54 protein-coding genes, 2 tRNA genes and 2 pseudogenes (2 of these 58 running past the window's edge) are annotated in these 55931 nt (G+C 71.6%); 20 read left to right on the forward strand and 38 right to left on the reverse strand.

What is annotated here, in order from left to right; genetic code table 11:
- Both trpS and ACGFIQ_RS05610 read right to left on the reverse strand, forming a co-directional pair.
- On the reverse strand, positions 1–218 hold the 5' portion of the coding sequence (trpS, locus tag ACGFIQ_RS05605) for a tryptophan--tRNA ligase (protein WP_393239579.1). The gene continues 808 nt to the left of window position 1, outside the view; 218 of the gene's 1026 nt are visible here — the first part of the coding sequence; the start codon lies at positions 216–218; its stop codon lies off the left edge, out of view.
- Positions 219–251: 33 nt separating this feature from the next.
- The gene (locus ACGFIQ_RS05610) at positions 252–1271 is read right to left on the reverse strand and encodes a hemolysin family protein (protein WP_393240375.1); all 1020 of its coding nucleotides are present in this window, start codon (positions 1269–1271) and stop codon (positions 252–254) included.
- Between the two features lie 284 nt (positions 1272–1555).
- On the opposite strand from ACGFIQ_RS05610, the gene galE reads away from it, so the two are divergent.
- Positions 1556–2542: a UDP-glucose 4-epimerase GalE gene (gene galE / locus ACGFIQ_RS05615; protein WP_393239582.1), complete on the forward strand. Its 987-nt coding sequence runs from the start codon at positions 1556–1558 to the stop codon at positions 2540–2542.
- On the forward strand, positions 2539–3708 hold the full coding sequence (gene galK / locus ACGFIQ_RS05620; RefSeq protein WP_393239585.1) for a galactokinase: 1170 nt from the start codon (positions 2539–2541) through the stop codon (positions 3706–3708). Before galE ends, galK begins: the two co-directional genes overlap by 4 nt.
- Positions 3709–3823: 115 nt before the next feature.
- On the opposite strand, the gene ACGFIQ_RS05625 is transcribed toward galK, so the two are convergent.
- From ACGFIQ_RS05625 to ACGFIQ_RS05660, 8 genes are all read right to left on the reverse strand, one after another.
- Positions 3824–5119 carry a sulfate adenylyltransferase subunit 1 gene (locus ACGFIQ_RS05625; protein ID WP_393239588.1) on the reverse strand — a complete coding sequence of 432 codons (1296 nt, stop codon included), beginning with the start codon at positions 5117–5119 and terminating at the stop codon, positions 3824–3826.
- Positions 5119–6030, reverse strand: a complete 912-nt coding sequence (gene cysD / locus ACGFIQ_RS05630) for a sulfate adenylyltransferase subunit CysD (RefSeq protein WP_393239591.1) — start codon at positions 6028–6030, stop codon at positions 5119–5121. Before cysD ends, ACGFIQ_RS05625 begins: the two co-directional genes overlap by 1 nt.
- 75 nt (positions 6031–6105) lie before the next feature.
- Positions 6106–6936, reverse strand: a complete 831-nt coding sequence (locus ACGFIQ_RS05635) for an inositol monophosphatase family protein (RefSeq protein WP_357075640.1) — start codon at positions 6934–6936, stop codon at positions 6106–6108.
- A gap of 134 nt (positions 6937–7070) precedes the next feature.
- Positions 7071–7664: an aminoacyl-tRNA hydrolase gene (pth, locus tag ACGFIQ_RS05640; RefSeq protein WP_393239594.1), complete on the reverse strand. Its 594-nt coding sequence runs from the start codon at positions 7662–7664 to the stop codon at positions 7071–7073.
- Between the two features lie 88 nt (positions 7665–7752).
- Complete coding sequence (locus tag ACGFIQ_RS05645) at positions 7753–8442, reverse strand: 50S ribosomal protein L25/general stress protein Ctc (protein ID WP_393239597.1); 690 nt, start codon at positions 8440–8442, stop codon at positions 7753–7755.
- A 312-nt stretch (positions 8443–8754) separates the two neighbouring features.
- Positions 8755–9735, reverse strand: a complete 981-nt coding sequence (locus ACGFIQ_RS05650; RefSeq protein ID WP_357075649.1) for a ribose-phosphate diphosphokinase — start codon at positions 9733–9735, stop codon at positions 8755–8757.
- A 58-nt stretch (positions 9736–9793) separates the two neighbouring features.
- Entirely contained in the window at positions 9794–11329 is a 1536-nt protein-coding gene (gene glmU / locus ACGFIQ_RS05655) for a bifunctional UDP-N-acetylglucosamine diphosphorylase/glucosamine-1-phosphate N-acetyltransferase GlmU (RefSeq protein ID WP_393239600.1), read from the reverse strand.
- 109 nt (positions 11330–11438) lie between these two features.
- Positions 11439–11510 (reverse strand) — tRNA-Gln (locus ACGFIQ_RS05660).
- Positions 11511–11893: 383 nt separating this feature from the next.
- Between ACGFIQ_RS05660 and ACGFIQ_RS05665 the strand changes: the two genes are divergently transcribed.
- On the forward strand, positions 11894–12859 hold the full coding sequence (locus ACGFIQ_RS05665; protein ID WP_393239603.1) for an acyl-CoA desaturase: 966 nt from the start codon (positions 11894–11896) through the stop codon (positions 12857–12859).
- Positions 12860–13082: 223 nt separating this feature from the next.
- Positions 13083–13778, forward strand: a complete 696-nt coding sequence (locus tag ACGFIQ_RS05670) for a TetR family transcriptional regulator (RefSeq protein WP_393239606.1) — start codon at positions 13083–13085, stop codon at positions 13776–13778.
- A gap of 7 nt (positions 13779–13785) precedes the next feature.
- On the opposite strand, the gene ACGFIQ_RS05675 is transcribed toward ACGFIQ_RS05670, so the two are convergent.
- From ACGFIQ_RS05675 to ACGFIQ_RS05705, 7 genes are all read right to left on the reverse strand, one after another.
- A complete protein-coding gene (locus tag ACGFIQ_RS05675) occupies positions 13786–14262 on the reverse strand; it encodes a DUF4383 domain-containing protein (protein ID WP_393239609.1) in 477 nt (158 codons plus the stop codon).
- A 212-nt stretch (positions 14263–14474) separates the two neighbouring features.
- Positions 14475–14930, reverse strand: a complete 456-nt coding sequence (locus tag ACGFIQ_RS05680; RefSeq protein WP_393239612.1) for a DUF4383 domain-containing protein — start codon at positions 14928–14930, stop codon at positions 14475–14477.
- Positions 14931–15031: 101 nt separating this feature from the next.
- Positions 15032–16837 (reverse strand): ABC-F family ATP-binding cassette domain-containing protein, encoded by a 1806-nt coding sequence (locus ACGFIQ_RS05685; RefSeq protein ID WP_393239615.1) that lies wholly within the window; start codon positions 16835–16837, stop codon positions 15032–15034.
- 194 nt (positions 16838–17031) lie between these two features.
- Complete coding sequence (locus tag ACGFIQ_RS05690; RefSeq protein WP_393239618.1) at positions 17032–17982, reverse strand: 4-(cytidine 5'-diphospho)-2-C-methyl-D-erythritol kinase; 951 nt, start codon at positions 17980–17982, stop codon at positions 17032–17034.
- Positions 17979–18563, reverse strand: coding sequence for a Uma2 family endonuclease (locus ACGFIQ_RS05695; RefSeq protein WP_357241348.1), 585 nt, complete (start codon positions 18561–18563; stop codon positions 17979–17981). The genes ACGFIQ_RS05690 and ACGFIQ_RS05695 overlap by 4 nt, the downstream gene beginning before the upstream one ends.
- A gap of 32 nt (positions 18564–18595) precedes the next feature.
- Positions 18596–19465 (reverse strand): 16S rRNA (adenine(1518)-N(6)/adenine(1519)-N(6))-dimethyltransferase RsmA, encoded by an 870-nt coding sequence (gene rsmA / locus ACGFIQ_RS05700; protein WP_393239621.1) that lies wholly within the window; start codon positions 19463–19465, stop codon positions 18596–18598.
- Positions 19466–19511: 46 nt separating this feature from the next.
- Complete coding sequence (locus ACGFIQ_RS05705) at positions 19512–20411, reverse strand: TatD family hydrolase (RefSeq protein ID WP_393239624.1); 900 nt, start codon at positions 20409–20411, stop codon at positions 19512–19514.
- 190 nt (positions 20412–20601) lie between these two features.
- Between ACGFIQ_RS05705 and ACGFIQ_RS05710 the strand changes: the two genes are divergently transcribed.
- Positions 20602–21846: a hypothetical protein gene (locus ACGFIQ_RS05710; RefSeq protein ID WP_393239626.1), complete on the forward strand. Its 1245-nt coding sequence runs from the start codon at positions 20602–20604 to the stop codon at positions 21844–21846.
- Positions 21847–21891: 45 nt separating this feature from the next.
- Here ACGFIQ_RS05710 and metG read toward each other — a convergent pair whose 3' ends face one another.
- Complete coding sequence (gene metG / locus ACGFIQ_RS05715) at positions 21892–23694, reverse strand: methionine--tRNA ligase (RefSeq protein ID WP_393239629.1); 1803 nt, start codon at positions 23692–23694, stop codon at positions 21892–21894.
- A 149-nt stretch (positions 23695–23843) separates the two neighbouring features.
- On the opposite strand from metG, the gene ACGFIQ_RS05720 reads away from it, so the two are divergent.
- Positions 23844–24887, forward strand: coding sequence for a hypothetical protein (locus ACGFIQ_RS05720; RefSeq protein ID WP_393239632.1), 1044 nt, complete (start codon positions 23844–23846; stop codon positions 24885–24887).
- Between the two features lie 33 nt (positions 24888–24920).
- On the opposite strand, the gene rsmI is transcribed toward ACGFIQ_RS05720, so the two are convergent.
- On the reverse strand, positions 24921–25760 hold the full coding sequence (gene rsmI, locus ACGFIQ_RS05725; protein ID WP_393240378.1) for a 16S rRNA (cytidine(1402)-2'-O)-methyltransferase: 840 nt from the start codon (positions 25758–25760) through the stop codon (positions 24921–24923).
- A gap of 93 nt (positions 25761–25853) precedes the next feature.
- On the opposite strand from rsmI, the gene ACGFIQ_RS05730 reads away from it, so the two are divergent.
- The 3 genes from ACGFIQ_RS05730 (at position 25854) to ACGFIQ_RS05740 (ending at position 29995) form a co-directional block, all read left to right on the forward strand.
- The gene (locus ACGFIQ_RS05730) at positions 25854–27563 is read left to right on the forward strand and encodes a dolichyl-phosphate-mannose--protein mannosyltransferase (protein WP_393239635.1); all 1710 of its coding nucleotides are present in this window, start codon (positions 25854–25856) and stop codon (positions 27561–27563) included.
- Between the two features lie 366 nt (positions 27564–27929).
- Entirely contained in the window at positions 27930–29213 is a 1284-nt protein-coding gene (locus ACGFIQ_RS05735) for a VWA domain-containing protein (protein ID WP_393239638.1), read from the forward strand.
- Positions 29213–29995: a peptidase gene (locus ACGFIQ_RS05740; protein WP_393239641.1), complete on the forward strand. Its 783-nt coding sequence runs from the start codon at positions 29213–29215 to the stop codon at positions 29993–29995. Before ACGFIQ_RS05735 ends, ACGFIQ_RS05740 begins: the two co-directional genes overlap by 1 nt.
- Before the next feature lie 53 nt (positions 29996–30048).
- Here the strand turns inward: ACGFIQ_RS05740 and ACGFIQ_RS05745 are convergent, their stop codons facing one another.
- Positions 30049–30318, reverse strand: coding sequence for a hypothetical protein (locus tag ACGFIQ_RS05745; RefSeq protein WP_357075701.1), 270 nt, complete (start codon positions 30316–30318; stop codon positions 30049–30051).
- 201 nt (positions 30319–30519) lie between these two features.
- Between ACGFIQ_RS05745 and ACGFIQ_RS05750 the strand changes: the two genes are divergently transcribed.
- Together ACGFIQ_RS05750 and ACGFIQ_RS05755 are read left to right on the forward strand one after the other, a co-directional pair.
- Positions 30520–31173, forward strand: coding sequence for a 4'-phosphopantetheinyl transferase (locus ACGFIQ_RS05750; RefSeq protein WP_393239644.1), 654 nt, complete (start codon positions 30520–30522; stop codon positions 31171–31173).
- A 247-nt stretch (positions 31174–31420) separates the two neighbouring features.
- Positions 31421–31627, forward strand: coding sequence for a hypothetical protein (locus ACGFIQ_RS05755; protein WP_393239647.1), 207 nt, complete (start codon positions 31421–31423; stop codon positions 31625–31627).
- Between the two features lie 82 nt (positions 31628–31709).
- On the opposite strand, the gene ACGFIQ_RS05760 is transcribed toward ACGFIQ_RS05755, so the two are convergent.
- Both ACGFIQ_RS05760 and ACGFIQ_RS05765 read right to left on the reverse strand, forming a co-directional pair.
- The gene (locus ACGFIQ_RS05760) at positions 31710–32723 is read right to left on the reverse strand and encodes a hypothetical protein (RefSeq protein ID WP_393239650.1); all 1014 of its coding nucleotides are present in this window, start codon (positions 32721–32723) and stop codon (positions 31710–31712) included.
- A 98-nt stretch (positions 32724–32821) separates the two neighbouring features.
- The gene (locus ACGFIQ_RS05765) at positions 32822–33916 is read right to left on the reverse strand and encodes a Gfo/Idh/MocA family protein (protein ID WP_393239653.1); all 1095 of its coding nucleotides are present in this window, start codon (positions 33914–33916) and stop codon (positions 32822–32824) included.
- A gap of 200 nt (positions 33917–34116) precedes the next feature.
- Between ACGFIQ_RS05765 and ACGFIQ_RS05770 the strand changes: the two genes are divergently transcribed.
- Both ACGFIQ_RS05770 and ACGFIQ_RS05775 read left to right on the forward strand, forming a co-directional pair.
- Positions 34117–35004 carry a hypothetical protein gene (locus ACGFIQ_RS05770; RefSeq protein ID WP_393239656.1) on the forward strand — a complete coding sequence of 296 codons (888 nt, stop codon included), beginning with the start codon at positions 34117–34119 and terminating at the stop codon, positions 35002–35004.
- Between the two features lie 192 nt (positions 35005–35196).
- Entirely contained in the window at positions 35197–35868 is a 672-nt protein-coding gene (locus tag ACGFIQ_RS05775; RefSeq protein ID WP_393239659.1) for a hypothetical protein, read from the forward strand.
- Between the two features lie 184 nt (positions 35869–36052).
- On the opposite strand, the gene ACGFIQ_RS05780 is transcribed toward ACGFIQ_RS05775, so the two are convergent.
- From ACGFIQ_RS05780 to ACGFIQ_RS05790, 3 genes are all read right to left on the reverse strand, one after another.
- Entirely contained in the window at positions 36053–37654 is a 1602-nt protein-coding gene (locus ACGFIQ_RS05780) for a fatty acyl-AMP ligase (RefSeq protein ID WP_393239662.1), read from the reverse strand.
- A gap of 70 nt (positions 37655–37724) precedes the next feature.
- Complete coding sequence (locus tag ACGFIQ_RS05785; protein ID WP_393239665.1) at positions 37725–39308, reverse strand: DHA2 family efflux MFS transporter permease subunit; 1584 nt, start codon at positions 39306–39308, stop codon at positions 37725–37727.
- A gap of 156 nt (positions 39309–39464) precedes the next feature.
- On the reverse strand, positions 39465–40022 hold the full coding sequence (locus ACGFIQ_RS05790; RefSeq protein ID WP_393239668.1) for a peptidase inhibitor family I36 protein: 558 nt from the start codon (positions 40020–40022) through the stop codon (positions 39465–39467).
- A 106-nt stretch (positions 40023–40128) separates the two neighbouring features.
- On the opposite strand from ACGFIQ_RS05790, the gene ACGFIQ_RS05795 reads away from it, so the two are divergent.
- Positions 40129–41040, forward strand: a complete 912-nt coding sequence (locus tag ACGFIQ_RS05795) for a LysR family transcriptional regulator (RefSeq protein ID WP_393239671.1) — start codon at positions 40129–40131, stop codon at positions 41038–41040.
- Positions 41041–41299: 259 nt separating this feature from the next.
- Positions 41300–41541, forward strand: a pseudogene (locus ACGFIQ_RS05800) (nitroreductase/quinone reductase family protein); the annotation flags it as partial.
- Positions 41542–41890: 349 nt separating this feature from the next.
- Here the strand turns inward: ACGFIQ_RS05800 and ACGFIQ_RS05805 are convergent.
- The 6 genes from ACGFIQ_RS05805 to ACGFIQ_RS05830 form a co-directional block, all read right to left on the reverse strand.
- Positions 41891–41967 (reverse strand) — tRNA-Ala (locus ACGFIQ_RS05805).
- 288 nt (positions 41968–42255) lie between these two features.
- On the reverse strand, positions 42256–43038 hold the full coding sequence (locus ACGFIQ_RS05810) for a hypothetical protein (RefSeq protein ID WP_393239674.1): 783 nt from the start codon (positions 43036–43038) through the stop codon (positions 42256–42258).
- A gap of 179 nt (positions 43039–43217) precedes the next feature.
- Positions 43218–43868: a GNAT family N-acetyltransferase gene (locus ACGFIQ_RS05815; RefSeq protein ID WP_393239677.1), complete on the reverse strand. Its 651-nt coding sequence runs from the start codon at positions 43866–43868 to the stop codon at positions 43218–43220.
- A 142-nt stretch (positions 43869–44010) separates the two neighbouring features.
- Positions 44011–45324 carry a gephyrin-like molybdotransferase Glp gene (glp, locus tag ACGFIQ_RS05820; protein ID WP_357557648.1) on the reverse strand — a complete coding sequence of 438 codons (1314 nt, stop codon included), beginning with the start codon at positions 45322–45324 and terminating at the stop codon, positions 44011–44013.
- Positions 45321–46283, reverse strand: coding sequence for a UTP--glucose-1-phosphate uridylyltransferase (locus ACGFIQ_RS05825; RefSeq protein ID WP_393239681.1), 963 nt, complete (start codon positions 46281–46283; stop codon positions 45321–45323). Before ACGFIQ_RS05825 ends, glp begins: the two co-directional genes overlap by 4 nt.
- Before the next feature lie 9 nt (positions 46284–46292).
- A complete protein-coding gene (locus ACGFIQ_RS05830) occupies positions 46293–48605 on the reverse strand; it encodes a diguanylate cyclase (protein ID WP_393239684.1) in 2313 nt (770 codons plus the stop codon).
- A gap of 85 nt (positions 48606–48690) precedes the next feature.
- Between ACGFIQ_RS05830 and ACGFIQ_RS05835 the strand changes: the two genes are divergently transcribed.
- Positions 48691–49368: a 5-formyltetrahydrofolate cyclo-ligase gene (locus ACGFIQ_RS05835; RefSeq protein ID WP_393239687.1), complete on the forward strand. Its 678-nt coding sequence runs from the start codon at positions 48691–48693 to the stop codon at positions 49366–49368.
- Positions 49365–49571 (forward strand): annotated as a pseudogene (locus tag ACGFIQ_RS05840) (FmdB family zinc ribbon protein); the annotation flags it as partial. The gene ACGFIQ_RS05835 and the pseudogene ACGFIQ_RS05840, both read left to right, overlap by 4 nt.
- Before the next feature lie 14 nt (positions 49572–49585).
- On the opposite strand, the gene ACGFIQ_RS05845 reads toward ACGFIQ_RS05840, so the two are convergent.
- Together ACGFIQ_RS05845 and ACGFIQ_RS05850 are read right to left on the reverse strand one after the other, a co-directional pair.
- The gene (locus ACGFIQ_RS05845) at positions 49586–49879 is read right to left on the reverse strand and encodes a hypothetical protein (RefSeq protein WP_393240395.1); all 294 of its coding nucleotides are present in this window, start codon (positions 49877–49879) and stop codon (positions 49586–49588) included.
- Positions 49880–49990: 111 nt separating this feature from the next.
- Complete coding sequence (locus tag ACGFIQ_RS05850) at positions 49991–50173, reverse strand: hypothetical protein (RefSeq protein ID WP_357075746.1); 183 nt, start codon at positions 50171–50173, stop codon at positions 49991–49993.
- A gap of 93 nt (positions 50174–50266) precedes the next feature.
- On the opposite strand from ACGFIQ_RS05850, the gene ACGFIQ_RS05855 reads away from it, so the two are divergent.
- The gene (locus ACGFIQ_RS05855) at positions 50267–50599 is read left to right on the forward strand and encodes a hypothetical protein (protein ID WP_393239689.1); all 333 of its coding nucleotides are present in this window, start codon (positions 50267–50269) and stop codon (positions 50597–50599) included.
- 18 nt (positions 50600–50617) lie between these two features.
- Here the strand turns inward: ACGFIQ_RS05855 and ACGFIQ_RS05860 are convergent, their stop codons facing one another.
- On the reverse strand, positions 50618–51100 hold the full coding sequence (locus ACGFIQ_RS05860) for a DUF2231 domain-containing protein (protein ID WP_393239692.1): 483 nt from the start codon (positions 51098–51100) through the stop codon (positions 50618–50620).
- Between the two features lie 205 nt (positions 51101–51305).
- On the opposite strand from ACGFIQ_RS05860, the gene ACGFIQ_RS05865 reads away from it, so the two are divergent.
- Together ACGFIQ_RS05865 and ACGFIQ_RS05870 are read left to right on the forward strand one after the other, a co-directional pair.
- The gene (locus ACGFIQ_RS05865) at positions 51306–51731 is read left to right on the forward strand and encodes a Fur family transcriptional regulator (RefSeq protein ID WP_393239695.1); all 426 of its coding nucleotides are present in this window, start codon (positions 51306–51308) and stop codon (positions 51729–51731) included.
- Positions 51732–51791: 60 nt separating this feature from the next.
- The gene (locus ACGFIQ_RS05870) at positions 51792–52655 is read left to right on the forward strand and encodes an oxygenase MpaB family protein (RefSeq protein ID WP_393239698.1); all 864 of its coding nucleotides are present in this window, start codon (positions 51792–51794) and stop codon (positions 52653–52655) included.
- Positions 52656–52676: 21 nt separating this feature from the next.
- Here the strand turns inward: ACGFIQ_RS05870 and ACGFIQ_RS05875 are convergent, their stop codons facing one another.
- From ACGFIQ_RS05875 to ACGFIQ_RS05890, 4 genes are all read right to left on the reverse strand, one after another.
- Complete coding sequence (locus ACGFIQ_RS05875; RefSeq protein WP_393239701.1) at positions 52677–53597, reverse strand: RecB family exonuclease; 921 nt, start codon at positions 53595–53597, stop codon at positions 52677–52679.
- A gap of 44 nt (positions 53598–53641) precedes the next feature.
- Positions 53642–54256 carry a MarC family protein gene (locus tag ACGFIQ_RS05880; protein WP_393239704.1) on the reverse strand — a complete coding sequence of 205 codons (615 nt, stop codon included), beginning with the start codon at positions 54254–54256 and terminating at the stop codon, positions 53642–53644.
- Between the two features lie 41 nt (positions 54257–54297).
- Positions 54298–55170, reverse strand: coding sequence for a PHP domain-containing protein (locus tag ACGFIQ_RS05885; RefSeq protein ID WP_393239707.1), 873 nt, complete (start codon positions 55168–55170; stop codon positions 54298–54300).
- A 61-nt stretch (positions 55171–55231) separates the two neighbouring features.
- On the reverse strand, positions 55232–55931 hold the 3' portion of the coding sequence (locus ACGFIQ_RS05890; RefSeq protein WP_393239709.1) for a hypothetical protein. 563 nt of this gene lie beyond the right edge of the window; only the last 700 of its 1263 coding nucleotides appear in the window; its start codon lies off the right edge, out of view — the gene reads right to left on this strand; its stop codon occupies positions 55232–55234.

Genomic DNA, 55931 nt, shown 5'->3' on the forward strand with positions numbered 1-55931 from the left:
AAGAGCTGGGCGGCGGCCACCCGCGTCCGCTGCCGCAACAGCGCCGGGTCGTGCCCCGCGGTGATGGCGTGCAGGTCGACCACGCAGTAGAACGCGTCGTGGGTCTCCTGTAGTGCCACCCAGTGCCGTACCGCGCCCAGATAGTTGCCGAGGTGGAACGAGTCGGCCGTCGGCTGGATGCCGGAGAAGACGCGGGGACGGGCGGGAGCGTCGGACATGGCGATAATTCTGTCAGCACGCAAGTGGGTCCGTCATGACGGGCTGGCGGGTCGGCTGCGGCCCGCCGTCGTCGGGGTGCTGACCTCGGGTGGTGCGGCCGGGCCGACCCGGCGCGTCGGCCCGGCCGCCGTCTGCCGCGTCGACGTGCCGTGGTGCTCGTGTTGTTGCTCGCGGCGCTGTTCCGGCACCCGGACGGCGGAGACCGCGAGCCGGGCCACCCGGCGGCCGTCCAGGGCGAGGACGCGCAGCAGCCAGCCGCCCGCCGGGTCGGCCGGATCCGGTCCGACGTCGTCGGCCGCCTCGCTGGGCACCGGCACCTCGTCGCCGGTCACCGGGAGCCGACCCAGCGCGGCCATCACGAACCCACCGACCGTCTCGTACGGCCCGGCGGGCAGCGCCAGCCCGGTCCGCTCGGCGAAGTCGGCGAGGTTGAGGCGACCGTCCACGACGGCCGGCAGGCCGGCGCGCACCGGGTCCGGAGTGGCGTCGTACTCGTCGCGGATCTCGCCGATCAGCTCCTCGATGAGGTCCTCCAGCGTGACGATGCCGGCGGTGCCGCCGTACTCGTCGACCACCACCGCCAGGTGCTGGCCCTCCCGGCGCATCTCGGTGAGCGCGGGTAGCACCCGTTTGCTCCCGGGCAGTCGCTTCACCTCCCGGGCCAGCTCGCCGACTGTGACACACGGATCGGCGTCCGGGCGCAGCAGCACGTCCCGCAGGTGCACGAAGCCGACCACGTCGTCGTGGGTGCCGTCGGTGACCGGGTAACGGGTGTGCGTTTCGGCGCGTACCAGCCGGGCAGCCTCGGTGATGGTGAGCCGCGCCGGGAGGAAGACGACCTCGGTGCGCGGCATCATCACCTCGCGGATCAGGCTCGCACCGGCCACCAGGACCTCGTCGATGATCCGCCGTTCGTCCGGGTCGAGCACCGTGTTCGCGGCGACCAGGTCCCGCAGCTCGGCCTCGGTGATCCGCTCCCGGCCGGCCGCCGGCCCGGCCCCGAGCAGGTCGGTGACGAGTCGGGAGGCACCGTCGGCGGTGCGGACCAGCATCCGGGCGACGGCCCGGGCGAGCGGCCCGGGGTCGCGACGGGGTCGCACCCGCACGCGTCGCCGGAGCCCGGTACGGGCCACTTCCCGCATGACAGAGATGGTAGACACCGTTGGCTCACCGCACCGGGGGTTCGCCGGACGAGCCACACATGTTCGGCTCTGTTTAATCATGAAGGATTATGATGGAATAAGGATGGCGGTGCCGTCGGCCAGCGTGCCGGCCGCAGCCCTTAGGGTGATCAGCGAAGGCCACGTCCCGGGCGGGCCAGGCAGGAGGCAACGACGTGAAACTGCTCGTCACCGGGGGCGCCGGCTTCATCGGCAGCGTGGTGACCCGGATGCTGCTCGACGCGGGTCACCAGGTGGTCGTCCTGGACGACCTGCGCACCGGGCACCGCGAGGCGCTCGCCCCGGACGCGACCCACGTCGAGGCGTCCATCCACGACGCCGCCCGCGTCCTCACCCGCGACGCCGGGTTCGACGGGGTGCTGCACTTCGCCGCCCTGATCGCCGCCGGCGAGTCGATGGTCAAACCGGAGCTGTACTGGCAGAACAACACGGTCGGCAGCCTCGCCCTGATCGACGCGGTCCGGGCCGCCGGTGTGCCGCGGATGGTCTTCTCCTCCACCGCCGCCGTCTACGGCAACCCCACCGAGCTGCCGATTCCGGAGACCGCCGTCAAGGCGCCCACCAACACGTACGGCGCCACCAAGCTCGCCGTCGACATGGCGCTCACCTCCGAGACGATCGCGCACGGGCTGGCCGCCGTGTCGCTGCGCTACTTCAACGTCGCGGGTGCCCACCTCGACGGCGACATCGCGATCGGCGAACGGCACGACCCGGAGACGCACCTGATCCCGATCGCGCTGGAGGTCGCCGCCGGCCGACGGGAGAAGCTCCAGCTCTTCGGCGACGACTACCCCACCGTGGACGGCACCTGCGTCCGGGACTACATCCACGTCGCCGACCTGGCCCGCGCGCACCTGCTGGCACTGGACGCGGCCACCGGCGGCCAACACCGGATCTACAACCTGGGCAACGGCAACGGCTTCACCAACCGCCAGGTCGCCGACGTGGTCCGCGAGGTCACCGGGCACCACCTGCCCGTCGAGGTGGCCCCGCGCCGCGAGGGTGACCCGGCCGAGCTGGTCGCCTCCTCCGCGCTGGCCCGCGACGAGCTGGGCTGGGTGCCGCAGAAGCCGACCCTGCACGACATGGTCGGCGACGCCTGGGCCTTCTACCGCGCACACGTCCTGGAGCAGCAGCCGTGACAGACCCCACGCGTGCCGTGGCCGACCGGGCCGCGGCCGGCTTCACCACGCGGTACGGCGGCCAGGCCGCCGGCCGCTGGGCGGCTCCCGGCCGGGTCAACCTGATCGGCGAGCACACCGACTACAACGAGGGGTTCGTGCTGCCCTTCGCGCTGCCGTTGCAGACAGTCGTCGCCGCCGACCGGCAGGACGCGGAGCAGTGGACGGTCTGGTCCGAGCTGTCCGACGAGACGATCACCTTCGGGGCGGACGACGTCGCCGAGGCAGGTCGGGTGACCGGCTGGGGCGCGTACGTCGCCGGGGTGGTCTGGGCACTGCGCGAGGCCGGTCAACCGGTGCCGGGCGCGCGGCTGGCCATCGCCTCCGACGTGCCGCTGGGCTCCGGGCTCTCCTCCTCGGCCGCGTTGGAGTCGGCCGTGCTGGCCGCCCTGCTCGACCTCGGTGGGCTGGAGCTGCCCGCGGAGCTGCAGCCCCGGCTGGCGCAGCGGGCCGAGAACGTCTACGTGGGCGCGCCGACCGGGATCATGGACCAGTCCGCGGTGATCCGCTGCCGTGCCGGGCACGCCCTCTTCCTGGACTGCCGCGACGAGTCGGTCGAGCAGATCCCCTTCGACCTGGACGCCGCCGGCCTGGCGGTGCTCGTCATCGACAGCCGGGCACCGCACCGGCACGCCGACGGTGAGTACGCTGCCCGCCGCCGTTCCTGCGAGGCCGGAGCCGCCGCGCTCGGCGTCGCCGCGCTGCGGGACGTGAGCGTCGACCAACTCGACACCGCGCTGGCCCAACTCGACGACGAGGAGACCCGGCGACGGGTCCGACACGTCGTCACCGAGGACCAACGCGTACTGGACACGGTGGCACTGCTGCGCGCGGCCCGGGTCCGCGACATCGGCCCCCTGCTCACCGCGTCGCACGTCTCCATGCGCGACGACTTCGAGATCACCGTGCCGGAGATCGACACGGCGGTCGAGGCGGCGTTGGCGGCCGGCGCGCTCGGTGCCCGGATGACCGGCGGCGGCTTCGGCGGCTGCGTCCTGGCCCTGATCGACGCCGACCGCGCCGACGAGGTGGCCGCCGCCGTGACCGCCGCGTACGCCGAACGAGGCTTCACCGCCCCCGGCACCCTGACGGTCCTCCCCTCCCCCGGCGCCACCCGCCTGCCCTGACCGGTGGGTTGGTGATCGTGCTCGAACATGGAAGTAGTGGCCTCGCCCGGTGGGTGAGGCCACTACTTCGTGGATCGAGCGCGATCTTGCCGCAAACCGGGGGAACGGGGCCGGGTTAGCCGGCTTCGACGATCATGGCGGCGCCGACCGTGCGGTTGGTGGTCTCGTCGATGATGACGAAACCACCGGTGGTGCGGTTGCGGCGGTATTCGTCGGCCAGCAGCGGCACCGTCGTCCGCAGCCGCACCCGGCCGATCTCGTTGAGCCGCAGCTCGTCGGCCGACTCGTCGCGGTGCAGCGAGTTGATGTCCAACCGGTAGTGCAGCCCACGCACGATCGCCCGTGCCGAGCGGGTGGTGTGCTTGATCGCGTACCGACCGCCGACCCGCAGCGGGGCTGTCTCGTCCATCCAGCAGACCATCGCCTCGATGTCCTGCGCGACCGCCGGTGCGTTGTTCGGCCGGCAGATCAGGTCACCCCGGGAGATGTCGATCTCGTCGGCCAGTCGTACCGTCACCGACATCGGGGGGAACGCCTCCGGCACCGGCCCGTCGGCGGTCTCCACGGCGGAGATCCGGCTGGTGAAGCCGGACGGCAGCACCATCACCTCGTCACCCGGCTTGAGCACGCCGGAGGCGACCTGACCGGCGTAGCCGCGGTAGTCGGTGACGGTCGTCGACTGGGGGCGGATCACGTACTGCACCGGGAACCGGACGTCGACCAGGTTGCGGTCACTCGCGATGTGCACCCGCTCCAGGTGGTGCAGCAGCGACGGGCCCTCGTACCAGGGCATGTTCTCCGAGCGGGCGACGATGTTGTCACCGCGCAGCGCCGAGATCGGCACCACGGTCAGGTCGGGTGCGTCGAGCTTCGCGGCGAACGCGGTGAACTCGTCGGCGATCCGTTCGAAGACCTCCTGCGACCAGTCCACCAGGTCCATCTTGTTGACACAGAGGACCAGGTGCGGCACCCGCAGCAGGGAGCACAGGAACGCGTGCCGGCGGGACTGCTCGACCAGGCCCTTGCGGGCGTCCACCAGGATCAACGCCAGATCGGCGGTGGAGGCGCCGGTGACCATGTTGCGGGTGTACTGGGTGTGCCCCGGGGTGTCGGCGATGATGAACTTGCGCCGGGGGGTGGCGAAGTACCGGTACGCCACGTCGATGGTGATGCCCTGCTCCCGCTCGGCCCGCAGACCGTCGGTGAGCAACGCCAGGTTGGTGTATTCGTCACCGCGGGCCGCGCTGACCGCCTCGACGGCGGCCAACTGGTCGGTGAAGAGCGACTTGGTGTCGTAGAGCAGCCGACCGATGAGTGTCGACTTGCCGTCGTCCACGCTGCCGGCGGTGGCGAACCGGAGCAGGTCCATCGCCCGCGCCTCGGCGGCCGGGGCCATCATCTCGGTGCTCATCAGAAGTAGCCCTCCCGCTTGCGGTCCTCCATGGCGGCCTCGCTGACCCGGTCGTCACCGCGGGTCGCGCCACGCTCGGTGATCCGGGTGGCGGCCACCTCCTCGATGACCTTCTCCACGGTGTCCGCGTCGGAACGGACCGCGGCGGTGCAGGAGGCGTCGCCCACGGTGCGGTAGCGCACCTGTGCCTTGAACCGCTCCTCACCCGCGCGGGGGCGGAAGAACTCGTTGACCGCGTAGACCATGCCGTCGCGCTCGATCACCTCACGCTCGTGCGCGTAGTAGATCGAGGGCAGCGGGATGCGTTCCCGGGCGATGTAGTGCCAGACGTCCAGCTCGGTCCAGTTGGACAGCGGGAAGACGCGGATCGACTCACCCGGGTGGTGCCGGCCGTTGTACAACGACCACAGCTCCGGCCGCTGGTTCTTCGGATCCCACTGGCCGAACTCGTCGCGGAAGCTGAACACCCGCTCCTTGGCCCGAGCCTTCTCCTCGTCGCGCCGGGCACCCCCGAACAGCGCGTCGAAGCGGTGTTTCTCCACCGCGTCCAGCAGCACCGGCGTCTGGATCCGGTTGCGCATCCCGTCGCCGGACTCCCGGACCATGCCGCTGGCCAGGGCCTCCGGCACGCTCGCCACCACGAGATGCAACCCCAGCTCGGCGACCCGCTGGTCGCGGTATTCCAGGACCTCGGGGAAGTTGTGCCCGGTGTCGACGTGCATGACCGGGAAGGGAATGCTGGCCGGAGCGAACGCCTTCTGCGCCAGCCGCAGCATGACTATCGAATCCTTGCCACCGGAGAAGAGCAGCACCGGGCGTTCCATTTCGGCGACCACCTCGCGCATCACGAAGATGCTCTCCGCCTCCAGGGCGTCCAGGTGGGAGACCCGGTAGGCGGCGGGGGTGGTCATGACACCGGCTCGATTCGCTCGATCATCCGATTTCCAGACCTTTCCGGTCGGACATGTCAAGAAAGTGCCCTCAGGCTACCCGGAATGTCTCTGCAACGCTGCAAGCAACCGAGTGGCGAGATCCTTGCGACAGACCAGCAGGTCCGGCAGGCGCGGATCCGCCTCGTTGTATTTCAGCGCAGAACCATCGATCCGGGAAGCGTGTAGTCCGGTGGCCGTCGCCACAGCCACCGGTGCCGCCGAGTCCCACTCGTACTGACCACCGGCGTGAATGTAGGCGTCCACCTCGCCGGTGACCACGGCGGCGATCTTCGCGCCGGCCGAGCCCATCGGCACCAGATGCGCCCCGACGTCCTCGGCCAGGTCGGTCAGGAAGACCGGCGGCCGGCTCCGGCTGGCCGCCAGGCGGATCTTCCGCTCGCCGGCGGTCGCGGCCTCCACAGTCATCGGCGGGTACGCCGGCGGGTAGTCCGTGCCCAGCACCCGGTGCTGCGCCGGCAGCCCCACCGCCCCCGCGACCAGCCCGTGCGGGCTCGGCGCGTTACGCGCCCAGAGCGCCACGTGCACCGCCCAGTCCGAGCGGCCCTCCTCGGAGAACTCGCGGGTGCCGTCCAACGGGTCGATGATCCACACTCGGTCCGAGGTCAACCGCGACACCGCCCCGGTGTTCACCTCGGCGGCCCAGGCCAACCGCGACCCCTCGTCCTCCTCGGAGAGCACCGCGTCGCCCGGCCGCCACTTCGCCAACTCCGTGCGGATCAGGTCGTGCGACACCTTGTCCCCGGCCGACTTCAGCGCGCCGGTGTCCGCGAAGCCCATCTCGGCGCGCAGGTCGAGCAACGCCTGCCCGGCCCGGGACGCCAACCATCTGGCGAACGCGCCGTCGATCATCGGAGGACTGGTCATCTGCCCGCTCCCGTCGCCTCGCCGCGACCCGTGCCCGCACGGACCGATTCGCCGCGACCCGCGTCGTGGTCGCGGCACGCCGAAAGGCGCAGACTACCGGCCAACCGTTTCCGATCCGGTACGCCCCGCCCGACTCAGCCCCCGTGGTAGAGGTTCTGCGTCGGCTCCACACCCTTGACGATCACCGACTCCACCACGTCGGCGGCCCGGTCGACCAGGAAATCCAGCTCCTTGCGCTCTGCCGTGCCGAAATCCGACAGCACGTAATCCGCCGGATCCTGCCGCCCCGGCGGTCGGCCGACGCCGAACCGCACCCGGACGTAGTCCTTCGTGCCCAACGACTTCGACATCGACCGCAGGCCGTTGTGCCCGCCCTCGCCGCCGCCGAACTTGACCCGCACCTGGCCGAACCCGATGTCCAACTCGTCGTGCACGGCGATCACCTGCGTCGCCGGCACCTTGTAGAACTGCGCCAGCGCCGCCACCGGCCCGCCGGATAGGTTCATGTACGTCAGTGGCTTCGCCAGCACCAGCTTCGGCCCACCGAACCCCAGCCGCGCCTCGCCCACCTCGGCCACCGCCCGCTTGTGCCGGCCGAACCGCGCACCCAACCGCCCGGCCAGCAGGTCGGCCACCATGAACCCGACGTTGTGCCGGTTACCGGCGTACTCCCGACCCGGGTTGCCCAGGCCGACCACCAGCCACGGCCCCGCCACCTCGTCCGTCACGACCCGTCCCTCTCGCCGTCCATCCCACCGGATACGCCGACAGGCGCTCCCGAACGTCCGGGAGCGCCTGTCGCAAAGCTGGAACCGATCAGGCCTCGGTGCGCGCCTCGGTGGTCTCTTCGCCCTCGGCGGTGTCCGCGCCCTCGGAGCCCTCGGTGGTCTCGCCGACCTCGGCCTCGGCCTCGTCGGTGGCGGCCTCGACCTCGGGCAGCGTCGCCTCGAGCTGCTCGGCGGTCGGGGCGGCGGTGATCGACGCGACGGTCAGCTCCGAGTCGACGGCCAGCTCGACGCCGGTCGGCAGCTTGACATCGCCGGCGGTCACCAGGGTGCCCGCCTCCAGGCCCTCGATCGACGCCTCGAGGTGGTCCGGAACCTTGGTGGCGTCCGCGGTCACCGAGAGGGTGTCGTGGTCGTGCACGATCAGGGTGTCGCGGGCGGCCTCGCCGGTCAGCTGGACCGGGACCTCGACGGTGACCTTCTCGCCCCGGCGGACCAGGATCAGGTCGACATGCTCGAAGGTGTCGCGGATCGGGTCACGCTGGATCGCCTTCGGCAGCGCCAGCACCTGGGTGCCGTCGGCGATGTCGATCGCGAAGAGCTGGTTGGCACCGCCCTTGCGGATCGCGGCGGCGAACTCCCGCGACGGCAGCGCGATGTGCTTGGGCTTCTCGCCGTGACCGTAAAGCACGGCGGGCACCTTGCCGGCCCGGCGGGTACGGCGGGCACCACCCTTGCCGAACTCGGTGCGGGGCTCGGCGCTGATCTTTACCTCGGACACGGGGAAACTCCTGATGCTTTCGCTGCGGCGGCTTGTCGTCTGGCGGTGCTGGGGCGAGGGGCTCGCTGGGGCTCATGCGTCATGAACGACTGCCCGGAGCACCGCGTCGATGACGGTGCCTCCGTGCGGCGCTTTATCAGCGGCCCGCCGGGCACCCTCGCCGTGGCAACCGCACCAGTCTACCCGAGCTGTTTCCAGGGTTTCCGGCAGTCCCCGTTCACGGCTCCAGACCGGCGCGTCGGTGGTTTCCACCAGCGCGCCGGCCTCGTTTTGCGTCAGTCTGCCAGCCCCGTTCCCCCACTGGGCTCGGGCTCAGCTCAGACCACCGAACAGGGTGGTCACCGAGCCGTCGTCGAAGACCTCCCGGATCGCCCGCGCCAGCAGCGGCGCGATCGACAGCACGGTCAGCTTGTCCAACTGCTTCTCCGGCGGAAGCGGCAACGTGTTGGTCACCACGACCTCGCTGATCGAGCTGTTCTTCAGGCGCTCGGTGGCCGGGTCGGACAGCAGCGCGTGGGTGGACGCGACCACGATCTCCGCCGCCCCCGACTCCTTGAGGATGTCCGCGGCCTTGGCGATCGTGCCACCGGTGTCGATCATGTCGTCGACGATCAGGCAGACCCGACCCTCGACCTCGCCGACCACCCGGTTCGCCACGACCTGGTTCGGCTTCATCGGGTCACGGGTCTTGTGGATGAAGGCGAGCGGGCAGCCGCCCAGCCGGTCGGTCCACCGCTCGGCCACCCGCACCCGGCCCGAGTCCGGTGCCACCACGGTCATCGGCCGGCCGGCGTACTTGTGTTCCACGTACTCGGCCAGGATGTCCATCGCGAAGAGGTGGTCCACCGGGCCGTCGAAGAAGCCCTGGATCTGCGCGGTGTGCAGGTCGACGGTGAGGATGCGGTTGGCGCCGGCGGTCTTCAGCAGGTCCGCCACCAGGCGGGCCGAGATCGGCTCCCGACCACGGTGCTTCTTGTCCTGCCGCGCGTACGGGTAGAACGGCAGCACCACGGTGATCCGCTTGGCCGACCCCCGCTTCAGCGCGTCCACCATGATCAGGGTCTCCATGACCCAGGTGTTCACCCCGTGCGTGACGGACTGCACCACGAAGGCGTCCGAACCACGCACCGAGTCCTTGAACCGTACGAAGATCTCACCGTTGGCGAACTCGTACGCGTCGGCCGGGGTCGGCGCGACGCCGAGCACCTCACCGATCTCCTTGGCCAACTCCGGAAAGCCACGTCCGGAAAAGAGCATCAGGCTTTTGCGGTTTTCGGCGACGATGCTGCCCATGGGCCCGTCTGCTCCCGTTTTGTCGGCGGTACCCGACCCGGTGGTGGTGGGTCAGGGACTATTCGGTTGCAGTATCTCCCGTGCCGGACGCGCCGCCCACCGTCTCGGTCACCCCGTGGATTGCCTCACTGTCGCTTGCGGGGCGGGCCACCTCCGACGCACCCTCGGCACCGCGCACCGCACGCTCGGCAGCCGCCGCGGAGATCGTTCCGGCCCGCTTGCGCGCCACCCAGCCCTCGATGTTGCGCTGCGGCGAGCGGGTCACCCCGAGCGCGCCCGGCGGCACGTCCTGAGCGATCGCGCTGCCCGCCGCCACGTACGCCCCGGCACCCACCTCGACCGGCGCGATCAGGCTCGTGTCGCACCCGACGAACGCGGCCTCGCCCACGACCGTGCGGTGCTTGTGCACGCCGTCGTAGTTGACGAAGATCGTCGCCGCGCCGATGTTGGCCTTCGCGCCGATCGTCGCGTCACCCACGTAGCTGAGGTGCGGCACCTTCGCACCCGGGCCGATCTCGGAGTTCTTCACCTCGACGAACGTGCCGACCTTGGCCTTCTCGGCCAGCTGGGCGGCGGGCCGCAGGTACGCGTACGGCCCGACGCTGGCACTCGCACCGACCTCCGCGCCGACGGCGTGACTGCGGATCACCGACGCGCCGGGGCCGACGATCGTGTCGATGAGCGTGACGTCCGGCCCGACCAGCGCTCCCGCACCGACGACCGTGCCGCCGCGCAACTGGGTGTTCTGGTCGATCACCGCGTCGCGGTCCAGTGCCACCGTCACGTCGATCCAGGTGGTCACCGGGTCCAGCAGGCTCACCCCGGTGCGCATCCACGCCTCGTTGACCCGGTCGCGCAACAGCCGGCGCAGCGTCGCCAGCTCCACCCGGTCGTTGCAGCCCAACGTCTCGGAGTGGTCGACGGCGACGTGCACCGCCACCGGCTCGCCTGCCGAGCGGAGCAGACCGAAGACGTCGGTGAGGTATTCCTCGCCCTGGTCGTTGTCGGTGGAGAGCTTGCCCAGCGCCGCACGCAGCCGCACCGCGTCGAACGCGTAGATGCCCGCGTTGATCTCCCGGATCGCGCGCTGCGTCGCGTCGGCGTCGCGTTCCTCGACGATCTGCTCCAGCCGGCCGTCGGCGTCCCGGACGATCCGCCCGAGGCCGGTCGGGTCGGGCACCTCGGCGGCCAGCACGGTAGCCGCCGCGGCCGCCTCCTCGTGCGCGGTCACCAGCGCGCCGACCGTCTCGGGGCGTAGCAGCGGCACGTCCCCGTTGATCACCACGACCGTGCCGGCGCCCTCCGGGACGGCGTCCAGCGCGATCCGCACGGCGTGCCCGGTGCCGAGCTGCTGGGCCTGGAGCACCGGTGTGGCGTCCGGAGCAACCTCGGACAGGTGCGCCCGGACCTGGTCGGCGCCGTGCCCCACCACGACCACGGTCCGATCCGCGGCCAGCGGCGCGGCGGCGCTCAACACGTGCCCGAGCAGCGTCCGACCGAGCAGGGGGTGCAGCACCTTGGGCAGTGTCGACTTCATCCGCTTGCCCTCACCGGCGGCGAGCACGACGACGGTACGAAGGTGAGGCTGGGGCACGACGTGGCTCCCGTCGGGACGGCGGACACTCTCGCGGCCATGCTAACCGCGGGGCCCGGCACCTTCCCCTCTTACCCCCACCCGAACCTAAAACGGACGTAGGGGGCAGCTCGGCCGCCAGGGTTCGAACCTGAAATACGGGTACCAAAGACCCGGGTGTTGCCAATTACACCACGGCCGATCAGCGACGCGAGGACGTCGCGCGGGTGACGGACATCCCGCCGCTACACCTTAGCGCCCCGGCCGCCGGACGCCATCGCTCATCCCCGCCAGCCCAACCACTGATCGCCCCACACAGCCGCCGCCAACCGTCCAGACGCCGGGCCACCACGTGCCCACCACCCCGATGATCATGGCGTTATCGCCCAACCCGCCGACGACACGCACAGATAACTCCATGATCAACGCACCGGGGCGACGCCGTCGCCTGAATGGTGCCTCACCTGCGAGTTTGGCCGGGTACGCGAGGGCTTTTCGAAACTTCCCCGTGCGATCTACGGTGCCCTAAGTTACGGTGACGTAGGCGTAGCTTCGTGACCGTCCCCCGTCCCCCTGCGAGGTCTCATGTCCACCACACTGCTCGATCCCAACCCGCCCGCCAGCGGTCCCAAACCACTCACCGACGGCAGTCAGGCCAACGGCATCCTGGCCGCCCTCTGGGCCTTCGTCGTGATCCCCTTCGTCGCCCTGCTGGTTGCCGTGCCGGTCGCCTGGGGCGGCTGGCTGGGCTGGAGCGACGTGATCATCGGCTCGGTCTGGTACGTCGTCTCCGGGCTCGGCATCACCGTCGGCTTCCACCGCTACTTCACGCACGGCTCGTTCAAGGCCAAGCGTTGGCTGCGGGTGACGCTGGCGGTGGCGGGGTCGCTGGCGGTGCAGGGCGAGATCATCCAGTGGGTCGCCGACCACCGGCGCCACCACGCGTTCTCCGATCTGGAGGGTGACCCGCACTCCCCCTGGCGCTTCGGCACCAGCTTCTGGGCGTTGACCCGGGGCCTGTTCCACGCGCACGTGGGCTGGCTGTTCCGGCGGGAGTTGTCCAACCGCGAGCGTTTCGCGCCGGACCTCATCGCCGACCGGGACATCAGCCGGGTCGACAGGCTCTTTCCCGCGCTGGTGGCGATCTCGCTGCTCGGCCCGGCGCTGATCGGCGGTCTGGTGACCTGGTCCTGGCAGGGCGCGCTCACCGCGTTCTTCTGGGCCGGGCTGGTCCGGATCGGCCTGCTGCACCACGTCACCTGGGCGATCAACTCGGTGTGCCACGTCTACGGCGAGCGTCCGTTCGCGATGCGCCAGGGCGACCGCGCGTCGAACTTCTGGCCGCTGGCGATCCTGTCGTTCGGCGAGAGCTGGCACAACCTGCACCATGCCGACCCCACAAGCGCGCGGCACGGCGTGCTGCGCGGCCAGGTGGACATCTCCGCCCGGGTGATCTGGTTGTTCGAGAAGACCGGCGCGGCGACGCAGGTGCGCTGGCCAAAACCGGAGCGCCTCGCCGCGAAGCTGGTGAAGCCGGTCGCACCCCGGTAAATCCGGGCGGTGCGTCAGGATGACGCCTGGCAGGATGGCCGGATGACCGAGCGACGCGGGGGGACCGGACGGCTCGGCAGACGGGGGCCGGGCCCGATCCGGGTCCGGTCGGACGGCGCGGCAGGGCGGTCGGACCGCCGGCCAGTGAGGCGACGACGTGAACGGGCACAGCGGAGGCACCATTCCACGGCAGGGCGTCACCGAGCGCCAGCTAGGCGGCGACATGCCTGAGGTCACCGATGGTGACAGCGTCGGCGGCCGACGGCTGACACCGTCAGCCCCGGCACCCAAACCCAAACCGACCTCCCGGGTCCGCATGTCGGCGGCCCAGCGCCGCGAGCAGTTGATCGCGACCGGCCGGCAACTCTTCGCCGAGCGTGGCTTCGACGCCACCTCCATCGAGGAGGTGGCGGCCCGCGCCAAGGTCTCCAAGCCGGTGGTATACGAGCATTTCGGTGGCAAGGAAGGGCTCTACGCGGTGGTGGTGGACCGGGAGGTCCGCGCCCTGCTCGACCGGATCACCACGGCGTTGACCGCCGGGCATCCACGGGAGCTGCTGGAGCAGGCGGCGCTGGCCCTGCTGACCTACATCGAGGAGGAGACCAGCGGCTTCCGGGTGCTGGTCCGCGAGTCCCCGCTGATGTCCGGCACGGCCAACTTCAGCAGCGTGATGAACGACGTCGCACACCAGGTCGAGCACATCCTGGGCGCCGAGTTCAAGAGCCGGGGGTACGACCCCAAGCTCGCCGAGCTGTACTCGCAGGCGCTGGTGGGCATGGTGGCGTTGACCGGCCGCTGGTGGCTGGAGGTGCGCAAGCCGCGCAAGGAGACGGTGGCGGCGCACCTCGTCAACCTGGCCTGGAACGGGTTGTCGCACCTGGAGGCGAAGCCGACGCTGATCACCGCCCGGCGGCACTGACCATCCGTCAGCGGCGGTGCACGTCGGCCACCGGGTGCTTGCGGTTCTCCAGCTCCGCCTCGGCGTGCTCCGGCGGGCCGACCTTGTCGTAGAGGCCGGTGCCGAGCAGGATCAGGCCGAACAACATCGACACGATCACCGTCGACATCGAGAAGTTGAGGAAGTTCGCGCCGGTCTGCAGCACCGACATCGTCAGGATGCTGGTCACCAGGAACACCACGCCGGCCGTGAGGTTCATGTAGTGGCCGAGGTTGGTGCGCCGTGACGCCCCGATGATCAGGACGACTCCGAAGACCACCGAGGCGAGTGAGAAGGCAAGGTTGGTCCGCAGCCCGAGGGCCCAGGTGCTGTTGCGGGCGAAGAGCGGGTCACCAATCGTCTCGGCGACGCCCCAGACGCCGAACACCAGGATGTAGACGCCGATAAGACCGGAGAGGACCCGGTAGAGCGGCCGTGCCGGATGGTTGACCGGAAAGTGCGGCATACCAGACCCCATCCACCTGAGTTAGACCATTTCAGGAGGATTGTCGCCCAACCAAGAGCCAACTGTCCGAAGAACCAGAAAGCCGGAAAGGGTCCGCCGAATGGCTGGACCAGGTCAGGCTTTCGCCGGAGCCCGAGCTGCGCAGGGATCAAGCCTGACCGCCCGGAGCAGTTCGGGCTCCGGCGAAAACCCACAACCGCAACCACTAAAGCTCAGAGAACAAGCCGAGCCTTCTGGAAAGCCTCCGCCTCCTCCTCCGAACCGACCTTGCCGTACATGCCCACCATGAGCAGCACCAGGGCGACAGTCATCACGACGATGACGGTGACGATGCTGAAGTTGAGGACATTGGCGTCGGTCCGGATGAAGGCGAGGCTGGCCAGGCTGATCACCATCAGGGCGTACGACAGCCACTGGTTGATCGCCACGTCGATGTTGCGCCCGAGCGCGGTGCCGACCAGCACGACGACCCCGAGCAGCACGCTGAGCAGCCCGAGGCCGAGGTTCGTGCCCTGACCGAGGACCCGGGTGTCGTCCTGGGCGAGGATCTCGTTGCCGGTGCTCGCGATGATGCTGAGCACACCGAAGACCACCAGGTACAGACCGGTCAGCCCGCCGATCGCCCGGTAGATCGGCCGCGCGGGGTGGTTGACGGGGGTGTGGGCCATGTCTGAGTCTCCAACGCCGTGGGGTAGGTGTCGCCGACGATTGTCCCGCATGTGGCGGTGTGACGCCGCACACGGCCCCCGGGCCGGTGCGTCCGGCCCGGTCAGCTCTCCGGAAGCTCCTCGGCGAGCGTCATCCAGGTCTCCTCGATCCGCTCCCGCTCGGCGCGCAGATCCTTGAGCTGGGTGTCCAGCTCGGCAACCCGCGCGTAGTCGGTGGCGTCCGCGGCGAGCTGGTCGAGCAGCGTGGTCTCGCGCTGGTCGAGCTTGCCGAGCTGCCGTTCCAGCCGGGTCAGCTCCTTGCGGGCCTGGCGGACCTCGGCGGCGGACATGCCACCTCCCGAGGCCGCGGCGGACGCGGCGGACGACGTGCCGCCCGCCCGCGGAGGGCCGGCCCGCTCCGCGGTCCGGGCGAGGTACTCGTCCACACCGCCGGGCAGGTGCACCAGTCGGCCGTCGCCGAACATCCCGTACGCCGTGTCGGTGACCCGCTCGATCAGGTAGCGGTCGTGGCTCGCCACGATGATCGTGCCGGGCCACGAGTCGAGCAGGTCCTCCAGGGAGGCGAGGGTGTCGGTGTCCAGGTCGTTGGTGGGCTCGTCGAAGAGCAGCACGTTGGGCTCGCCGGCCAGCAGCCGCAGCATCTGCAACCGGCGTCGTTCCCCACCGGAGAGGTCACTGACCGGGGTCCAGAGGCGGCGGTCGTCGAAGCCGAACACCTCGGCGAGCTGCGCGGCGGAGACCTCCCGGTCGCCGAGCTGCACCCGGCGGGCGACCTCCTCCACGGCTTCCAGGACCCGCAGGTGCCCGGGCAGCTCGGTGAGCTCCTGGGAGAGGAACGCCGGGCGCACTGTGGAGCCGGTGTTGAGGCGGCCGCCGTCCGGTCGGGTGATGCCGGCGAGCATCCGCAGCAGCGTGGTCTTGCCGGCGCCGTTGGCACCGAGGATGGCGATCCGGTCGCCGGGGCCGACCAACCAAGTGACGTCGCGCAGGATCTCCTTCGGGCCGGCGTGCAGCTCGACGCTCTCCAGCTCGTACACCTGCTTGCCCAGCCGCGAAACCGCCATGCGCTGCAACGACATGGTGTCGCGCGCCGGCGGCACGTCGGCGATCAACGCGTTCGCGGCGTCGATGCGGAACTGCGGCTTGGAGGTCCGGGCGGGCGGCCCCCGGCGCAGCCAGGCGATCTCCTTGCGGAGCAGGTTCTGCCGGCGGGCCTCGGTCGCGGCGGCGACGCGCTCGCGCTCGGCGCGGGCGAGGGTCCAGGCGGCGAAACCACCCTCGTAGGCGCGGACGGTCTGGTCGGCGACCTCCCAGGTGTTGGTGCAGACCGCGTCCAGGAACCACCTGTCGTGGGTGACCACGACCAGGGCGCCCTTGCGGCCGACCAGGTGCCGGGCCAGCCAGTCGACACCGCCGACGTCGAGGTGGTTGGTGGGCTCGTCGAGAATGAGCAGGTCGGAGTCGCGGACGAGGAGCGCGGCGAGCGCCACCCGACGGCGTTCGCCACCGGACATCGGGCCGACCGGCTGGTCCAGGCCGAGGTGCGGCATGCCGAGGCCGTCGAGGATGGCCCGCACCCCGGAGTCGCCGGCCCACTCGTGCTCGGCCCCCATGCCCTCGGCGAGCCAGGCGGTGCCGAGCACCACGTCCCGGACGGTGGCCTCGGGGGCGAGGGTGAGCTGCTGCGGCAGCCAGAGCACACGCAGGTCCCGGCGGTGGGTCACCCGGCCGTCGTCGGGGTCCTCCTGCTTGGTGAGCAGCCGCAGCAGGGTGGACTTGCCGGCGCCGTTGAGGCCGACCACGCCGATCCGGTCGGCGTCGTCCAGGCCGAGCGAGACGTCCGTGAGCAGCCGCCCCGCGGCGCCGTACCCCTTGGACACCCGGTCCAGATTGACGATGTTCGCCACGTTCCACCCTTCATGATCAAGGCGTCCCGGTGCCGGCGGGCACCTGGACGCCTGCCCCAAGGGTACGCGGCCCCGCCCTCCTCCCGCGATCTTGCACTTACTGTCGCGACGTAAGGGGACAATCCACCTCATCTCGGCGACCGAAAGTGCAAGATCGGCGGGGCGTGGGGGCGGCGGGGCGTGGGGGCGTGGGGTCAGCCGACTCGGGCGCCGGCTACCGGGCCGTGTGCGACCCGGGCCTGGCGGCACACGCCGGCGGCGGTCAGCTCGGCGGCGATCCGCTCCGCGTCGGCCGCGTCGGCGGCGAGGAACACGCAGGTCGGCCCGGAGCCGGAGACGATGCCGGTGAGCGCACCGGCCGCCTCGCCGGCCTTGAGCGTGTCGGCCAGCGCCGGGCGCATGGCCAGCGCGGCGTCCTGGAGGTCGTTGCCGAGCGTCCGGGCCAGCACCCGGGGGTCGCGTTGGCGCAACGCACCCAGCAGCGCGTCGGTGCTGCCCAGTGGTGCACCAGCGGCACCGGAGTCGCGGAGCCGGTCCAACTCCCGGTACGCGGCCGGGGTGGACAGGCCGACGTCGGCGATCGCCACCACCCAGTGCCAGGAGGTGGGGCGGACCAGCACCGGGCTGACCGCCTCGCCCCGGCCGGTGCCCAGCGCGGTGCCGCCGTAGATCAGGAACGGCACGTCGGAGCCGAGGTCGGCGGCGATCCCGGCCAACTCGTCGCGGGACAGCCCGGTGCCCCAGAGCGCGTCGCAGGCCACCAGCGCGGCGGCCGCGTCGGCGCTGCCACCGGCCAACCCACCGGCAAGCGGGATCTGCTTGCGCAGGTGCAGTCGGGCGTGTGGCAGCACGCCCGCGTATCCGGCGAGGGCGTGCGCGGCGCGGATCACCAGGTTGGTGTCGTCCAGCGCCAACTCGCCGGTGCCCTCGCCCTCCATGGTCAGGGCGAGCGTGTCGCCCCGGCGGGCCGTCAGCTCGTCGTAGATCGAGATGGCGTGGTAGACGGTGTTCAGCTCGTGGTAGCCGTCGCGGCGCAGCGGGCCCACCCCGAGGTGCAGGTTGACCTTCGCGGGCACCCGGACCCTCACCGGCCCGATGGCCCCGCGCCGCTCGTCCTCGTCGTCAGGTCGCCACGCCTCGGTCACGGGGTGATGTCCCGCACGTGCAGGCGGATGTCGAACGGCTTGGCCACGATCAGCTCCTCGGCGGAGTCGGCGGCCAGCTCGTACCGGCCGTCGACCAGGTCGTACGCGTACACGTGCACCGGATTCTGCTCGATCCGCCAGTAGTGCGGGATCCCGGCATCGGCGTAGTCCGCAGGCTTCTCCAACCGGTCCCGCCGACGCGTGCCGGGCGAGACGACCTCGACGGCCAGCATGACCTGCTCAGCATCGAAGTAGTGGCTGGTGCCAACGAGGGGACGGCGCAACAGCACCACGTCCGGCTCAAGGGTGTTGCGGTGGTTGATCGCCACTCCGATGGCGGTAGCTGGCGACAGATCCAGCGGGGCGTGCTGTCGCAGCCACATCCAGAGCAGGCTGCTGATGTTCTGGTGGTCATAGGTGGGGGAAGGGACCACGACGAGGACTCCGTCACGTAGCTCGACGCGGGGGGCGTCGTCGGGCAGGGCCAGCACGTCCTCGATGGTGTGGTTGGCCAGTCGCTGCCGGACCGGATCCGGACCCCATATCCCCTGGGCGGTGGGCTCGATCGGCTGCGCGGTCACTCGTACACCTCCTCGGCGGGCACGGCGTCAGCCTACTTCGCGGCCCGCGTACCGGCCGGAGCCGACGCGGCGATGGCGGCGAACTGCTCGACGGTCAGCGACTCTCCGCGGGCGCCGGGGTCGACACCGGCCGCGGTGAGCGCGGCGGCGGCCCGGTCCGGGCCACCGGCCCAGCCGGCCAGGGCGGCGCGCAGCGTCTTGCGGCGCTGCGCGAACGCCGCGTCGACCACGGCGAAGACCTGCGCCCGGGGTACGTCGGCGCGGGGTGGTTCGTGGCAGGTGAAGGCGACCAGGCCGGAGTCGACGTTGGGCACCGGCCAGAACACGTTCGGCGGCACCTTGCCGGCGCCTCGGGCGTGGGCGTACCAGGCGAGCTTGACCGACGGGATGCCGTACACCTTGGAGCCGGGACCGGCGACGAGCCGGTCGGCGACCTCCTTCTGCACCATCACCAGGCCGTGCCGCAGGGTCGGCAGCACGGCGAGCAGGTGCAGCACCACGGGCACGGCCACGTTGTAGGGCAGGTTCGCCACCAGTGCCGTCGGTGCGGGGTCGGCCACCTCGGCGGCGGCGATGCGCAGCGCGTCGGCGCGGTGCACGGTGAGCCGGTCGGCGTCCACGCCGGCGTGCCGGGCGACGGTCTCCGGCAGCGCCCCGGCGAGCACCGGGTCGATCTCCACGGCGTGCACGTGCCCGGCGACCGGCAACAACCCCAGGGTCAGCGAACCGAGCCCGGGGCCGACCTCCAGGGCCACGTCGTCGGGGGTCAGCCCGGCGGCGGTGACGATCCGGCGGACGGTGTTCGGGTCGTGCACGAAGTTCTGGCCCAGCTTCTTGGTGGGCGCGACGCCCAGCCGGGCGGCGAGTTCCCGGATCTCCGCCGGGCCGAGGAGACCGGTCATGCCGGGCAGCGTAGCGACGGGGTCGGGGCCGACCGTCGGGCCGGGCTCACCACGGGCCGAAGGCCCGGTCACCGGTGGCGGAGATGGCCGCGCACAGCTCGTCCAGGTCGTTGCCGGTGGTCGCGGCGAGCGCGCGGACGGTGAGCGGGATCAGGTACGACGCGTTCGGCCGGCCCCGGTGGGGCGTCGGGGTGAGGTACGGGGCGTCGGTCTCCACCAGGATCTGGTCCACCGGGGTGAGTGCGGCGGCCTCACGCAGGGCGGTGGCGCTGCCGAAGGTGACGGTGCCGGCGAAGCTGAGCAGGTAACCCCGGCGGACGCACTCGCGGGCGAACTCGGCGTCACCGGAGAAGCAGTGCAGCACCACCGTGTCCGGAGCACCCTCGTCGTCGAGGATCCGCAGCACGTCGGCGTGTGCGTCCCGGTCGTGGATGACGAGCGTCCTGCCGTACCGCTTGGCGATGGCGATGTGCGCCCGGAAGCTCGCTTCCTGCGCGGCCCGCCCCTCGTCGCCGGTGCGGAAGAAGTCCATTCCGGTCTCGCCGATCCCCCGGACCCGGTCGCGGGCAGCGAGGGACTCGATCTCCCGCAGCGCCTCGTCGAGGTCGGTCAGCCGGGGCGCCTCGTTGGGGTGCAGCGCCACGGTGGCCAACACGGCGGGGTACGCCTCGGCGGTGTCCGCGCCCCACCGCGAGGAGGCGACATCCACGCCCACCTGGACCAGCCGGTCCACGCCGACCTTGCCGGCCAACGCGATCGCCACACCGACCGGGTCGTCGGCCGGCCCGCCACCGGGCACACCCGCCTCACTGACCGTGATGTCCAGGTGGGTGTGGCTGTCCAGCACCGGCCGGGGCAGCGGCTCGGGGGCGGGCGGAAACTCTCCGGCCCGCCGGGCGGCACGCTCACGACGGGATTCAGTGGGCTCGCTCATCAGCCACAGCATCACACACCGGGCCTGTCCATCTGCCCGCCACCCGACGTTCACCCCGACTACGCCGCGCGACTCTACCGTCGCCGCGTGAGCGAGCGCAGCGAGCGAACCAGGTGGCACAGCAGCCTGGCGTCTCACGCCGCTGCCGAGCGCAGCGAGGCGGTGGCGTGAGACAGCGAACCGGACAGGGGGAGGTGGCAGCATGAGCGTCACCCCTCAGGTCGGCGCGGCCGGCGAACGCACCGGGTTGCACGTGGCGTTCGGCGGTGGCGTCTACCCGGCCGAGGAGATCGCCCGAGGTGCCGCGTACGAGCTGTTCAGCGCCGACGAGGTGGCCGGCTTCGAGTGGGCGCCCCGACCGGGCAGCGCCCTGCCGTGGCGGCGGTTCGTGCACGTCACCGAGGTGACCGCGGTGCACGGCGCCGGCGAGCCCTCCGACGAGCCGGAGACACCGCTGATGGTGCCGGCGCACCGCGAGCGGGGTTGGGCGTACCTGCACCAGCTCAGCCAGCAGCCGGCCGCGGCGGGGGACCCGACGCTGGCCGCGGCACGGGCGTCGGCGGTGGTCCGGCGGGGCACCCGGATGGTGAAGGTGCTCTCCGCCCAGCAGGTCGCCGGGTACCTGCGGGGCTGGCTGCCGCACGGCTTCTGCTACCGCGAACACGATGTGGCGCACCTGCGTACGCCGGCGGCGACGACGGTGCTGCGCACCGACGGTGAGATCGGCCGGGACGGCCCCGAGGTGACGTACGCGTTGCGCTGGCGGGCGTCCGACCCGGGCGACTACGACGTGCCGGTGGGCGAGGCGCACCGCGGCCTGACCGCGTTGGCCTCCCGCGACCGGCTCGGTGCGCCGGTGCTGGGCACGGGCTTCGTGCCGAGCAACGCGCAGCTCATCCCGGAGTTCGTCACCCGCGACTTCGCCGACCTGCCGATGCCGGCGAACGCCGCCCTGCTCGCCTACCCGGCCGAAGGGGTCGAGGTGGTGCTCTACACCTACCAGGCCGAGCAGCGCGGGTGGCTACGGATGGTGGGGCCGCAGTGGCGGCACCTGCTGACCGCGGTGCCGGGCCTCTCCCCCGACCAGGAGTACGTGCCGAACGCCGACGCGCCGCGCTCCACCCAGTTGGTGGGGCTCTACGGCGACACCGAGTACGAGGCGGTGGCCGACCTGCCCGGCGGGTTCCGGGTGTTGGCGATGACCCGGGCGGCCCGTTACCCGGTCAGCGCGGTGGCCCGCCGGGTCCGGTTCGCGCAGTGGCGGGGCGTGCCGTGCCTGGTGCTGCGGGAGGAGGCCGGCTGGCTGCGGGTGCGGCTGCGCCACCCGAACCCGGACGCGGTGCTGACGACCGGCGCGCAGTGCCACGAACGTGGCGTCTACGAGGCCTGGGCGCCGGGCGCCGAGGTCACCGACGACCAGGTGATGGACGCCCGGTACGCGATGTGACGGCCCCCGGTCGGCAGGATGCCCTGCCGCCCGGGGGCCGGGCGTTCAGTCGGCCAGCCGGGCCAACTCCTCGTCGACGATCGACGGGTCGAGTTTGCGGAACACCGGCTTCGGGGTGGCCAACGGCCGGCCCGCCTCGATCGACACCGACTCCCAGCGCGCGCCGACCGTGTAGTCCCCGGTCAGCACCGGGTACGACGGGCCGCCATCGAGGTCGTCGACCTGCTCGATGACCGGCATCGGCGCGTGTACGCCGGTGCCGCCGAGCAGCTCGTGCACCTGCTGCGCGGAGTGCGGCAGGAACGGGGTGAGCAGCGTGTTGGCGTCGCTGATCACCTGGAGGGCGACGTGCAGGATGGTGCCCATCCGGGGCTTGTCCGCCTCGTCCTTGAGCTTCCAGGGCGCCTGCTCGGACAGATATCTGTTGGCCTCGGCGACCACCTTCATGGCCTCGCCGATGGCCTGCTTCTGCCGGTGCCGGCCGATCAGGTCACCGACTCCTGCGAAACCGGCGCGGGACACCGCGAGCAGCGCCTCGTCGGCCTCGGTGAGCCCGGCCGGGTCGACCGGCGGGATCGCACCGAAGTTCTTCGCCGCCATCGACACACACCTGTTGACCAGGTTGCCCCAGCCGGCGACCAGCTCGTCGTTGTTGCGGCGCAGGAACTCGGCCCAGGTGAAGTCGGTGTCGTTGCTCTCCGGGCCGGCGGCGGCGATGAAGTAGCGCAGCGCGTCGGCGTCGTAGCGCTCCAGGAAGTCGCGAACGTAGATGACCACCTTGCGGGACGAGGAGAACTTGCGCCCCTCCATGGTCAGGTATTCGCTGGAGACCACCTCGGTGGGCAGGTTGAGCCGGCCCAGCTCGCCCGGCTCACCGTCGCGGGAGCCCTCGCCGGAGTATCCGGAGAGCAGCGCCGGCCAGATCACCGAGTGGAAGACGATGTTGTCCTTGCCCATGAAGTAGTAGGAGCGCGAGTCCTTGCCCTCCGCGTCGGTCGACCACCACTTGCGCCACGCCTCCGGGTCGCCGGAGCGGCGGGCCCACTCGATGGAGGCGGACAGGTAGCCGATCACCGCGTCGAACCAGACGTAGATCCGCTTGTCCGGCCGGTCGCGCCAGCCGTCCAGCGGGATGGGCACGCCCCACTCCAGGTCGCGGGTGATCGCGCGGGGCTGGAGGTCGTCGAGCAGGTTGCGGGAGAACCGCAGCACGTTGGGCCGCCACCCGTCCCGGGTGTCCAGCCACTGCCGCAGCACCTCGGCCAGGGCGGGCAGGTCCAGGAAGAAGTGCTCGGTCTCGACGAACTTCGGAGTCTCCCCGTTGATCCGTGACTTCGGGTCGATCAGGTCGATCGGGTCGAGCTGGTTGCCACAGTTGTCGCACTGGTCGCCCCGGGCGCTGTCGTACCCGCAGATCGGGCAGGTGCCCTCGATGTACCGGTCGGGCAGGGTGCGCCCGGTGGACGGCGAGATCGCACCCATGGTGGTCTTCGGCACGATGTAGCCGTTGCGGTACATCCCCTCGAACAACTCCTGCACCACCGCGTAGTGGTTGCGGGTGGTGGTGCGGGTGAACAGGTCGTAGGAGAGCCCGAGGCCGTGCAGGTCCTCGACGATCACCCTGTTGTACCGGTCGGCCAGCTCGCGCGGGGTCACCCCGTCGGCGTCCGCCTGCACCTGGATCGGGGTGCCGTGCTCGTCGGTGCCGGAGACCATGAGCACGTCGTGGCCGGCCATCCGCATGTACCGGGCGAAGACGTCGGAGGGAACGCCGAAACCGGAGACGTGGCCGATGTGGCGGGGGCCGTTGGCGTACGGCCAGGCCACTGCCGCGAGAACGTGACTCATGAGCAGCAAGCCTAGTGACCCGTCCGGGGCGTCCGCGAACCAATGGGGGGTGCCCGGCCAGCGGACCGGACCAACCACCCCGACCTTTGGTCCGATTTGTCGCCGACACGCGGCTCAACTGCCCGTTCCGCCCTCCCAGTCGGTGTGCAATGAACCTCGTGACTGGCAGACGAGCGGCGTGGGACCACGAGGACCGTCCCAGCGACCCGGCGGTCGGCGGCGACCCCGGCAGCGAGCCTGCCGCGCCACGCGGTGCCGGGATCGCGCCGCAGCCCCGGCTGGTGCCCGGCGTCGACTCCGGTGCGCAGCGGCCCACACCGGCGGGCAGGGCCGGCACACCGGTCCGGCCGACCCCGGCGGCACCGGTGCCCAGCCCAGCCCGACCCGGCCCACCGAGCCCCACGGTCGCCCCGGCCCCCGGCGCGACCCCCGACTCGGCCCCCGGCTCGGACGCCGTCGAGGTGGAGCCGACCACCGGGGCGCCGGTGGACGCCGTGCCGAGTCGGGTGCCCGTCCGGCAGCAGAGCCGCCGGCACCGGGGCCGCCGGCCCGACAGCGACCTGCCGGAGGACGACGGCGCCTTCTGGGCTCCGATCGAGCAGGTGCACTGGGACGGCACCCCGGTCCGGGAGGACCCGTCGCCGGAGCGCGACCGCGGCTCACGACCGGCCGGGCGCCGAGCACCCAGCCGTGCCGTCCCACCACCGGATCCGCTGCCCGGACTCGCCGCGCTTGTGACACTGTCCCTGGTCACGGCCTTCTTCGCGTGGGTCAGCGCCGGCCCGCTCTGGCTCGCGGTCGGGCACTCCAGGGCGGGCACGGTGGTGATCACCGACTGCACCGGCGGCGGGCTCACCCAGCGGTGCCGGGGGATCTTCACGGCCGAGGACGGGCGGTTCATCGCACACGGTGTGCGGGTCGGCGGCGTGCCCGCCGGAGGGGACGCCACAGGTACGCCGCTGCCGGCCCGGATGACCGGCCCCGACGGCGGCACCGCGTACGCGGACACCGGAGTGGGCCGGCATCTGCGCTGGCTACCCGGCCTGCTGGTGATGCTGGGTTGCACCGTCGGGATCGTGCGGTGGACCGGGTCGGCGCGGCTGCCCGGCCGCCGGCACCGCCGCTGGGCCGTGGCCGTCGCCATCGCCGGCCCGACGCTGATCACCGTCGGTTTCCTGGCCGCCGCCTGGTGAACCCGGGTCTCCGCGCGACGATGGGAGCCTCGGTCAGCTGTGCACGATCGTGTAGACGTCCCGGCGGCGCAGCGCGTACTCGGTGGCGACGTCGGTGATGGCGTCGCGGCGCGACCGGCCGGCGGCCTCCCGCTCGGCGACCGCCGCGCGCAGGGTGTCGTCGTCGGGGCGCTCCGGGGCGGTCACCGGGGCCCCGGCCACCACCAGGGTGATCTCACCGCGCGGGTCTCCCTCGGTGGCCCACCGGGCCAGCTCGCCGAGGGGACGGCGGAGCACCTCCTCGTAGGTCTTGGTGAGCTCGCGGCAGAGCGCGGCCGGCCGATCCGCGCCGAACGTGTCGGCCAGGTCGGTGAGCGCCGCGCCGATCCGGTGCGGGGCTTCGAAGAAGACGAGCGTGCGCTCCTCGGCGGCGAGCGCGCGCAGCCGGGACCGGCGGGCGCCGGGAGTGCGGGGCAGGAAGCCCTCGAAGCAGAACCGGTCGCAGGGCAGCCCGGACACCGCCAGTGCGGTGGTGACCGCGCTCGGCCCGGGAGCGACGGTGACCGGCGCGCCGACGTCCAACGCGGCTCGGACCAGCCGGTAGCCGGGGTCGGAGACGCTCGGCATCCCCCCGTCGGTCACCAGGGCCACCACGTACCCGCCGAGGATGACCTCGACCAGCTCGGGCGTACGCCGCTCCTCGTTGCCCTCGAAGTAGGAGACGATCCGACCGCCGACGGTGATGTCGAGATCGCGGGCCAGCCGGGTGAGCCGGCGAGTGTCCTCGGCCGCCACCACGTCGGCGCTGACCAGCACCTCCCGGAACCGGGCCGAGGCGTCGGCGGGGTTGCCGAGCGGGGCACCGAGCAGGATCAGGCGCCCAGCTTCGGACATTTCACCCACGAATTCGTCTCCTTCATCGACAGCTGATACCGGTATCGGGGACGACGGGCGCCACCGGGCACCTTGGCAGCCTACGATCGCCGGGTGACGAGTGCGTCGACAGCGCAGAGCCCGAGCGTCGATCCTGCCAAGATGGTCGAGGTGACGGGCGAGCCCAGTCCCAACCAGGAGCCGACGGCACCGCCTGCCGGTGACGGCGGTGCGCCCGAGAGGATCCGGCGACGGTTCGCCACCGTCGACACCCAACTGGACCGGTTCTCCTGGGCGGCCACAGCGGTGGTGGTGGCCATCGCGGCGATCCTGCGTTTCGTCGGGCTGACAGACATCAAGGGCAAGATCTTCGACGAGACGTACTACGCCAAGGACGGCTACGGGCTGATCAGCCGGGGCGTCGAATGGAACTACAAGGACAACGGCCCGTCGTACGTGGTCCACCCGCCGCTGGGCAAGTGGCTGATCGGCCTCGGCGAGTGGGCCTTCGGCTACCAGGACGCCGACTCGAAGGTCTCCGTACCCGGGCACCTGGTCACCGCCGCACCGGAGCTCGGCTGGCGATTCTCGGCGGCCGTGGTCGGCACCCTGTCGGTGTTGCTGCTGGTCCGCATCGGTCGGCGGTTGTTCCGCTCGACGGTGCTCGGCTGCGCCGCCGGCCTGCTGCTCGCCCTGGACGGCTTCCACCTGGTGCTGTCCCGCACGGCGCTGCTCGACATCTTCCTGTTGTTCTTCGTGCTGGCCGCGTTCGGCGCGTTGGTGCTCGATCGGGACGCCCGCCGTCGCCGCTGGGCGCGGGCCCTGGACGACGGGCTCGACCCGAGCCAGCCGGGTCGGGCCGGGCGCCCGCCGACCGGTTGGCGCACCTGGCCGTGGTGGCGGCTGGCCGCCGGGGTCCTGATCGGGTGCGCCTGCGCGGTGAAGTGGAGCGCACTGTATTTCGTCCCGGCCTTCGCGCTGCTGGTCCTCCTCTGGGAGGTCGGCGTCCGCCGCTCGGCGGGGACCCGCCGACCCTGGCGGGACGCCCTGCTGGACGAGTTGCCCTGGCTGCTGCTGGCCGGCGTGCTCATGATCGGCACCTATGTCGCCACCTGGTCGGGTTGGCTGATCACCGACGACGGCTACTACCGGCTCGCGTCGGCCTACCCGGCCGCCCATCTCAGTGACCGCCCGGTGATCGGCCCGCTGATCAACCTCTACGAGTACCACCGGGCGGCGTACGGTTTCCACGCCCAGCTCGACGATACGCACAAATACCAGTCGTGGCCGTGGCAGTGGTTGCTGCTCGGCCGCCCGGTGGCGTTCCACTGGTCCGGTGACGTCGGCTGCGGCGCGCCGAGTTGCGCCTCCGAGATCCTGCTGTTGGGCACTCCGCTGCTCTGGTGGTCGTTCCTGCCCGCCCTGGCGGCGCTGGCCTGGCTGGGCGTGGCCCGTCGCGACTGGCGGGCCGGCGCGATCCTGCTCAGCGTGGCCGCCGGGCTGCTGCCGTGGTTCTGGTTCGCCCTCGACGGCCGGACGATGTTCTCGTTCTACACCGCCCCGGCGCTGCCCTTCCTGGTGCTGGCCGTGGTCTACGTGCTGGGTGCGATGATCGCTCCCGCCGGAGGTGACGTGGGCACGGTGGCGCCGCTGGTGCCCGGCGACCCGGCCTACGAACGCCGACTTGTGGGCAGCATCGCGGCCGGGGCGTACGTGCTCCTGGTGGCGCTCTGCTTCGCGTACTTCTATCCGATCTTCGTCGGCAAGAACATCCCGTACGCGGACTGGTTGTCGCGGATGTGGCTCGACGGTCGGTGGATATAAGCACCGACAGGCGACGCGCCGCACAGCGCGACGGAGAAGGGCCCGCACGCCGAAGCGTGCGGGCCCTTCTGACATAGACGCGCGCCCCGATCGCCTGCCACGGGGGAAGCGGGCGATTGGGGCGCGCATGAAGAGCTTAACCACCCCGCACCACCGGCACAACGGGTCAACTTAAGTCAGATTTCCGACCGATGGCGGCCGAATCGATGCTTGCCGTCGAGCAGTTGACCGAGGGTGACCCGGCGTGGACCCTGAGCGCGATGTCGATCGGCCAGGGGTGATCGTCGGCTCGGGCGGGACCGGCAGGACTGGAACCCGCACCAACCCGCGCGATCATCCAAAGTGGATCTCACTACACTGCGGGCCGTGATCAACTTCAGACGATCGGCGGCTGTCCTTCTCGGACTGTTGGCGACCACCGCGCTGACCGGGCCGGCCCCGGCGCGGGCAGACGAGGAACAGGCGCCGGAGCCGCCCCGGGTCGAGCTGGTGCTCGACGTCAGCGGCTCGATGCGCGCCGCCGACATCGACGGACGCAGTCGGATCTCGGTCGCCCAGCAGGCCTTCAACGAGGTCGTGGACGCGCTGCCGGAGGAGACCCAGCTCGGCATCCGGGTGCTCGGGGCGACCTACCGCGGTAAGGACAAGACGGTCGGCTGCCAGGACACCCAGCAGATCGTGCCGGTCGGTCCGGTGGACCGTGCCGCCGCCAAGGCCGCGGTGGCGACACTGCGGCCGACCGGCTTCACACCCGTCGGCCTCGCCCTGCGCTCGGCCGCACAGGATCTGGGCACCGGTGCCACCACCCGGCGGATCGTGCTGATCACCGACGGCGAGGACACCTGCGCCCCGCCGGACCCGTGCGAGGTGGCCCGGGAACTGGCCGCCCAGGGCACCAGCCTGGTCGTCGACACCCTCGGCCTGGCTCCCGACGAGAAGGTCCGGCGGCAACTGCTCTGCATCGCCAGCGCGACCGGCGGCACCTACACCGCCGCCCAGAGCGCCGAGGAGCTGACCGGCCGGATCAAGCAGCTCGTCGAGCGTGCCGGCGACACCCACACCCGGGCACCGACAGTCGTCGGCGGTGCGAACGCCTGCGACTCGGCGCCACTACTCGCCCCCGGGGTCTACGCCGACCGGGAGGCCTTCTCCGAGCACCGCTACTACCGGGTGCCGGTACGCCCCGGGCAGGAGCTGCGCGCGTCGGTCAGCATGGCGCTGGACCGCCCCGTGAACCGGGACTACGGGGTGTTGCTGCGGGCCACCGCGGCGGACGGTCGGGAACTGGTCCGCGGCGCGGACGCCGGAAGCGGGCGGGCCGACGTGCTCTCCGCCGGTTTGCGCTGGTCCGCCACCGCCGACGACGAGGATGCCGCGCAAACCGAGGAGACCGCCAACCCGGTCGTCGAACCCACCACCGTCTGCCTGGTGGTGAGCAACTCGTTCGCCCCGCGCCCCGGCACCGCGGCCACCCCGGGCATGCCCGTGGAGCTGACGGTCGACGTGGTCGCCGCCGCCCCCGCACCGGACGGACCGGACCTCGGCCGGGGTTGGGTGCTGCTCGCCCTGCTCACCGTCGCCGGGCTGCTCACCGGTCTACTCGCCGGCCTGCTCACCCGCTGGTGGGTCGCCACCTGGAGGGAGAACTGATGCCTACCGCACTGTTGCGTTCGCTGGCGGCGCTGCTCGCCGCCAGCGGGGCCGCGCTGCTCCCGGCCACGGCCGTCGCCGCGCCGACCCCCTCCCCCGGGGCCACACCGGTGAACCGGGCCGGTACCTCGTTCCTCAGCGCCACCCCGATCTCCGCCGGGCAACCGGTGCGGGTGGACGCCTCGATCGGCGACCACCTCTACTGGTCGTTGCCGGCGACCGCCGGTCAGGTGCGGGAGGTCAGCGCCACAGTCACCTTCCCCAAGGGACGCAGCGGCCCCTCCACCTGGACGGTCGACGTCTTCGACGGGTTGCGGCGTCGCCAGGCGTGCACCGCGGGCGCGCAGACCCCCACCGTGGACGCGAAGGCGACGAGCGTGGCGCTGGGCTGCACGCTGCGCGAGGTACGGCCGTGGGCCGAGCCCTGGTCGGCCGACCCGCTGCCCGGCACGTACGTCGTCCGGCTCTCCGTGACCGATCTGCCGGAGTCGGATCTGGGTGCGCCGATCGACGTGGACCTGCTGGTCGGCACCATCGCCGACCGGGGTTCCTCGGCCGACGACGGCGAGTTGGCTGCACCGCTGGTGCCGAACACCAAGGCGGGCACGGTGCTCAACGCCGTACCCCCGGTCGACCCGGAAGCCGACGACCAGAGCGACCCGCTCGCGGACTGGTTGCCGGACCTCGGCTCGCGCTGGGTCTGGACCAGCATCGGCGGCGTGCTCGCCGCGGTGGCCGGCGTGTTCGGTTTCGCGGTGACCCGACGGCCGCGGCGCCGCTGAACGACGCCCGGACCCGCTGGTGGCCCCGCCCGACGGTGGGGCCACCAGCGGGCTCAGGCGCGCCGGCGACCGCGTGGCAGCCAGCCGATGAACCGGCTCTGCAGTGACATCACCGGGGCGGCGCGCAGATCCTCCGTGGCGGCGGCAAGGCAGGAGCCCAGGTAGACGCTGAGCATCGCCCGGTCACTGCCGTACTCGGCCAGCAGCCGGCTGCGTTTCGTCGCGCACGGCCATTCGTCGCCGCAGGAGCCGCAGCTCCAGCAGGGGGTCTTCGGGGCGTGATCATCGGCCCGCACGCCCGGTCGTTCGGCACCATCGGTCATCGCACGTCCTTCCAGATGTCCACGGGTCTGGCCGGCAGCCGTGCCCGGCCGAGGTTCGATGGTCGTCCCCCCGGAGCCATCAGAGAGAGCGCTGCGCGACCCTCCGGTGATACATCCTTGCGGTACCTTCTCCGGTTGTGGGAGTCGGAAATTTGACGCTTGACCCGATGCTCCATCCCTACCGACGGGTAAGCCAGCACGATGCGTGACCTGTTGCCGTCGACTGTCGCGGTGGCCGTCGCCGGCCCGGACGACTGGGTCGGCGAGCTGCTCGCCGCCGAGCAGGCGTGCCTCAGCGACCAGGCCGTGCCGACCCGCCGGAGGGACTTCACCGCCGGGCGGGTCTGTGCCCGCCGGGCTCTGACCGGGCTCGGCCTGCCACCGACCGCCGTGCCGGCCGCCGAACGCGCGCCGGTCTGGCCCGCGGGGGTGGTCGGCACCATCACCCACACCGCAGGCTACTGCGCCGCCGCGGCGGCGCACACCAGCGACATCCGGTCCGTCGGAATGGACGCGGAACAACACCGCGAGATCAGCCCGGGAGTACGCAGACTCGTGCTGCTGCCCGAGGAGGAGGCCCACCTCGCGCGGTTGCCCAGCGGCATCTTCTGGCCGATCGTGCTGTTCAGCGCGAAGGAGACCGTCTACAAGGTCTGGCATCCGGTCGTCGGGAGCTGGTTGGATTTCCAGGACGCCCGGCTCGACATCGACCCGGACGCGGGCACGTTCACGGCCCGGATCGCGCCGGCCCGGATCGCCGAGGCGGACGTCGACGACCCACCGGCGACGATCAGCGGCCGCTTCGTCGTCGCCGACGGGCTCGTCCGCACCGCCGCGGTGCTCCCTCCGCGCTGAGCCCGGGGCGCTCGGCGCGACGGTCCGGCGGTCGGCCACGCACGGTAGCGTCGGTCGGGTTCCCGGAACCGCACGTACCGAGGCGTCAAGGAGTACGGTGACCCACCCCCAGCCCTCCGTCGGGCCGCACCACCACCAACAGTCGAACCAGCGGTCGTCATTTGTGGCGACAACGCAGCCGCCGTTCTCGGGCGCCGCGTATTCGACGGCCGGCGGTGGGCATCCGGGCACTGGCCGCCCATTCCCGGTGACCGGTCTGCCGGGCTATCCGCTCGTGGCGCCGGCGACGGCACAGACGAACGCCTCCAAGCGAACCGCCGTGGTCGTCGCGATCACCACGGCCGTGCTCACCCTGCTGTGCTGCGCGGGCGGCATCGTGGCGGCGGTCGTCAGCACCAAACAGGACGACGACGCCAAGACCAACGCGATCGGCACCACCGGCTGGAAGTCGTAACCCAGGCGCGGGGCGACCGGCACGCGCGGAGGGCGGGCACCCGTACGGGTGCCCGCCCTCCCTGTCAGTTGTGCCTCTGGCGTCAGCAGCCCGTCCAGCGCACCGGGGTGACTCGCTCCGCGTTGCGGAACCCGACGATGGTGCCCGTGTCCGAGATGGACCGGGCGCCGATGGCCACCCCTTCGCCGCCGCCCGGCAGCAGCCGGGAGGTCGCGCCGCGGGCGACCCGGTCACCGCCCACCACGACGCCCTTGGCGTTGACGTCGCCCAGCCACTGCAGCCGCTGGTCGAGCATCGTGTACGAGCCGTCCCGCAGGTTCCACCGCACCTTGTCCCAGCTGCCGTTCAGGTCGACATTGCCGATCGCCCAGTGACCCGCCGCCGTGCTGACCTGGGCCGTCTGCGCGCCGGGGACCGTGAGTGCGTCGAAGCGGCCGTTCGGCCGGCGGACCCAGCTGGTCCAGGACGCGAATTCACCGGCGAAACCGACGATGGTCCCGTTCGCCGTGATCCCCATCGGCTGGGCGTTGGCCGGGGCGTCGAGCACCTCGACCGTGCCCGGCCGGGTTGCCGGCCAGCGCAGCGCGAAGAACTCCCCCGTGTCGACGTCCGTGCCGCTGCCGACGATGTCGCCGGCCTTGTTGATGGCAATGACGGAGACGCCCGTGGAGGACGGCACCACCGGCAGTTGCTCGACCTTGCCGTCGCGGTACCGCCACGGCTGGCCGGGGCCGCTCTCGCTCCAGCCGTTGCCGATCACGACGCCGTCGGCGTTGACGTCGGCGGGGGTCGCCATGCTCGGTGCCTCGACCTCGGTGAGCCGATCCCCGTCCCAGAACAGCAGCAGGTACTGGTTGTCGGTGCCCTCTTTCCGCAGGGCCGAGCCGGCGACGAAGCGACCCGTCGGGTCGATGGTGTTCGCGTCGGCACGATAGGTGTCGGCCGGGTACGGCAGCGTGCCGATCTTGCAGGTGCCGAGGGCCACCGGCCTGGGCGCGGCGGTCGCCGGGGTGGCGACAGCGACGCCGAGAGAGGCGGCCAGCAGTCCGGTGGTGGTGATGCCGGCCAACGTCCGGCGTCGTGCGGTGCGCGTCATCTTTTCTCCCCGTGTCAGCCCGGGTGATCCCGAGCGCCGACTTCTACTGGTGACACACGCGACCAGGCCGCACGGTTGCAGCGCGTCGGGGAGGAGACTCAGCGGAACTTCTGTGCCCACGGTTGAGCAGCGGTGACGACCGGCCCGCCGGTGCGTACCGATTCTTCGATGGCGAGGCTGATCACATGGTCCTGAGACGCCTCGGCCAGGGGGTACGGCGCCGGGCCCTCGTCGCGCGCCCACGCACCGGTGCGGGCGACGATGTCCGCCACCGCGATGTCGTCGTCGGACATTCCACTGCCGACGAACGGATTGCGATAGACCACGACGCCGTCGAAGCTGATGTGCTTCAGGTCGAGCCCCTCCAGGTTGAGGTCGAGCCCGGTCTGCCGGCGCACCAGGGACGACTCCACAGGTGTCTCCGGGTCGACGAGGCGGACGACCCGGTCGTCCACCAGCTCGCCGAGTGACCCCCGGACCACCAGCCGGCGTGCGCGCAGCGGATTCCACCACTGGTTGTCGGTGAAGTCGTACAGGCCCATCCGTCCGCCGAAGTCGATGGTCGCGAGGGTGGTGGTGAGCTGCTGCGGGGTGCTGTCGGCCCGCCAGCCGGCCGACGACAGCGGGTCGGCCAGCGGTGCGACGAAGGCGCGCGCGCTGACCTCGGCGGCATCGAAGCCGACGCCGAGCAGGCCACGGATCAGGGAGACGGCGTGGTAGAGGTGCGTCGAGGAGAGTTGGACTGAGGTCGGCTCGCCGAGCACCCCGGCGCGGACCAGACCCAGCCGGGCCGCGTGCCCGGGCATCAGCAGGTACTGCTCGGCGACCTGCACCAGCCCGCTGCCGCCGACGTCGGTCCAGAGTGACCGCAACCCCGCCAGGTCGGGGGCGGGCGGCGTTTCGGCGAGCACCGGTACGCCGGCCGCGACCAGCTCGCGGGTCACGTCGGGCGTCACGGGCCAGGGCACCGACACGATGACGAAGTCCGGTCGCTCGTGGGCGAGCAGGTCGGCCGTCGTGCGAAAGGTCGGCACGCCCCACTCGGCCGCGACCACGGCACCCCGCGACTCGGTACGCGTGACCACCCCGGTCACCCGGAACCGTTCCGGTAGGAGGCGAGCCAGGCGGAGGAAGAACTCACCCCGCCAGCCACTGCCGACGATGCCGAACCGGGTCTGGGTCGCCGCTGTCATCTGGGCTCCTCTCGTCGAGACCCGGATGCTAGTCGCCGGCCCCTCGACTGCCCGACGGATTCGAGCCGTACGGGTTCTCGGTCCTTTTTGTATGGCTTGTCGCACCGGCCGAATTTGACCATCAATCCGTGCCGTAATTGGCGGACAGTAATCGCCGGGCAACCGCCCGTGCGGCTGTCATGCTCCAGAGAGGAACGGGGATGCAAGGATCCTGGCGTAAGGCGGCACTCGCGGCCACCCTGTCGATCGTCGGTGTCTCGGCCGGCTTGGCCCTGGCGGCACCCGCGCAGGCGCAGACCGTGGAGTCCGGTTCGGTCTCCTTCGGCGGTGAGCCCGGCGAGGTGATCACCGGTGGCAACTCCTACTCGTACTCCACCGACGACGGCGACCAACTCACGACGAGCAGCCCGCTCGACAACAGCCGCGTGTCGATCAGCATCAGCGGATACAACGGCGACCAGTGGTCCCTCACCTTCGACGCGCCCGGCAGCGCGACACTGACCCCGGGCACCTATGCGGCAACGACCCGGTACCCGTACAACGGGGCCGGCCCCGGCCTCGACCTGTCCGGCAATGGGGAGGGCTGCGACGAGGCTACCGGCGCCTTCACGATCATCAACGCGGTGTTCGGCTCCAACGGCTACGTGCAGACCTTCGACGCCACCTTCGAGCAGTACTGCGAGGGCGGGACGGCAGCTGCTCGCGGCGAGGTGCACATCGCCAACCCGCCGCCACCCGAGCGGCTGGAGCTCCAACTCGCCGTGGCGACCGCCGGCACCGCCAACCGGATAAACGGCAACGCGGTCCTGCACGGCACTGTGACCTGCAGTCAGCCGATCTCGGTGTCACTGGACGGCACGGTCACCCAGATCGTCCGGAAGGTGATCGTTCGCGGCACCTTCTCCACCCAGGTGACCTGCACCCCGGGCAGCCCGATCCCGTGGACGGCCGCGGCCGTCCCGACCGGCACCACCCCGTTCGCCAAGGGCCTGGCCGAGGCCATCACCCGGGCCAGCGGCTACGACACCCACTACGACGAGTACGTCATCGTGAGCGACACCTCGATCGTGAAGCTCACCCGGTCCTGACCCTGTCGACGCCTGGCGGCCGGGCACGACCCAACCGCCAGGCGCTACGGTGGCCGGGCACGGCCTGGCCCCACGGCGCGACAGTGACCGGGCACGACGTGGCCCCGACGCCCGACAGCGACCGGGCACGGCCTGGCGCCAGGCGCCACGGTGGCCGGGTCCGCGACGGAAGCACGACGAAAGATGTCACAGATGGCTGCCAACCCCGTGCGCACCGCGCCTCGCCCAGCGGTCACGACGGCGAACCAGTCACCGCCCTCGTTGGACTACTACCTGATCCTGCCTCGACCCGGTGACCCCGATCCGGCCACCGCGGTCGGAGGCCTCGTCGTCGAGGAGTTCACCCGCGAGCACGACCACGTCAGCACGGGCCTGGACAGCGCGGGCTGGACGCCGGCCACCGGCTGGTGGAGTTCCGCCTCACTCAGCCGTGCCCTCCGCACCGACCCGGCCACGCTGGCGCGGGTGGTGCCCACCTCTCGCGCCGAGGCCGAGGGTCACTACCGCACGCTCGGCGGCGGGAAACTGCCCGACGAGGCGGTGCTGCGCTCGTACTTCCTCGCCCACCAGCCGATCCCGACCGCCGCGCCACTGCGGCTCGGCCCCGCACAACCGCCGGCCGGCTACCACGAACGGCGCGTCTACCGGGTCCTCTTCGCCAAGGATCTCCACCCGGACCAGGTGACGGACCTCCGGGCAAGCTGGCGCACGCCCGATGACGGCACGGGCGCCTCAGCCGCGAGCGGCCACCTGGAGGCGGACGCCAACCAGTTCAGCTGGGAGCTACGACGGGTCGTCAGTGGACACCCCGCTCGGACCGCTGCGCCGCGTCGTACTGCCACAGCTGCGGCACGGCCCGGATGACGCCCGCCACGGACAGGACGGTCAGCACTCCACCCACGGAAATCGCCGGGCGCGGTCCCCACCGCGGCGATCATCGACGCGACCCACAACCGCCCGGTACGCCCGGTGTCGGCCATCGCCACGCCCTCGCAATCTGTGAACGGCAGCCAGTCCGAGAGTGGCCAGTTGGGGACCCCTGGGCAGCTCAGTTCGCAGCTGCGACCAGATCCCGCGTCTTCGTGCGCTTGACCTTCCCACTCGTGGTCACCGGGATGGCGCCGGTCGGAAGCAGCACGATCTTGGCGATGTCGACGCTGTGCTCAGCTGCGGCCATTTTCCGGATCGCCGACTCGATTGCATCCCGGTCCCGGTCGTCCAGCGGGAGCTCGAGCCGAATCTCTGCTGCCATTGCCAGCTGTTCTCCCTGAACCCCGTACGGGACGACGGCGCACCGACGGCCGTTCAGCTCGGCGACGCCACGCTCCACGGCGTGTTCGATGTCCTCAGGCTGCAACAGTCGACCGTTGAACCTGATCAGATCGGCGAGCCGGCCGCAGACGAAGAGCTCGGTCTCCCAGAGGAAGCCACGATCGCCGGTGCGGAAGTACGGCTGATCGTCGAAGGAGCCCGCAAGGCGGGCGTTGAAGACGTCACTGGTGGGACCCTGCCAGTAGCCATGGGCCACGCTCGGCCCGTGCAACCAGATCTCGCCGAGCTGACCGGGCGGGCATTCCTCGAGGCTCTGCGGATCGACGATGCGAACCGCAAGCCCCTCGGGCCGCAGCCCGCAGCTGACCAGTTCGAGCCCGGCAGCAGGATCTTCGACGGCGAAACCGGTCTGCAGGGCGGCTCGGTCGAACCTGACCGTCCGGGGCCCGCCCCGGGGCCGAACGCCGCTGACGAACACGGTGTTCTCGGCGAGCCCGTAGCAGGGCGCCACCGTCTCGGCCCGGAGTCCCGCTAGGCGGAAATGCTCGGCAAACTGGCGCATCGTGTCCGGGCGGACCGGCTCCGCCGCGTTCAGCAGCGCCCTCATCGAGCTCAGGTCCAACTGTTCCACCGTGTCGGCCGGCACTCGTCGTACGCAGAGGTCAAACGCGAAGTTCGGCGCCGCCGTCAAGTTGCCGCCAACCTCACCGATCGTACGCAACCAGGATGCGGGGTCCTTGAGGAACGCCAACGGCGAGATCATCGTCATCGTGCCGCCACGCAGCACGGTGTACATCATGAGCGCCAAGCCCATGTCGTGAAAATGTGGCAACCAGGAGACCATCTCCAGGTCGTCAACCTGAGGCGCGATCCCGCGGTAGAACTCGTCGAGCATGCGTAGGTTGTGCCGGTAGTTGCGGTGGCTCACCAGCACGCCCTTGGGCACCCCGGTGGAGCCGGAGGTGTACTGGATCAATGCCAGATCGTGGACCGGCCTGTCCGGTACCGGGCCGACCGGGGCCGAGACTGCGGCTGGCACGGTAAGTACCGTGCCAGGCACGGATTCCGCCAGCTCCGCTGTAGTGATCGACGCTCGCGCCTGGGCATGCATCGCGGCCATCTCGCCCGCCCGGCCCGGAGGCACTGGAACGGCCACCGCGCCTGCGTACCAACAACCGAACAGCGCCGGCAGGAAGTCCACGTCGAGTGGGAACGCGAGCACGACCCGGTCCCCTGGTCCGACGAGTTCGCCGAGAGACCGGGCCACGGCTCGAGCCCGCTGGTCGACCTCGGCCCAGGTGAGAGTCGGCTGACCCGACACCCGCAAAGCGGGGTGATCGCCGCAATTGAGAGCGTTGCGCTGCAGAAGCTCAATCATACGTATTTTCTCATTTCAAAGACTCGTCGATCCGATGCCCGGGCTCGCGATTCCCAGGTCCTCTGCCCAGCTAGGCCACTGTGCTGCCGTGCTTTTCGGCGAGCGCTTCGTCGATGGTTGTGGCCGGCCCGCTGACCGGGCGCCTGGCGGGTAGCCACAGCGCGGTCGTGAGGGCGCCCAGCAGGCAGACGATCGTGGCGCCGAGGGCTGCGTAGTGCATGGCGGCGACAAAGGCGTCGTTGGCGTGCGCGATCAGTTGCGTACCGTTGGTGTCCGACTGCTGTGCCACCGCGTACGCACCGGATATGTCGTGCCTGGCAACCTCGGCCGCCGTCGTGGGCAGGCCGTCGGTCGCCTCACCGATGCGGCCTCGATAGACGGAGGCAACCACCGCACCTAGCGTGGAGACGCCGAGCGCGCCACCGAGCTGTCGCATGGTGTTGTTGACCGAGGACCCGACACCCGCCTTTTCCGGCGGAAGAGCCGACATGATCATCTCAGTAGCGGGAGGGATCACGTGTGCCATGCCCGCACCGCAGATGAAGAACGCCATGCCGACGACCCAGATCGGCGTCGCGGTGCCGACGACGAGCCAAACCGCCTGGCTGACGGCGACCAGCAACAGACCAGCCGTGCTGACCGCCTTCGGGCCGAAGCGTTTGACCATGGCGGCGCTGCGCGGCGCGAGGGCTATCTGACCGATGGCAAACGGCAGATACAAAGCGCCAGATGCGAGCGGGCCGTAGCCGCGGACCAGCTGCAGGTAGAAGGCAGCCAGGAACAGCGTACCCATTGCCGCAAAGAAGACCAGACCAATGGCGCCGGTCGAGGCGGAGAACACGCGGTTGGTGAACAGCCGCACATCCAGCGACGGAGAGTCCAGTCGTCGTTGGAGGGCCACGAAGCCGGTAAGTACAACGGTTGCGGCGACCAGGCTGCCCCACGCGGACGGAGTGTCGAAGCCGTCCTCGCCGCCCTTGATCACGCCATAGGTCAGGAGAGTGAGGCCGGCGACCGACAACAGCACACCCACCACGTCGAGGCGACCCGACCTGGGCGCTCGTGACTCGGGCACCAACACGGCGACCAGAACAATGCCCAGCACGACGAGGGGAACATTGATGAGGAAGACCGACCCCCACCAGAATCGCTCGAGTAGCAGTCCGCCCACGATTGGGCCGATCGCGACTCCAAGACCAGCAGCGGCCGCCCAGACGCCGATAGCTCGGCCGCGCTCCCGCGCGTCGAAGACGTTCGCGATGATCGACAGGGTGGCCGGCATCACCGCGGCGGCACCCAGACCCATCACCGCGCGAGTGGCGATGAGGTGCTCAGGCGAGCCCGCGTAGGCGGAGGCCAACGATGCGAGTCCGAAAGTCGCCAGACCGGCGATCAAGGTAATCCGTCGGCCCATTCGATCGGCCATGATGCCTGCGGTGAACAGCAGACCGGCGAAGACCAGGGTGTAAGAATTGATCATCCACTCGAGCTGGCTCTGCGTGGCATCCAGCCCGTGCCGCGGATCGGCGATCGTTCGCAGCGCAACATTGAGAACTGTGGTGTCAAGGACGACCACCAGCAGGCTGATGATCAGCACGCCGAGGATGCCCCACCGGCGCGGCTGCACTGCCGGCGTGGAAAAGGGTGCCTCCATTACTTTCTCCGATCCGGAGTGGAATGACATTCCTCCCTGCCTACGGCACCAGGTGAGGAGCGGTCGAAAGAGGAGTGATCCGTACTGGGGTTGTGGGTACGGACGGTTTCGCTCATCCGCCGTACCCACACACCAGCAGGTCCCGCCAAGACCGGTTCAGTTCAGAGGCCCTGAGGGAAAGCAACCCCCGCACGTGCCGGCAGCAGCAGACGAGGCGAGATCCTCGAAGCTGCCTCGATAGCTGCTGCCGTTCTCGTTCAGGATGTAGACATCGTTCAAGTTCGTCAGGCCGGAGTAGGGGGTAATGAGCACCTTGCGCCCGGACTGGTTGATGTGTTCAGCGAGAAGCACGAATTGATTCGTGTTGTTCACGATCGAGGAAACGGAGTCCTGAAGGCTGGCCCCGTTGGTGTAATGGCTGTTGCGGAAATCATTGATGACCCCCACATATCCACCGCTGGCCGGGTTCAGCCGAGGCTGAACGCTCGCGCTCCCGGTGGCGTTGGTGTTCTGGTACAGGCAGACCCAGTCTGTCGGGCAGGGATATGCCGCCTGTGCGGTGCCGGGGAGGAACCCGAGGCTGAGGATGGTGGTGGCGACAGCAACGGGCGCGCTCCAGATCATGCGTCTTTTCACGAGTTTCCTTGTGCTCTGTTGGTTCAGGACGGCAGTCCTGCCAATGACCGCGCGTTGGTGCGCAGTGGCCTTGGTCACAATTGCTCCTGGACCTCAATGGATACGACGCAATCCTGGCCGCCCGGCCGCCGTGTGGCCGTCGTGATTCGCGGGGGAGGCCATCGCGATCGGCGATACTGGGGAGGTGGAACTTCGCCAGCTCGACTATTTCGTCGCCGTCGCCGAGGAAGGCAGCATCAGCAGGGGTGCCCGGCGGCTGCTGGTAGCCCAGTCCGCGGTCTCCACCACGATCCAGAAGCTGGAGCGGGAGTTGGGGATGCCTTTGTTCTCGCGAGACTCTGCCGGGATCGTCCTCACCGATGCCGGCAGAGCGCTGTTACCCGAGGCCCGGGCGATGCTCATCGCCGAGCGCCGTGCCCGTGAGAGCGTCGATCAGGTACGCGGGGGCGTACGTGGGACTGTTCGCATCGGAACACTGGTTGCCATCGGCGCCCGGCCCGCCGCACGAGGACTGCTCGTCATTGACCTGCCGGCGATCCTGGGCCGGTTTCATGTGACCCATCCGCTGGTTACCTTCCAACTCCGCAGCGCGCAGCAGGGCTCCGCTGCCCACCTGGCCGCAGTGGTCGCTGACGAACTCGACCTCGCCCTGGTCGGAGCGGCGGACCCCCCGGCCGGGGTTCGGCTGCACCGGCTCGGCACGGTGCGGCTGTCATTTGTCTGCCACCGACGCCACCGCCTCGCCGATGCCTCCTCGGTCACCCTCGACGACCTGGCCGACGAGACGTTTGTCGACTTTCCTGTCGGGTGGGGTAACCGAATCCTCGCCGACCGGGCCTTCGCCAGCGCCGGCATCGTTCGCAACATCCCGTTCGAAGCAGCCGACGCTGACACCGCTCTCGGCCTCGTCCGCAACGGCCTCGGAGTCGCACTGCTGTCCCGGACCGGCATCGAGAGCGACGGCGTGTCGATCATCAACATTGTGGACGCCGATCTCGACCTCCCCGTCTCCGTCGCCGCACCCAACGATCGACAACTGTCGCCCGCCGCCTCGGCGCTTCTGGCGACCATCCTGCGCACCGCCAGTCGCTCGTAGGCCAGCCGCGGCACGCATGGCACTCGCCGTGCCCCATCGACACGGCGATGGTGCACGGCCGGGGCCTGCAGGTGCTGAGCCAACCGGCACCTTCGGCCGCTCGCAAGCCAAACATCGCGGCCTTCGACGTCCGCGCCTACCGCGAACCGAGCGCTTCGGATGGCGCCGGGCTCGTTGGTGCGTGCTCTCAGTGTCACGCCTCGGTTGAGACTGTCAGAATCCTGTCTGAGGAGCAGGTTCGCGGCGGCAAGGAGAAGGCATGAGTGACGGGAACGACAAGATCATCGTTGAGTTTCGCGCCAACGGTGGGCAGGTCGGCGGTCAGTTCGCTGGCGCACCGCTGCTGCTGTTGCACCGATCGGGACCAAGAGCGGCCAGCCCCGCGTCAACCCGATGATGTACCAGAAGGTGGACGGCGGCCACGCCGTGTCCGCGTCCAAGGGCGGTGCGCCCACCAATCCCGACTGGTACCACACCCTGCTTGCTCACCCCCGGTCCAAGCGGAACCCCATCTGCACGCCGTCGGGCCCTTGTGGCGGACGCCAAGGTCGGTGACCACCGTCCGCCCAACTGCTGGGTGACGCTGCCTGCCGCCGCCAGGATTTCCATGAAGGCTGGGCCCGGTGATGAACTCAACCATCGCATCGGCGGGTGTCGCCAGGGGTTGAGCAGCCAGATACAGGTGTCCGCGCTCGTGGGGCTTAGGGCCGGGGTCTTCATCACGCAGCACGCGTAGCTGTCGGCCAACGTCATGCTGTGTCTGGGGCTTCGTCCTGCTGACGAGACGCTGACAAATGATCAAGGGCGGGTTCCCCGTCATCCGGAAACCCGCCCTTGACCTGCTGCTTCTTGGTGGAGCTGAGGGGATTTGAACCCCTGACCCCCTCGATGCGAACGAGGTGCGCTACCAGTCTGCGCCACAGCCCCCCACCGGCGAACCGGCTTCGGTCCCACCCGGCTTACACCGGGCGGGCCGGCAGCAAGGCTAACAGGTCGCCGGCTCCCACCGCGAATCCGCCCCCGGTGCGGCGCTCCGCCCAACCCGGAGATCCACTCGGGTTCCTGCAAACCGGGGCATCCGGGACGCCCCGACACCCCACTTTCCTGAAACCCGAGTTGATCAAGCCACCGGCCGGGACCCAGGCCGAGCCACCGGCCGGGACCCAGGCCGAGCCACCGGCCGGGACCCAGGCCGGGACCCAAGGGCGTCGGCGGTCAGGCGCCTCGGCCGGCCTCGTAGGGGCGCCCGCGTAGCCCGCCGGACCGTCGGTACGAGACCGAGCCACCGTTGACCGCCGCTGGCAGGTCGCCGGGGCGGTCCAGGCCCATCGCGGCTCGGCGTACCCCCTCGCGTTGGGCCGCCAGGCGGCGCTGCGCCTCTCGGCGGGCCGCAGCCCGGCGGGCCTGTTCCCGGCGCACCTCGGCCTGCCGGGCGGCCAGCCAGGCCGCCTCCCGGGCCCGGGCGCGGCGGCGGCGACGCCCGGCGAGGGCGCGACCGCGCAGGTGGACGACGTAGACGGCCAGGAGCAGGAAGGTGACCGCGAAGCCGATCCAGAAACCGGGGCTGGCGAACAGCACGCCGACCAGCTCGACGACGTTGAGCAGCAGCAGAGCGGCGAGCACCCGACGACGCCGGTAGACGGCGGGGGTGTGCTGGCGGCGGGGCGGCGGGCGGCGGCGGGACCGCTTCGATGCCGGCGGCACGGCGCGCAGGCGACCGGAGCGGCGGCTGGCCGGAGGTGCGGAGACCGGTGCGGTCAACGCTCCGGTGGCCGCATCCTCGCTCAGGGTGACGACAAGTGCGCGCGGAGGGTGGACCGGGCTCCGACCCGGCACAGTACGGCGCCGCCGGCGGCGCTGGAGCACCCGCGCCGTCGACTGCGCCCGCTCCGCCACCAACCGCTCGGTGGCGTCGTACCGGCGAACCAGCGCCGGGGCCAGGGCGAGCAGGCCGGCGGCGGCGAGGACGGCGAGGAGCACCGAGGTCGGCACCCTCACCCCTCCCGTCACCGAATTCGGAGCAACCGTCGCCCGACCGCAGGATCTTCCACCGATCGCGCCTGGGTGCGTGGATCGTCCGGCCGGGGAGCGCTTGCCGCAGCTTGCAGTTACTTGAGGTTACGGCGCGCCGACCAGGATGCCGCCACGCCGCGCCGATCCCGTCCGTGGGACGGCCTCTACCGGGCGTTGGCGCGTACCCGATGCCAGCGGGCCAGCAGGCCACCCTCGGCGGCGATCTCCTCACTCGTCATCGCGTATCCGATGTGGTCGCGCCACGCGCCGTCGATGTGCATGTAGCGCACGTGGTACGACTCCTCGCGGAAGCCCAGCTTCTCCACCACCCGCCGCGACGGGCGATTCTCCGGGCGGATGTTGACCTCCACCCGGTGCAGCCCGCCCGGACCGAACGCGTGGTCCACGGCGAGGGCGAGCGCCGTCGGGATCACGCCCTGCCCGGCGACCCGGGCGTCCACCCAGTAGCCGACATAACCGGAGCAGAGCGCCCGTCGCACGATGCTGCCCACGTTGATGTGCCCGACCAGCCGGTCCCGGTTGGCCTCACGCAGGCAGACCGCGAATGGCATGCCGTCACCCGCTCGGGCCGAGCGTCGCTGGTCGCGGTGCACCCAGCGGAACGCGGCGGGTGAGTTCAGCTCGTCCCAGCCGCCGGGCAAGGATGACTCCCAGGGCGCCAGCCAGGCCCGGTTGGCCCGCCGGATCTCCGACCACGTGGCGGCGTCGGAGCGCCGGTAGGGCCGCAGCAACACGGGGCCGTCGGCCAACTCCACCGGCCAGCCGGGTGACCGCGCGGGTCCGAAGAGACTCACCCGCACAGTCTCCCGCGCGGGACCGTGTCGTGCGCAAGTGGACCCGCGGTGGTCCGGCGACCACGCGGCGCGGAGGCCGACCGCGAGCGGACCGAGCCGGCCGAGCGGACCGAGCCGACCGGGCCGACCGAGCGGACAACCGTCATCGGCGGCGGTCGAGCAGCAGGACGTCCACGGTGGAGCCGGCGGCGGCGGTGGTGACCCGCTCACCGAGCACCAGCAGCCCGTTGGCCTCGGCCAGCCCGGAGAGGGTGAAGGGCCCACCGCTGAGTGGCTGGACCGTGTATCCGCCACCGCGCCGCTCGGCGACGTGCGCCGGTCGGAATTCGCGCAACCCTGCCGGGGACGACACGGTCTCCAGCAGGTGCGCCCGCACGCTGGGACGGAACACCGGCTCGGCGCCGGCGAGCAGTTGGATGGCGGGGCGGGCCAGCACCTCGAAGCCGATCAGCGCGGCGCCCGGGTCGCCGGGCAGGCAGACCACCGGCACCTCCTCGGCGCCGACCGTGCCGAACCCGAGCGCGGTGCCGGGATAGAGCGCCACGTCGGTGAACGTGACCGGCCCGGCACGGCCGCCCTCGCGGCGGGACAGGATGCGGCGCACCATGTCGCCGGGGCCGGTGCCGGTGCCCCCGGTGGTGATGATGAGGTCGGCGCGCAGGGTCTGGTCCTCCAGCAGCCCGCGCAGCCCCTCCGGGTCGTCGTCGCAGATGCCCACCCGGTACGCCAGTGCGCCCACCTCGGCCGCGGCAGCGGTCAGCGCGTGCGAGTTCGCGTCGACGACCTGCCCGGGCTGACTGCCCCGACCCACGTCGACGAGTTCGTCACCGGTGGCCACGATGACCACCCGCGGACTGGGCCGGACGACCACGTGCCCGATGCCGGTGGCGGCGAAGACCGCGACCAGGGCCGGGGACACGTACGTGCCGGCCCGCGCCAGCAGGGTGCCGGCGGGCAGTTCCTCGCCGGCGCGGCGTACGCCGTACCCCCGCTTGGGGGTGCGGAAGATCTCCACCGCGGCCATGCCCTGGTCGGTCCACTCCACCGGGACCACGACGTCGGCGGCCACCGGCAGCGGCGCCCCGGCGGCCACCGAGAAGCACGAGCCCGGGGTGAGCCGCACCGGCCGCCAGCTCGCCGCCCCGAGATCGCCGACCACGTTGAGCCGGATGGTCCGGCCACCGCGCGTGCCGGAGGGGGCCGGGACGTAGCTCGGGCCCCGGCCCCCTCCGGAAATGTCCTCCCAGCGTGCCGCGTAGCCGTCCACTGCCGCCTGGTCGAAGGCCGGGAAGGCGTGCGGCGCGACGACGTCCTCGGCGAGGACGTTGCCGTGCGCCTGGGTGAGCTCGAGGTCGAGTGGCGGCAGCGCACGCAACCTGCGCAGCACGCTGCCCAGGTACTCGGCGAGCGGCGTCAACTCGTTCGCGGCCGCCTCGGCGTCGGCCGTCGCGGTCATGTACCAGATCCGCCTGCCGCGTCGGCCTTGACGAAGTCGGCCAGCCAGGACCGGAACTCGGTGCCCAGGTCCTCGCGCTCGGCGGCGATCTGCACCACCGTCTGGAGGTAGCCCAGCGGCATGCCGGTGTCGTAGCGGGTGCCCCGGTAGACGATCGCGTGCACCGGAGTGCCCTCGGTGCGCAGCAACTCCATCGCGTCGGTCAGTTGGATCTCGCCGCCGCTGCCCGGCTTGGTCCGCCGGATCGCGTCGAAGATCTTGCCGGGCAGCACGTACCGGCCGAGCACCGCGAGGTTGCTCGGGGCGTCCTGCGGCTGCGGCTTCTCCACCATCCCGGTCACCTTGACGACCTCACCGATGTCGGTCAGCTCCGCCTCGGCGGGCTCGACGGAGGCGATGCCGTACCGCTTGGTCTCGGCCGGGTCGACCTCGAAGAACGCGAGCACCACACCGCCGGTGCGGGCCTGCAGCTCCAGCATCGCCGGCAGCAGCGGCTCCGACGGCTTGACGAACTCGTCGCCGAGCAGCACCGCGAAGGGCTGGTCGCCGACGTGGGACTCGGCGTACCCGATGGCGTGGCCGAGCCCGAGCTGCTCGGGCTGCCGCACGGTGTAGATCTCCGCCAGCTCGCTGGGCCGACGCACCGCGGCCAGCCGCTCGGTGTCGCCCTTCTCCTCCAGCCTCGTCTCCAGGTCGGGGCGACGGTCGAAGTGGTCCACCATCGACGTCTTACCCCGACCGGTGATCAGCAACACGTCACCGATGCCGGCCTGGGTGGCCTCCTCGACGATGTACTGCAGAACCGGCCGGTCCACCACCGGCAGCAGCTCCTTGGGCACCGCCTTGGTGGCCGGCAGGAACCGGGTGGCCAGTCCGGCGGCCGGGATGACGGCCTTGACCGCCAGGGGACGGCCGGTCGCGGCGGCCGTCGATGAGGGGTTCGCTGAGTGCTCCGACATGCCGCGAGACTATCGGCCACGGCTCTGCCGCGGCGGGTGTGGCCCAGAAGACGCGCCGCCACCCGGCCCCGGCCGCGCCCCATCCGGCCCGGCTCGGGCCGCATCCGCGTCGATGTCCGCCGGGTCGTCGGCCGGGTCGGGCCAGGCGTGCGCGGGCGACCCCTCCGGTACGCCCACCGCCGGCTCCGACCGGGCGGTCCCGCCCGGCTCCCGGTTGGCAGGCACCGGCTGGCCGGCGCGCGGCAGCCCGTCGGGTGGGCTCACGGCCCCCGCGAGCACCGGAATCTCCCGCGTCGCCGCCTCCGGGCGTACCTCGGCGACCCGGTACGTGTCGCGGCCGGCGGCCTTGGCCGCGTAGAGCGCGTCGTCGGCAGCCTCCAGCACCTCCCGCCCGGTGCTGCCGTTGTCCGGGTAGACGGCGATGCCCACCGACACCGTCACCACCACCGGCCCGGCGTACGCCTCGACGGCGATCGGCGTCTCGCGGATCGCCGCGCCGAGCCGCTCGGCCACGATCGCCGCACCCCGCGCGTCGGTCTCCGGCAGCAGCAGCACGAACTCCTCACCGCCCTGCCGGAAGGCCAGGTCGACCTCACGGATCTCGCCGCGCACCCGCCGGGCGAACTCGGCGAGCACGGTGTCCCCCGCGGCGTGCCCGTACGTGTCGTTGACGTCCTTGAACCGGTCGAGGTCCAGGGCGAGGACGCTGAGCATCCGCCCGAAGCGGCTGGCCCGTTCCACCTCCCGCCGGATCGACTCGCGCAGGTAGCGGTAGTTCCACAGTCCGGTCAGCGGGTCGGTGAGGGAGAGTCGTTGGGCCTCCTCGTGCACCCGGACGTTGTCGACAGCCACCGCCGCGTGGCCGGCGAAGGTGCGCAGGGTGACCAGGTCGTCGTCGTCGAACTCGTCGGCGCCCAACCGGTCGTACAGGGCCAGCACGCCGAGCGCCGCCGCCACGCCGGCCTCGTCGGCGGCGCATCCGCCGAGGGTGGCCGCGGCGGTTCCCGGGGCGGCGAACGGGACCGCCACGTACGTGCGGCAGCGTGGCTCGACCGACGGGGCGTCGGTCGGCTCCGCCCTGCCCCGCTGCGGTTCCCCGGTGGCGGCGACGGCGCCGACGACGCCGACGCCCACCGGCACCCGGAGCGTCGGCGACCCGTCCGCGTCCACCTCCGGCCAGCGCCCGTCCAACCCCTCGGTGCACTGCGCGACGAGCACCCCGCCGGTCTCCACCAGCAGCACCGCGCCGGCACGCGCGCCGGTGGCGCCGATGGCGCTGCGCAGGATCACCCGCAGGATGCGTTGCAGGTCGTGCGTGCTGGCCAGGGTGTCGCCGAGCACCGCGAGGTGACCGCGGAGCTGGTCGCGGTTGCTGGTCAGCGCCGCGACGTAGGAGCCGGTCTCCCGGGTCATCCGGTTGAACGCGGCGGCCAGCCGGCCCAGTTCGTCGCGGCTGCGTACCGGCACGCGGGCGGTCAGGTCGCCGTGGGCCACCCGGTCGACCGCACCGGCCAACTCCACCAACGGCCGGGTGGTCACCCGGGCCAGCCGCCAGGCGGTCAGCACGGCGAGCAGCGCGGCCACCACGACCACCCCGATCAGCGTGGCGTGCAGCCCCGGCGGTCGCTCACTGGGCACGGAGACCACCAGGGGCAGCGGCTGCGCGTCCGACGGGCCGATCCTGCGCACGTACCGGCCCTGGCTGGTCTCGGTCACCCGCTCGCCGTCGGCGGTGCTGGCGGCGGCCAGCACCGCGTCGCGTACCTCCCGGGACTCGGTCGTGTGGGTGACCCGCGCGGCGCTCGCTCCGCTGTCGAGCAGGGTGACCGCCACCCCGGTCACCGCCGCCAGCCGGGCCACGAAGGCCGGGTCGACGAGTTGCGCGGCGGTCACCGTGCCCAGCAGCGCGCCGGCGCGGTCGCGGAGGTCGACGTGGGCGGCCAGCGCGCGGACCGGACTTGTCACCTCCGTGGCCGGGCCGGTGCAGTCCCGCCACGGGGTCGACGGCGCGCCGGGCGAGACGTAGCTGACCTGGCCGGCCACGTCGGTGATCAGCACCGCGGTGACCAGGCCCCGGCCGACCAGTTGCGCGGCGGCGACGGCCGGATCGGTGGTGAGGGCCACCACGTCGGCGGCGGCCCGGAGCTGCTGGCAGAGCGCGTCGACCGAGGTCCGCACGGTGGACGCCGCCACCGCCAGGCGCTCGGTGGAGCGGCTGCGGTCGACGGCGGTGACGGTGGAGGCGACGAAGAGCGCGCCGAGCAGGACCGGGCCGAGCACCACCACGAGGAAGGCTGCCGTCAACCGCCCGCGTAGCGTCACTCGGTCCCCCCGGAAGTTCCGCCTCCGTTGCTTGCGATGCTGACACAGTGCAACCGTGGGAGAGGCGTTGCGTCAGGAGTGTTGCGTGGCGGAATTTTCTGATGAAGCGGAAGTGACACGTGCGGCGAAGCGGGACGCCCGGGTCGAGCTGCTTGCCCGCCGCCGGTCGCTGAGCGGTCCGGCCCGGGCCGTCGCCGCCGGGCGCGTGCAGGCCGAGCTGGTCACGCTGGTACGCCGACTGCGCCCGCGCCGGATGACGGCGTACGTGCCGGTCGGCTCCGAACCGGGTGGCGCGGACCTGGCGGAGGTGCTGCGGGCGGCACTTCCCGCCGACGCCGAGTTGCTGCTGCCGGTGCTCCTCGACGACCTGGATCTGGACTGGGCGGCGTATACCGGGCCGGGGGCCCTGATCGCCGCGGGTCGGGGTATCCGGGAGCCATCCGGGGCCCGCCTCGGGGTGGCCTCCGTGGCGGAGGCGGAGCTGGTGGTCGTACCGGCTCTCGCGGTCGACCGCCTCGGTCGGCGACTCGGGCGCGGCGGCGGCTCGTACGACCGGGCACTCGCCCGGGTGCCCGAGGCGACGCTGACGGTGGTGCCCCTGCACGACGGTGAGCTGGTCGAGGCGCTGCCGGCGGAACCGCACGACCGTCGTGTCCGCGCGGTCGTCACCCCCGCCGACGGGGTGCGTACGCTTGACGCCGGCCCGGGTGCCCCGCACGGTGTCGCGCCCCACACGTCCGCTGGACGAACCCGGGGCGAATGACGCACCATTGGCACTCGAATACGTCGAGTGCCAACTGGCTGAGCCCAGATCCGGAGGAGAACGTGCCCACGTACCAGTACGCCTGCACCACGTGCGGTCACCAGCTCGAGGCGGTGCAGTCCTTCTCTGACGAGCCGCTGACCGAGTGCCCGGCGTGTCAGGGGCGGCTGCGCAAGGTCTTCAACTCGGTCGGCATCGTCTTCAAGGGCTCGGGCTTCTACCGCACCGACTCGCGGGCGTCCGGCTCCGAGGCGACCGCCGGCGGCACGGCCAGCAAGCCGGCGAAGTCCGAGTCGTCGTCCTCGTCCTCGGGTGGCGACTCCGGGTCGTCGGGTTCGTCCTCGTCGTCGGGTTCGTCCTCGGGTTCGTCCTCGTCGTCGGGCTCGTCGTCCGGGTCGTCCTCGTCGGGCTCGTCCTCGTCCGGCGGGTCGAGCGGCGGCAAGGCCCCGGCGGCCAGTTCCGCGTCCTGACCCGCCCGCTGCGCCTCGGTCGGCAGCAGGACCTTGATCAACTCGGGTTCATGAAAGTCGCGCTATCCAAGCTGGCCGGACACCCCGGTTTCCGTGAAGCCGAGTTGATCACCGACCTGCGCACCGCTGCCGACCCGACCAAGGCCGGGCGGTCAGCCCCAGTGCGGAGGGCGTTCGGCGAGCAGCCAGTCGTCGTTGCCGTCCACCCGCTCGCCCCAGCCCCGGTCGGTGTCGTCGGAGGTCTGCTCGGGCAGCACCACGAGGTCTTCGCTCAGGTCGACGGTGCGGTCGTCGTCGCCGCGCGCGGCCGGGGTGCCGGGGTCCATGGTGCTCACGAGCGGCAAGACTAGCGCAGCGGACCGTCGCCGACGGTGGCACGCCGTGCAGAAACGGACGGGCCGCCGGCCGCGTTGGTAGCGTCGGACGGCGTGACGACCCCCAGCGGTGGCAGCAACCCGGACGACTACTGGCGACGGCCCGGCACCGGTGACGACGCGGTGGCCGACCAGCCCTCCGCCCCGTCCACCAACACGCCGGCGAGCGGGTATGCCGGCCCGCCGCCGAGCGTGCCGCCGCCCAGCGGCTGGCGACCACCCGTACACCTGCGGCCGGCACCGCCGCGACGGCTGCCGCCGCAGGACATGGCCGACCTGGACGTGGCTGAGCAGCGCTCGCAGCGGGTCACCTACGGCTTCGGTGTGGCGGCCGGCGTGGTGCTGGTGGTCGTGGTCTGCCTGCTCTGCTCGCGGATCATCTTCTAGAGCGGCGAGCGGAGCAGGTCAGAGGGTGGTGCCCCAGACGGCCTCGGCGCCGCTGTGGCCGGTCAGGTAGACGTAGACCAGGGCGGCGATGGACAGCGCCACGACCGCCACCGCCAGCACGGGGGTGACGAGCGCCGGCAGTTGCGGCACCCGGGGGTGCCCACTTGTCGCCACCAGCAGGAGGATGGCCACGATCCCGAGCGACACCACGATGCGGAACAGGATGTCGCCGTAGCGGGAGTGCTCGAAGATCTGGTCGAGGATCTGACCCTGGAAACCCCGGGCGACAAGCGCGTCGGTGAACGCCTCACCCGACTTGACGGCCACGAAGGCGGTCACCGGCGCGGCCACGGCGAGGAGGCCCAGGGCCCAGTCCAGCCGCTGCCGCCACCGCGGCAGCCCCACGTACGCGATGGCCAACACCGCCAGCAGCGGCACGAACACGACAACCGCGTGGACCACCATCACGTGCGCCGGTAGACCCAGGATCTCCTCGAACATCGAACCCCTCCAGGTGGATCATGGTCAGGAGAGGGTCAGCGTACGGTCCGCCGGCCGCCCCCCAGGCTCTCGACCGGTCACACGCGCGCGGTGTCGATCGGGTTCACTGTTGGAGGGCCGCGCCCCTGATCTTCGTGGCTGTGTCGGTGACCACCCGAGCCGGGCGACGGTTGTCGATGCTGGTCGCGCGTGCTGTCATTGGCGAATGTCCGCCGAGGAGCTGCTGCGATCGAAGGGCCTGCGTGTCACGCGGCCACGCCTCGCGGTGCTCGACGTGCTGGCCGGCGGAGGCCACCTGGAGGTCGACGAGACCAGCCGGCGCGTCCGGGAACGCCTCGACTCGGTCTCCACCCAGGCGGTGTACGACGTGCTGGGTGCCCTGTCCCGGGCCGGGCTGTCCCGCCGGATCGAGCCGGCCGGCGGCCCCGCCCGTTACGAGGCACGCGTCGGCGACAACCACCATCACGTGGTCTGCCGAAGCTGCGGCGAGATCGCCGACATCGACTGCGCGGTGGGCAGCGCGCCCTGTCTGGAACCGAACGTGTCGCACGGGTTCGAGGTGGACGAGGCGGAGGTGACCTTCTGGGGTCTCTGCCCGGACTGCCGGGCGCGCCGCTCCGCCGACGTGTGACCCGGCGGCATCGACGGGACGTGCCCGGCGGGGTCGGCTCGCGCGTGGCACTCTTGGGCGGTGGACTCCGATGACCTCGGCCTCTTCGGTCCGGGTTCGGTCACGTGGAAGGTGCACGAGGAGCCGATCCTGATCGTCGCCGGCCTGCGCTCGCTCTACCTGCAGGCGTTGCATCCCCGGGCGATGGCCGGGGTCGCGCAGAACAGCAACTACCGCACCGACGCCTGGGGTCGCCTGGTCCGCACCTCGACCTACGTCGCGACCACCGTCTACGGGACCACCGCCGAGGCGGAGGCGGCCGGCGCCCGGCTGCGCCGGCTGCACAACCGGCTGCGCGCCACCGACCTGTTCAGCGGCGAGGAGTTCCGGATCGACGAACCGGACCTGCTGCGCTGGGTGCACGTCACCGAGGTCGAGTCGTTCCTCGACACGGCCCGGCGAGCCGGGCTGCCGCTCACCGACGACGAGGTGGACGGCTACTACACCGAGCAGCGCCGCGCGGCCGCCCTGGTCGGTCTGGACCCGGCCACCGTGCCCGGCACCGCGGCCGAGGTCGCCGACTACTACGAGGCGGTACGCCCGCAGTTACGGATGACCCGGGAGGCCGCCGAGACGGCGCTCTTCCTCACCGCCCCGCCGCTGCCGTGGAAGCTCAGCCTGCCGGCCCGGTTGGGGCTCACCCTCGGCCCACCACGCTGGGCGTACCTGGGGATCGCCGGCACCGCCTTCGCGCTGCTGCCGGCCTGGGCGCGCCGGATGTACGGCGGGTTCGGTCTGCCCACCACCGCGGTGTCGGCGGACCTGACGGTACGCGCGCTGCGGCTCGCGTTCGCTGCCGTGCCCCGCCGCTATCTGGAGGGGCCGTTGATCCAGGCCGCCAAGGAGCGGGCCGCCCGTCACGCCGCCACCTCGCTGGCCGGCTGACCCGGCCGTCGCGGTCGCAGGTCAGCCGTCGGCGGGCCGGTCCATGGCCGCCCACGGCTCCTTGCCCGGCACCTGCGCCCCGGTCGGGCAGTGCCGCCGGAAGTCGCACCAGCCACAGCGGGGGCCGGGTGCCACCGGAAACGCCTCGTCCGCGTCGGTGCCGTCCGCGACCGCCCGTTCGGCGGCCATGATGTCGCGGGCCGTCTCCTCCGCGCGGGTCAACTGCCGGGCCAGCGACTCGACGGTGTGCTCGTGGCCGGCGACCGTGCCGGTCGGCAGGTGGTGCAGCTCCACCCGACGGCACGGCTTGCGGAACACCCGCTCGGCCGCGTACGCGTAGAGCGCCAACGCCTGCGAACCCCGGGCGTCGTCCGTGTCCAGACCGGTGCGACCGGTCTTGTAGTCGACGATGACCAGCTCGGGCCCGTCCGGACCGGGACGCGAGTCGATCCGGTCGGCGCGGCCGTTGAACGCCAGCACGGCGGTCTTGACCGCCACCACCCGCTCCACGCCGAGCGGGTCGGCATCCGGCTCCAGCGTCTCGACGTAGCCCTCCAACCAACCCAACGCCCGCCGGAAGGCGGACCGCTCCTGCTCGTCGTCGCGGTAACCCTCGCGGACCCAGGTGCCCTTGAGCAGAGTGGCCAACGCTTCGGGGCGGCGCCGGTCGGCAGGCAGCGCATACCAGTTTTTCAGGGCGGTGTGCACGCTGGCACCGAGCGAGTTGTGCGCCCACGGCGGGCCCTTGGGCGGGGCCGGGCGGTCGACGTAGGAGTAGCGGTAGCGGCGTGGGCAGTCCGCGTACGCGCCGAGTTTGCTCGGTGTGCAGACGAAGAGGCGCTCCGGCATGCCCTCGAAACCGAGCTGCTCGGCGCCGCCGGCGCGCTGTCGGGGAGCCCGGCCACCGGCCGCCGGCCGTCCCGCTGAGGAGGATCGTCGCACGCCTGCGATCCTGCCATCCACCCCCGACACCGTGCGGGAGCCGGTCAGGTCATGTTCACGTACTGGGTGACGAAGGCGAACACCGCGTCGGCGATGAGCTGCACGGCGATCGCCGCCAGCAGCAGGCCGGCGATCCTGGTCAGCACCTCGATCCCGCCCGGGCGGAGGATCTTCACGATGCCGCCGGAGAAGCGGAGGACGATCCAGACCGCGAGCATCACGGCGAGGATCGCCACGGCGATGGCCGTGAAATCGCCGAACCCGTCGGCCTGCTGAACGAAGAGCATGGTCGCCACGATGGCGCCCGGGCCGGCCAGCAGCGGGGTGCCCAGTGGCACCAGGGCGATGTTCGAGGTGGCGTCCGAGCTCGGGCCGTCGGTCTTTCCGGTGAGCAACTCCAGTGCGACGAGCACGAGCAGCAACCCACCGGCGGCCTGCAACGCCGGCAGGTCCACGTGCAGGTAGTCCAGCAGGGTCTGCCCCGCCACGGCGAAGACCACGATCACGCCCAACGCCAGCGTGACGGCCTGCCAGGCGGCCCGGTTGCGGTCGCGGGCCGGCAGCGGGCCGGTCAGCGCCAGGAAGATCGGCATCATGCCCGGCGGGTCGGTGATCACCAGCAGAGTCACGAAGACCTCGCCGAACAGCTTCAGATCCACGTGATCAACCTAGCCGCGCCGCAGTGGGCGAAATACCCGGATCACCCCGAAGCGACCTCGGTCACCCCGGCGGCGACGATCCGCTCGTACGCATCGACGCCCGTCGTGAAGGCACCGAGCTGGACGGTCTTGTGGGTTCCGTGGAAATCCGACGAGCCGGTGACGAAGAGGCCCAGCTCGGCGGCGAGCGCCCGGACGTGCTCCCGTTCGGCCGGGCTGTGGTCCTCGTGGTCGGCCTCGAGCCCGGCCAGCCCCGCGGCGGCCAGCTCGGCGATCAACTCGTCGGGCACCACCCGACCGCGCCGGGTGGCCCGGGGATGGGCGAAGACCGGCACGCCACCGGCCGACCGGACCAGGTGGATCGCCCGGAACACGTCGATGTCGTCCTTGGGCAGCCGGTAGCGTTCGCCCAGCCAGTCCGGGCCGAATGCCTCCCGGGTGCTGCCGACCAGGCCGGCCCGGATCAACGCCTGCGCGATGTGCGGGCGGCCCACGGTGCCGCCGGCGGCACCCGCCAGGATGTCCGGCCAGCTCACGTCGATGCCGTCGGCGCGCAGCAGCGCGACGATCCGTTCGCCGCGCTCCTCTCGGGCGGCCCGCACCCGGCCCAGCTCGGCCACCAGTTCCGGGTGCTCCGGGTCGAACAGGTACGCGAGCAGGTGCAGCGGCACCGCAGGCCGAGTGCCGGACCACCGGCAGGACAGCTCCGCGCCCCGGACCAGGCGTAGCCCCGGCGGTAGCGCGTCCACGGCCGGCGCCCAGCCGGCGGTGGTGTCGTGGTCGGTGATCGCGAGCACGTCCAGCCCCGCCGTGGCGGCAGCGCGTACCAGGTCAGCCGGGGGCAGCGTGCCGTCGCTGGCAGTCGAGTGGGCGTGCAGGTCGATACGCGGGGCGGAGCCGGTACGCGAGGTCACCGCCCGACGCTACCGAGGAACAACCGAGCCCGGCTCACGGAGGCCACCTCGACCGCGCGGGTCAGAAGTCGGCCACCAGGACCGGCCGGTCCCCGGCCGACACACCGGACACGGCGGCGGGACTGGCGGGTGTTCCTGCCCGCGCCTGGCCGACGTCGACCCGGACCAGCGCGCCGGAACCATCGAGGTAGGAGGCGTGGGACTCGTCACTCCAGACGATCGCGCCCGTCATCGGCGGCCCGGCCGGGACGGCTGTCGTGTTCGGCCCGAGCCGCCGCAGGTCGACAAGCAGCGCCCGGGTGGCCTCGCCGACCCGCCCGTTCACCAGCAGCCACCGCCCGTCGGCGGAGACCGCGCCGACTCCGTCCTGGCCGAGGTCCGGCCCGCAGCCGGTCTGGATCGGGTCCAGCTGACGTGTCGGGTCGAGCAGGGCCAGGCAGGACCGGCCCGGATCGGCCGTGGAGATCTGCCCGACGAGCCGCCCGTCGGGCAGCCGGCCGTAGAAGTTGAGGCTTTCCTGGTCGACGGCCTCGGTCAACTGCCCCACGCCGGGCCGCCACAGGGTGTGGCCGGCCTCCGCCGGGTCGGGTCGGACCAGCACGCTGTCGCCGACGAACCGGACGGGCACCGCCCCGGCGGGCACCGGGGTGCGCGCCGCCCCGATGAGCTGATTGCCGACCACGCCCGCCACCAACAGGTCGCTGCCGTCCCGCCAGGCGACCTGGGCGCTGTCCGCCGCCAGGACGATCGGACCGGCTCCG

The organism is Micromonospora sp. NPDC048898, from assembly GCF_043198035.1.
In the GTDB taxonomy this organism is placed as follows: Bacteria; Actinomycetota; Actinomycetes; order Mycobacteriales; family Micromonosporaceae; genus Micromonospora.

Excerpts from the sequence above, each read along its gene's own strand:
- ACGFIQ_RS05610 (WP_393240375.1), bottom strand. The coding sequence starts at position 1,271 with ATGCTGGTCCGCACCGCCGACGGTGCCTCCCGACTCGTCACCGACCTG.
- ACGFIQ_RS05625 (WP_393239588.1), bottom strand. The coding sequence starts at position 5,119 with ATGAGCACCGAGATGATGGCCCCGGCCGCCGAGGCGCGGGCGATGGAC.
- cysD (WP_393239591.1), bottom strand. The coding sequence starts at position 6,030 with ATGACCACCCCCGCCGCCTACCGGGTCTCCCACCTGGACGCCCTGGAG.
- ACGFIQ_RS05635 (WP_357075640.1), bottom strand. The coding sequence starts at position 6,936 with ATGACCAGTCCTCCGATGATCGACGGCGCGTTCGCCAGATGGTTGGCG.
- ACGFIQ_RS05650 (WP_357075649.1), bottom strand. The coding sequence starts at position 9,735 with ATGGGCAGCATCGTCGCCGAAAACCGCAAAAGCCTGATGCTCTTTTCC.
- ACGFIQ_RS05665 (WP_393239603.1), top strand. The coding sequence starts at position 11,894 with ATGTCCACCACACTGCTCGATCCCAACCCGCCCGCCAGCGGTCCCAAA.
- ACGFIQ_RS05670 (WP_393239606.1), top strand. The coding sequence starts at position 13,083 with ATGCCTGAGGTCACCGATGGTGACAGCGTCGGCGGCCGACGGCTGACA.
- ACGFIQ_RS05675 (WP_393239609.1), bottom strand. The coding sequence starts at position 14,262 with ATGCCGCACTTTCCGGTCAACCATCCGGCACGGCCGCTCTACCGGGTC.
- ACGFIQ_RS05680 (WP_393239612.1), bottom strand. The coding sequence starts at position 14,930 with ATGGCCCACACCCCCGTCAACCACCCCGCGCGGCCGATCTACCGGGCG.
- rsmA (WP_393239621.1), bottom strand. The coding sequence starts at position 19,465 with ATGACCGGTCTCCTCGGCCCGGCGGAGATCCGGGAACTCGCCGCCCGG.
- ACGFIQ_RS05705 (WP_393239624.1), bottom strand. The coding sequence starts at position 20,411 with ATGCTGTGGCTGATGAGCGAGCCCACTGAATCCCGTCGTGAGCGTGCC.
- ACGFIQ_RS05710 (WP_393239626.1), top strand. The coding sequence starts at position 20,602 with ATGAGCGTCACCCCTCAGGTCGGCGCGGCCGGCGAACGCACCGGGTTG.
- metG (WP_393239629.1), bottom strand. The coding sequence starts at position 23,694 with ATGAGTCACGTTCTCGCGGCAGTGGCCTGGCCGTACGCCAACGGCCCC.
- ACGFIQ_RS05720 (WP_393239632.1), top strand. The coding sequence starts at position 23,844 with ATGAACCTCGTGACTGGCAGACGAGCGGCGTGGGACCACGAGGACCGT.
- rsmI (WP_393240378.1), bottom strand. The coding sequence starts at position 25,760 with ATGTCCGAAGCTGGGCGCCTGATCCTGCTCGGTGCCCCGCTCGGCAAC.
- ACGFIQ_RS05740 (WP_393239641.1), top strand. The coding sequence starts at position 29,213 with ATGCCTACCGCACTGTTGCGTTCGCTGGCGGCGCTGCTCGCCGCCAGC.
- ACGFIQ_RS05745 (WP_357075701.1), bottom strand. The coding sequence starts at position 30,318 with ATGACCGATGGTGCCGAACGACCGGGCGTGCGGGCCGATGATCACGCC.
- ACGFIQ_RS05750 (WP_393239644.1), top strand. The coding sequence starts at position 30,520 with ATGCGTGACCTGTTGCCGTCGACTGTCGCGGTGGCCGTCGCCGGCCCG.
- ACGFIQ_RS05760 (WP_393239650.1), bottom strand. The coding sequence starts at position 32,723 with ATGACGCGCACCGCACGACGCCGGACGTTGGCCGGCATCACCACCACC.
- ACGFIQ_RS05765 (WP_393239653.1), bottom strand. The coding sequence starts at position 33,916 with ATGACAGCGGCGACCCAGACCCGGTTCGGCATCGTCGGCAGTGGCTGG.
- ACGFIQ_RS05770 (WP_393239656.1), top strand. The coding sequence starts at position 34,117 with ATGCAAGGATCCTGGCGTAAGGCGGCACTCGCGGCCACCCTGTCGATC.
- ACGFIQ_RS05775 (WP_393239659.1), top strand. The coding sequence starts at position 35,197 with ATGGCTGCCAACCCCGTGCGCACCGCGCCTCGCCCAGCGGTCACGACG.
- ACGFIQ_RS05780 (WP_393239662.1), bottom strand. The coding sequence starts at position 37,654 with ATGATTGAGCTTCTGCAGCGCAACGCTCTCAATTGCGGCGATCACCCC.
- ACGFIQ_RS05785 (WP_393239665.1), bottom strand. The coding sequence starts at position 39,308 with ATGGAGGCACCCTTTTCCACGCCGGCAGTGCAGCCGCGCCGGTGGGGC.
- glp (WP_357557648.1), bottom strand. The coding sequence starts at position 45,324 with ATGACCGCGACGGCCGACGCCGAGGCGGCCGCGAACGAGTTGACGCCG.
- ACGFIQ_RS05825 (WP_393239681.1), bottom strand. The coding sequence starts at position 46,283 with ATGTCGGAGCACTCAGCGAACCCCTCATCGACGGCCGCCGCGACCGGC.
- ACGFIQ_RS05860 (WP_393239692.1), bottom strand. The coding sequence starts at position 51,100 with ATGTTCGAGGAGATCCTGGGTCTACCGGCGCACGTGATGGTGGTCCAC.
- ACGFIQ_RS05865 (WP_393239695.1), top strand. The coding sequence starts at position 51,306 with ATGTCCGCCGAGGAGCTGCTGCGATCGAAGGGCCTGCGTGTCACGCGG.